49 protein-coding genes, 1 other RNA gene and 1 riboswitch are annotated in these 57671 nt (G+C 61.2%); of the genes, 23 read left to right on the top strand and 27 right to left on the bottom strand.

Annotation, left to right across the window (positions count from 1 at the left end; genetic code table 11):
* Positions 1-12: 12 nt before the first annotated feature.
* The 7 genes from L8U60_RS01795 to ctaC form a co-directional block, all read right to left on the bottom strand.
* Positions 13-753: a C40 family peptidase gene (locus L8U60_RS01795; RefSeq protein WP_269964685.1), complete on the bottom strand. Its 741-nt coding sequence runs from the start codon at positions 751-753 to the stop codon at positions 13-15.
* 8 nt (positions 754-761) lie between these two features.
* Positions 762-934: riboswitch (cyclic di-AMP (ydaO/yuaA leader) on the bottom strand.
* A 358-nt stretch (positions 935-1292) separates the two neighbouring features.
* Positions 1293-2912 (bottom strand): cytochrome bc1 complex cytochrome b subunit, encoded by a 1620-nt coding sequence (qcrB, locus tag L8U60_RS01790; RefSeq protein WP_269964684.1) that lies wholly within the window; start codon positions 2910-2912, stop codon positions 1293-1295.
* Entirely contained in the window at positions 2912-4135 is a 1224-nt protein-coding gene (gene qcrA, locus L8U60_RS01785; protein ID WP_269964683.1) for a cytochrome bc1 complex Rieske iron-sulfur subunit, read from the bottom strand. The genes qcrB and qcrA overlap by 1 nt, the downstream gene beginning before the upstream one ends.
* Positions 4132-4980, bottom strand: a complete 849-nt coding sequence (gene qcrC / locus L8U60_RS01780; RefSeq protein ID WP_269964682.1) for a cytochrome bc1 complex diheme cytochrome c subunit — start codon at positions 4978-4980, stop codon at positions 4132-4134. Before qcrC ends, qcrA begins: the two co-directional genes overlap by 4 nt.
* 52 nt (positions 4981-5032) lie before the next feature.
* Positions 5033-5653 (bottom strand): aa3-type cytochrome oxidase subunit III, encoded by a 621-nt coding sequence (ctaE, locus tag L8U60_RS01775; RefSeq protein WP_269964681.1) that lies wholly within the window; start codon positions 5651-5653, stop codon positions 5033-5035.
* Between the two features lie 425 nt (positions 5654-6078).
* Entirely contained in the window at positions 6079-6510 is a 432-nt protein-coding gene (gene ctaF / locus L8U60_RS01770; RefSeq protein WP_269964680.1) for an aa3-type cytochrome oxidase subunit IV, read from the bottom strand.
* 19 nt (positions 6511-6529) lie between these two features.
* Complete coding sequence (gene ctaC / locus L8U60_RS01765) at positions 6530-7615, bottom strand: aa3-type cytochrome oxidase subunit II (RefSeq protein ID WP_269964679.1); 1086 nt, start codon at positions 7613-7615, stop codon at positions 6530-6532.
* A 482-nt stretch (positions 7616-8097) separates the two neighbouring features.
* Here ctaC and asnB point away from each other — a divergent pair, with 482 nt between their 5' ends.
* A complete protein-coding gene (gene asnB / locus L8U60_RS01760) occupies positions 8098-10020 on the top strand; it encodes an asparagine synthase (glutamine-hydrolyzing) (protein ID WP_269964678.1) in 1923 nt (640 codons plus the stop codon).
* A gap of 78 nt (positions 10021-10098) precedes the next feature.
* Here the strand turns inward: asnB and L8U60_RS01755 are convergent, their stop codons facing one another.
* Complete coding sequence (locus L8U60_RS01755) at positions 10099-10443, bottom strand: HesB/IscA family protein (RefSeq protein WP_269964677.1); 345 nt, start codon at positions 10441-10443, stop codon at positions 10099-10101.
* 171 nt (positions 10444-10614) lie between these two features.
* Between L8U60_RS01755 and L8U60_RS01750 the strand changes: the two genes are divergently transcribed.
* Both L8U60_RS01750 and L8U60_RS01745 read left to right on the top strand, forming a co-directional pair.
* Positions 10615-11316: a DUF3043 domain-containing protein gene (locus tag L8U60_RS01750; RefSeq protein ID WP_269964676.1), complete on the top strand. Its 702-nt coding sequence runs from the start codon at positions 10615-10617 to the stop codon at positions 11314-11316.
* A gap of 8 nt (positions 11317-11324) precedes the next feature.
* Entirely contained in the window at positions 11325-12341 is a 1017-nt protein-coding gene (locus L8U60_RS01745) for a nicotinate-nucleotide--dimethylbenzimidazole phosphoribosyltransferase (protein ID WP_269964675.1), read from the top strand.
* A gap of 15 nt (positions 12342-12356) precedes the next feature.
* Here the strand turns inward: L8U60_RS01745 and L8U60_RS01740 are convergent, their stop codons facing one another.
* Positions 12357-13466, bottom strand: coding sequence for a branched-chain amino acid aminotransferase (locus L8U60_RS01740; RefSeq protein WP_269964674.1), 1110 nt, complete (start codon positions 13464-13466; stop codon positions 12357-12359).
* A gap of 95 nt (positions 13467-13561) precedes the next feature.
* Here L8U60_RS01740 and L8U60_RS01735 point away from each other — a divergent pair, with 95 nt between their 5' ends.
* A complete protein-coding gene (locus L8U60_RS01735; RefSeq protein ID WP_269964673.1) occupies positions 13562-15046 on the top strand; it encodes a leucyl aminopeptidase in 1485 nt (494 codons plus the stop codon).
* A 209-nt stretch (positions 15047-15255) separates the two neighbouring features.
* On the opposite strand, the gene L8U60_RS01730 is transcribed toward L8U60_RS01735, so the two are convergent.
* Entirely contained in the window at positions 15256-15651 is a 396-nt protein-coding gene (locus L8U60_RS01730) for an oxidoreductase (RefSeq protein WP_269964672.1), read from the bottom strand.
* 107 nt (positions 15652-15758) lie between these two features.
* Here L8U60_RS01730 and sucB point away from each other — a divergent pair, with 107 nt between their 5' ends.
* The 6 genes from sucB (at position 15759) to lipA (ending at position 24155) form a co-directional block, all read left to right on the top strand.
* Positions 15759-17786, top strand: coding sequence for a 2-oxoglutarate dehydrogenase, E2 component, dihydrolipoamide succinyltransferase (gene sucB / locus L8U60_RS01725; protein WP_269964671.1), 2028 nt, complete (start codon positions 15759-15761; stop codon positions 17784-17786).
* Between the two features lie 135 nt (positions 17787-17921).
* The gene (gene gcvP / locus L8U60_RS01720; RefSeq protein WP_269964670.1) at positions 17922-20777 is read left to right on the top strand and encodes an aminomethyl-transferring glycine dehydrogenase; all 2856 of its coding nucleotides are present in this window, start codon (positions 17922-17924) and stop codon (positions 20775-20777) included.
* 37 nt (positions 20778-20814) lie between these two features.
* Complete coding sequence (gene gcvT / locus L8U60_RS01715; RefSeq protein ID WP_269964669.1) at positions 20815-21903, top strand: glycine cleavage system aminomethyltransferase GcvT; 1089 nt, start codon at positions 20815-20817, stop codon at positions 21901-21903.
* A 2-nt stretch (positions 21904-21905) separates the two neighbouring features.
* Complete coding sequence (gene gcvH / locus L8U60_RS01710) at positions 21906-22295, top strand: glycine cleavage system protein GcvH (RefSeq protein ID WP_269964668.1); 390 nt, start codon at positions 21906-21908, stop codon at positions 22293-22295.
* Between the two features lie 26 nt (positions 22296-22321).
* Positions 22322-23056, top strand: coding sequence for a lipoyl(octanoyl) transferase LipB (gene lipB / locus L8U60_RS01705; protein ID WP_269964667.1), 735 nt, complete (start codon positions 22322-22324; stop codon positions 23054-23056).
* Positions 23057-23066: 10 nt separating this feature from the next.
* Positions 23067-24155, top strand: coding sequence for a lipoyl synthase (gene lipA, locus L8U60_RS01700; protein WP_269964666.1), 1089 nt, complete (start codon positions 23067-23069; stop codon positions 24153-24155).
* A gap of 89 nt (positions 24156-24244) precedes the next feature.
* Here the strand turns inward: lipA and L8U60_RS01695 are convergent, their stop codons facing one another.
* Together L8U60_RS01695 and L8U60_RS01690 are read right to left on the bottom strand one after the other, a co-directional pair.
* On the bottom strand, positions 24245-26335 hold the full coding sequence (locus tag L8U60_RS01695) for an acyl-CoA dehydrogenase family protein (RefSeq protein ID WP_269964665.1): 2091 nt from the start codon (positions 26333-26335) through the stop codon (positions 24245-24247).
* Positions 26336-26392: 57 nt separating this feature from the next.
* Complete coding sequence (locus L8U60_RS01690) at positions 26393-27688, bottom strand: acetyl-CoA C-acetyltransferase (RefSeq protein WP_269964664.1); 1296 nt, start codon at positions 27686-27688, stop codon at positions 26393-26395.
* Between the two features lie 209 nt (positions 27689-27897).
* Between L8U60_RS01690 and L8U60_RS01685 the strand changes: the two genes are divergently transcribed.
* From L8U60_RS01685 to L8U60_RS01675, 3 genes are all read left to right on the top strand, one after another.
* Entirely contained in the window at positions 27898-29232 is a 1335-nt protein-coding gene (locus L8U60_RS01685) for a 3-oxoacyl-ACP reductase (protein ID WP_269964663.1), read from the top strand.
* A gap of 5 nt (positions 29233-29237) precedes the next feature.
* Positions 29238-30338 (top strand): MaoC/PaaZ C-terminal domain-containing protein, encoded by a 1101-nt coding sequence (locus tag L8U60_RS01680; protein WP_269964662.1) that lies wholly within the window; start codon positions 29238-29240, stop codon positions 30336-30338.
* 103 nt (positions 30339-30441) lie between these two features.
* Complete coding sequence (locus tag L8U60_RS01675) at positions 30442-31230, top strand: DUF4191 domain-containing protein (RefSeq protein WP_269964661.1); 789 nt, start codon at positions 30442-30444, stop codon at positions 31228-31230.
* A gap of 57 nt (positions 31231-31287) precedes the next feature.
* Here L8U60_RS01675 and L8U60_RS01670 read toward each other — a convergent pair whose 3' ends face one another.
* The gene (locus tag L8U60_RS01670; protein WP_269964660.1) at positions 31288-31737 is read right to left on the bottom strand and encodes an RDD family protein; all 450 of its coding nucleotides are present in this window, start codon (positions 31735-31737) and stop codon (positions 31288-31290) included.
* A 139-nt stretch (positions 31738-31876) separates the two neighbouring features.
* On the opposite strand from L8U60_RS01670, the gene glnA reads away from it, so the two are divergent.
* Positions 31877-33286 carry a type I glutamate--ammonia ligase gene (gene glnA, locus L8U60_RS01665; protein WP_274708405.1) on the top strand — a complete coding sequence of 470 codons (1410 nt, stop codon included), beginning with the start codon at positions 31877-31879 and terminating at the stop codon, positions 33284-33286.
* A gap of 58 nt (positions 33287-33344) precedes the next feature.
* On the opposite strand, the gene L8U60_RS01660 is transcribed toward glnA, so the two are convergent.
* Entirely contained in the window at positions 33345-34583 is a 1239-nt protein-coding gene (locus L8U60_RS01660) for an MFS transporter (RefSeq protein ID WP_269964658.1), read from the bottom strand.
* A gap of 88 nt (positions 34584-34671) precedes the next feature.
* Between L8U60_RS01660 and L8U60_RS01655 the strand changes: the two genes are divergently transcribed.
* Both L8U60_RS01655 and L8U60_RS01650 read left to right on the top strand, forming a co-directional pair.
* A complete protein-coding gene (locus tag L8U60_RS01655) occupies positions 34672-35697 on the top strand; it encodes a DUF4272 domain-containing protein (RefSeq protein WP_269964657.1) in 1026 nt (341 codons plus the stop codon).
* Between the two features lie 95 nt (positions 35698-35792).
* The gene (locus tag L8U60_RS01650; protein WP_269964656.1) at positions 35793-36575 is read left to right on the top strand and encodes a hypothetical protein; all 783 of its coding nucleotides are present in this window, start codon (positions 35793-35795) and stop codon (positions 36573-36575) included.
* Here L8U60_RS01650 and L8U60_RS01645 read toward each other — a convergent pair.
* Positions 36562-37167 (bottom strand): glycoside hydrolase family 25 protein, encoded by a 606-nt coding sequence (locus tag L8U60_RS01645; RefSeq protein ID WP_269964655.1) that lies wholly within the window; start codon positions 37165-37167, stop codon positions 36562-36564. The genes L8U60_RS01650 and L8U60_RS01645 overlap by 14 nt on opposite strands.
* Positions 37164-37691, bottom strand: a complete 528-nt coding sequence (locus L8U60_RS01640) for an NUDIX hydrolase (RefSeq protein WP_269964654.1) — start codon at positions 37689-37691, stop codon at positions 37164-37166. The genes L8U60_RS01645 and L8U60_RS01640 overlap by 4 nt, the downstream gene beginning before the upstream one ends.
* A gap of 49 nt (positions 37692-37740) precedes the next feature.
* Between L8U60_RS01640 and L8U60_RS01635 the strand changes: the two genes are divergently transcribed.
* The 3 genes from L8U60_RS01635 (at position 37741) to L8U60_RS01625 (ending at position 40685) form a co-directional block, all read left to right on the top strand.
* Positions 37741-38469, top strand: coding sequence for a hypothetical protein (locus L8U60_RS01635; protein WP_269964653.1), 729 nt, complete (start codon positions 37741-37743; stop codon positions 38467-38469).
* Between the two features lie 64 nt (positions 38470-38533).
* On the top strand, positions 38534-39346 hold the full coding sequence (locus L8U60_RS01630; protein ID WP_269964652.1) for a hypothetical protein: 813 nt from the start codon (positions 38534-38536) through the stop codon (positions 39344-39346).
* Positions 39347-39593: 247 nt separating this feature from the next.
* Positions 39594-40685, top strand: coding sequence for an HNH endonuclease signature motif containing protein (locus L8U60_RS01625; RefSeq protein WP_269964651.1), 1092 nt, complete (start codon positions 39594-39596; stop codon positions 40683-40685).
* Positions 40686-40830: 145 nt separating this feature from the next.
* Here the strand turns inward: L8U60_RS01625 and L8U60_RS01620 are convergent, their stop codons facing one another.
* The 5 genes from L8U60_RS01620 to L8U60_RS01600 all read right to left on the bottom strand — a co-directional run bounded on the left by L8U60_RS01620 (position 40831) and on the right by L8U60_RS01600 (position 47910).
* Positions 40831-41799, bottom strand: a complete 969-nt coding sequence (locus tag L8U60_RS01620; protein ID WP_269964650.1) for a trypsin-like serine protease — start codon at positions 41797-41799, stop codon at positions 40831-40833.
* A gap of 18 nt (positions 41800-41817) precedes the next feature.
* Positions 41818-41952: a hypothetical protein gene (locus L8U60_RS01615; protein ID WP_269964649.1), complete on the bottom strand. Its 135-nt coding sequence runs from the start codon at positions 41950-41952 to the stop codon at positions 41818-41820.
* 26 nt (positions 41953-41978) lie between these two features.
* Entirely contained in the window at positions 41979-43439 is a 1461-nt protein-coding gene (gene thrC / locus L8U60_RS01610; RefSeq protein WP_269964648.1) for a threonine synthase, read from the bottom strand.
* A 74-nt stretch (positions 43440-43513) separates the two neighbouring features.
* Positions 43514-46573, bottom strand: a complete 3060-nt coding sequence (locus L8U60_RS01605) for a bifunctional [glutamine synthetase] adenylyltransferase/[glutamine synthetase]-adenylyl-L-tyrosine phosphorylase (protein WP_269964647.1) — start codon at positions 46571-46573, stop codon at positions 43514-43516.
* Positions 46574-46584: 11 nt separating this feature from the next.
* Positions 46585-47910 (bottom strand): glutamine synthetase family protein, encoded by a 1326-nt coding sequence (locus L8U60_RS01600; protein ID WP_269964646.1) that lies wholly within the window; start codon positions 47908-47910, stop codon positions 46585-46587.
* Positions 47911-48047: 137 nt separating this feature from the next.
* Between L8U60_RS01600 and L8U60_RS01595 the strand changes: the two genes are divergently transcribed.
* Complete coding sequence (locus tag L8U60_RS01595; protein WP_269964645.1) at positions 48048-49619, top strand: CYTH and CHAD domain-containing protein; 1572 nt, start codon at positions 48048-48050, stop codon at positions 49617-49619.
* 8 nt (positions 49620-49627) lie between these two features.
* On the opposite strand, the gene L8U60_RS01590 is transcribed toward L8U60_RS01595, so the two are convergent.
* A complete protein-coding gene (locus L8U60_RS01590) occupies positions 49628-49834 on the bottom strand; it encodes an SPOR domain-containing protein (RefSeq protein WP_269964644.1) in 207 nt (68 codons plus the stop codon).
* Between the two features lie 112 nt (positions 49835-49946).
* Here L8U60_RS01590 and L8U60_RS01585 point away from each other — a divergent pair, with 112 nt between their 5' ends.
* A complete protein-coding gene (locus L8U60_RS01585) occupies positions 49947-51203 on the top strand; it encodes a galactokinase family protein (RefSeq protein ID WP_269964643.1) in 1257 nt (418 codons plus the stop codon).
* Here L8U60_RS01585 and L8U60_RS01580 read toward each other — a convergent pair.
* The 5 genes from L8U60_RS01580 to L8U60_RS01560 form a co-directional block, all read right to left on the bottom strand.
* Entirely contained in the window at positions 51200-52597 is a 1398-nt protein-coding gene (locus tag L8U60_RS01580; RefSeq protein WP_269964642.1) for an RNB domain-containing ribonuclease, read from the bottom strand. The two genes, L8U60_RS01585 and L8U60_RS01580, sit on opposite strands and share 4 nt — an antisense overlap.
* Before the next feature lie 26 nt (positions 52598-52623).
* Positions 52624-53029: RNase P RNA component class A (rnpB, locus tag L8U60_RS01575), an RNA gene on the bottom strand.
* Positions 53030-53063: 34 nt separating this feature from the next.
* The gene (locus tag L8U60_RS01570) at positions 53064-54188 is read right to left on the bottom strand and encodes a bifunctional RNase H/acid phosphatase (protein WP_269964641.1); all 1125 of its coding nucleotides are present in this window, start codon (positions 54186-54188) and stop codon (positions 53064-53066) included.
* A gap of 3 nt (positions 54189-54191) precedes the next feature.
* Positions 54192-54869: a zinc ribbon domain-containing protein gene (locus L8U60_RS01565; RefSeq protein ID WP_269964640.1), complete on the bottom strand. Its 678-nt coding sequence runs from the start codon at positions 54867-54869 to the stop codon at positions 54192-54194.
* A gap of 14 nt (positions 54870-54883) precedes the next feature.
* Positions 54884-56026: a Nif3-like dinuclear metal center hexameric protein gene (locus L8U60_RS01560; RefSeq protein ID WP_269964639.1), complete on the bottom strand. Its 1143-nt coding sequence runs from the start codon at positions 56024-56026 to the stop codon at positions 54884-54886.
* A gap of 85 nt (positions 56027-56111) precedes the next feature.
* Between L8U60_RS01560 and L8U60_RS01555 the strand changes: the two genes are divergently transcribed.
* Together L8U60_RS01555 and L8U60_RS01550 are read left to right on the top strand one after the other, a co-directional pair.
* On the top strand, positions 56112-56579 hold the full coding sequence (locus L8U60_RS01555) for a low molecular weight protein-tyrosine-phosphatase (protein ID WP_269964638.1): 468 nt from the start codon (positions 56112-56114) through the stop codon (positions 56577-56579).
* Positions 56580-56584: 5 nt separating this feature from the next.
* A complete protein-coding gene (locus L8U60_RS01550) occupies positions 56585-57517 on the top strand; it encodes an SURF1 family cytochrome oxidase biogenesis protein (RefSeq protein ID WP_269964637.1) in 933 nt (310 codons plus the stop codon).
* Positions 57518-57671 lie beyond the last annotated feature (154 nt).

Genomic DNA, 57671 nt, shown 5'->3' with positions numbered 1-57671 from the left:
TTCCTCTACCGCTTAGAAACGAACAGCGGAGTGAATCGGCATCAGGTTCAGCGGACGGTAGCCCACCGGGGTGCCAGAGTTCAGAGCGTCAATGATCTGACCGTTGCCGGCGTAGATGCCGACATGGGAAGCGCCAGAGTAGTAGACAACGATGTCACCCGGCTGCAGGTCTGAAATAGCCACGCGCTGACCAGCAGCAGCCTGTGCGCCAGAGGTGCGCGGGATGGACTTACCAGCCTGAGCGTAAACCCAGGAGGTGAAGCCAGAGCAGTCAAACGCGTTCGGGCCGGCAGCGCCGTAGACGTACGGGGAACCAATCTTGGACTTAGCGATCTCGAGGATGCGCTGGCCCTGCGGCTGGACCGGTGCCGGTGCGGCAGCCTGTGCTGCGCCACGGTACTGGGCAGGCGCGCCAGCGTACTTAGCCTCAACGCCCGCGATCCACTGGTTGAAGCCCGGGATAGCGTTCAGGCCAGCATTTGCCTTAGCAGCCTGGATAGCAGCGTTCACGTTTGCGTTCGGCGTAGCCTTACCAGCGAGGGACGGAACCCAAGCCTCAATGCCCGGCACGTTCGCAAGACCCGGGATGTTCTCGACGCCCGGCACGTCAGCAGCAAAGGCAGAGTTAGGAACACGAACCTCTGCAGCGTTAGCAGCAGTCGGTGCAACGAGGGTTGCGCCGGCGATGACGGCGGATGCAGCGGTAAGACCACGCTTGGTAGCGGACGTGGTCTGGCGGCGATGCTTAGCCACTATGTAACTCCATATCTTCCAGTCGCCTACCGGGTTAGCTGTCGGGTTCGGTGCTAGAGATCACCTCGAGGAAGCTCCGGCACCTTGCGGCACCCCTTACTTCCCGTTCACCCCAGGAACATTTCGGTTCCCCGGCTTCCTTCTGCCTGACGGCAGTTCAGGAACTCGGCTGTATGTATTTACGATGTCTAGGTTTCGCTTGCCGCTCTGTGGCTGCAAGGTCTCGACTAGGTTACGAAACGGACACAACGATTGTCTAACGACGCGCCCGTTATTTAGTCGTTATTTAAAAATTCCAGGACTTTGCCAGATATCCCCAACCTCTGTCGCAACACCTTTGCTGTGAGTGACACCCTCAGAAATGACGCTCTACCTGCGGTTACATGAAGCCGAGACGCACAAGCCACAACGGAGGAAAACCTCAACTTCCACCTGAGAAATTCTTATTGTGATCTTAGTCACACATAAGAAGTTTATCGTTTTGTTACAAGTAAAAGGCCCCTCTCCCACTGTCGGGAAAGGGGCCTTAAGGGACCGGTTTACTTGCCGGCGTCGCGGTCAGTCGAGGACTTCTCCGCCTCGAGTGCGCGCAGGGTCTCCACCTCTTCGTGGTGGTTGTTGCGTGCGATCTCGTTGCGGCGAGCGACGAGAGCCGGGTCGTCCGACTTGAAGATGCCGGAGGTCTCGGAGTCAGCGTAGCCGAGCTCGTTCATCTGCTTCGGAACACGTGCGCCACCGTACTCCAGCGGGATCTGGTGACCGTGCTCGTCCACCGGGCCAATCGGCTGGTGGATCTCAACAAACGCACCGTTCGGCAGCTTCTGGATCACACCGGTTGCAACACCATGCTCCAGGACCTCGCGGTCGGAGCGCTGCAGGCCGATGCAGATGCGGTAGGTGATGAAGTAAGCCAGCGGCGGCAGAACCAGCAGACCGATACGACCGATCCAGGTCATAGCGTTCAGCGAGATCTGGAAGTGGTAAGCGAAGAGGTCGTTACCACCGGACAGCGTGAGCAGCAGGAAGAAGACCAGGCCCATAACGCCGATACCGGTACGAACCGGGACATCGCGCGGACGCTGCAGCAGGTTGTGGTGCTCGTCGTCGCCGGTGACCTTCTTCTCAATGAAGGGGTACGCCATCAGAGCGACAACCATAGCACCTGCAAGCAGAGCAACCCAGAACACACCCGGGATGGTGTAGTTGCCAAGGTAGAGCTCCCATGCCGGCATGACACGAGCAGCACCGTCAGTCCACAGCATGTAGATATCCGGCTGGGAACCTGCGGACACCTGCGACGGGTTGTACGGACCAATGTTCCAGATCGCATTAATGGTGGTCACACCAGCCATGAGCGCGAGGACACCGAAGACCACCATGCCGAAGCCAACTGCCTTGACGGCGAAGACCGGCATAATGCGGACGCCCACGACGTTGTTCTCGGAGCGACCCGGGCCCGGGAACTGGGTGTGCTTCTGGAACCAGACGAGCAGCAGGTGCGCAGCGATGAGCGCGAGGATGATGCCCGGCAGGATCAACACGTGCAGGATGTAGAAACGATCCAGCATGAGGTCGGACGGGAAGTCGCCACCGAACATTGCCCAGTGCATCCAGGTACCGATGATCGGCAGACCCACGATGATGGCGGACATAATGCGGAGACCAACACCGGAGAGCAGGTCATCCGGCAGGGAGTAACCCATGAAGCCTTCAGCCATGCCCAGGAGGATCAGGGTGGAACCGATGATCCAGTTAGCCTCACGCGGGCGACGGAAAGCACCAGTGAAGAAGACACGCATCATGTGGGCGAACATCGCCATCATGAACATGAGCGCTGCCCAGTGGTGCATCTGACGGATGAACAAGCCACCGCGAACCTCGAACGAGATGTCCAGAGCGGTTGCGTAGGCGCGAGACATCTCGACACCGTTCAGCGGCAGGTAGCCACCTTCATAGATGACCTTCGTAATGGAAGGGTCAAAGAAGAGTGCGAGGTAAACACCGGTCAGCAGCAGGATGATGAAGCTGTACAGCGCCATCTCACCAAGCATGAACGACCAGTGGGTCGGGAAGACCTTGTTCAGCTGCGGGCGAACAACGCCCGCGATAGTGAACCGCGAATCAGCGTTGTCCGCGGCTTTTGCGAGTTTCGTGCTCATTAGGACTTACGCTCCCAGAATGCCGGGCCAACGGGCTCAATGAAGTCCCCGCGGGCAATGAGGTAACCGTCTTCGTCGATGTCGATCGGCAGCTGCGGCAGAGCGCGTGCTGCCGGGCCGAACACCGGCTTGCCGTACTGCAACGCGTCGAACTGCGACTGGTGGCAGGGGCAAAGAATGCGGTTGGTTTGCGCCTCGTAGAGAGAGGTCGGGCAACCAATGTGGGTACAAATCTTCGAGTAGGCGTAGTAGTCGCCGTAGTGGAAGTCCTCCTGGCCTTCGCGCTCGATAGCCTTCTCGGCATCGGCGGAACGCAGGCGGATCAACATGACAGCGTTACGTGGGCCGTGCAGCGAGTGCATGTGCTGCTCGTAGACGTCACGCTCAGCGTCGTACTTGTCGCCATCGTTGACATCTTCTTCCAGAAGCGGGAAGACCGTCTCCATAGAAGCAGCGTCAAGATCCTCCGGGCGCATACGCACCAGGCGGGAGACACCCGCGGTGCTGTAGTGGTCACCCTTGCCGGTCTCATGCAGCTCTGCAATAGCACCGGTGTCACGGCCGAGGTACAGCTTCGTGCCGTTACGGGCCATGGACCAACCCTGGGTCCACAGGGTGCCGTCACCGAGGTAGTTCATGTCGTGACGCACACGCCATGGGTTCTTGATGAGGCCACCCATCGGGGCGATGATCGCCAGACCAGCCATGAGGCCGGCACCGCCGAGCAGGCCCTTCATCACCTTGCGGCGACCAAGGGTGGAGGTCTGCCATGCATCATTCAGCAGAGCCGTCGTCGTACGACGATCCAGCTCTGAGGAACGGCCGTCGTGGCGACGCTGGACAGCGACCTCTTCCGGCACGAACTTCTTCACGTACTGGATGATGGCGAAGCCAAGTGCTGCGAGTGCCAGACCAGAGGTCAAACCGAGCAGCGGGGTGTACAGCGAGTAGAGGAAGAGACCCTCATCGCCGTGGAACTTAGCCTCCCACGGCCAGAACAGGTAAACACCCAGGAAGGCGATACCCATCACGATAGAGATGATCAGCCAGGTGTTGACGCCTGCGGCGGCACGCTTCTCAGCCGGATCATTCTCAATCGGCCAGCGTTCCTTGCGGTACGCAATCGTCACGTCATCGAGCTCGGTACCCAGGGCAGCCAGCTCGGCATTGCTCATCTTCTCGAGCTCAGCGTCGGTGTAGTTCTTCTTCACTTCATTGCTCATGAGCGCGATCCAATCCACATAGCAGCGGCGCCAACCAGGGTGACACCGATAATCCACATTGCCAGGCCTTCAGCGACCGGGCCGATGCCACCAAGTGCCCAGCCGGACGGGCTCGGGGTTTCCTTGGCGGACTTGATGAAAGCGATGATGTCGCGCTTCTCATCAGCAGACAGCTGACGGTCGGAGAACTTAGGCATGTTCTGTGGGCCGGTCAGCATTGCCTGGTAGATCTCCTGCTCGTTAGCAGGGTCCAGGACCGGTGCGTACTTACCGGAAGACAGTGCGCCACCACGACCAGTGAAGTTGTGGCAGGAGGCACAGTTCAGGCGGAAGAGCTCAGAACCGCGTGCGACGTCGGCAGCCTGAATGTTGCCGTCGTAGTTCTTACCGCGGAGTTCTTCCATGGCGATGGAGCCGTCTTCGTTGTAGACGAGCTCCGGGCCGCCGCCGTTAGCTGCAACATAAGCGGCGATGGCGAGGGTCTGAGCCTCGGTGTAACGCGGCTTCTTACGCTCAGCCTGTGCGTCGTTGGACTTCATCGGCATACGGCCAGAGTTGACCTGGAAGTAGACGGCACCTTCACCGGTACCAATCAGCGACGGTCCGCGATCCTTGACGCCCTGCAGGTTTGCACCGTGGCAGGTGATGCAGGCGAAGTCGTAGAGATCCTTGCCCTCTTGGATCATCGCCTGGTCGTCGCGCTGGGCGGTGGCAACCTGAGCATCCGGAGTCAGAGCAGCGGCCAGAAGGCCGGCACCCGTGAGACCGAAGGTCAGCGCCATGGCGCCAGCTGCGGAACGACGCAACTTGCGGCGATTCCGCGCCTTCTTTGGGGTGTTATCCATGTTGATCCCTTAGCGAAAATCGGTGTTCAGTTTCATCTGCGCTAAGACGCAATTACTGAACGAGGTAGAGAGTTACGAACACGCCGATCCAAATGACATCGACGAAGTGCCAGTAGTAGGAGGTCACCATGGCAGCAGTTGCCTGCGCCGGGGTGAACTTCGACTTGGCCACACGAAGCAGCACAACGACGAAGGCGAGGATGCCCGCCGTCACGTGAGCCATGTGGAAGCCGGTGATGATGTAGAACACCGAGCCGTAGACGCTCGACTGGATCGTCACACCGTGGAGGACCATCTCGGTCCACTCGAAGGCGACGAGGCCCAGGAACACCACACCGAGAAGGATGGTCACGGTGAACCACTTGCGAAGTCCGAAGACATCGCCCTTCTCAGCGGCGAACACACCCAACTGAGAGGTCACGGACGAAGTCACCAGCACGATGGTGATGATGAGTCCGAAGACCACGTTCAGATGGGCGGTCTGGTTAGCCCAATCGCCAGCTTCCATGCCGTTTGCGCGCGAGGTGAAGTACATCGCGAACAGTCCGGCGAAGAACATCAATTCTTGGGCGAGGAACACGATCGTTCCCACGCTGACCATGTTCGGTCGGTTCAGCGCAGGGAGACGGTCGGGTGAAGTCGCCATACCTGGGTTAGTTGTTGCAGTCGTCACGCGTACTAGTATCGCCTTTCCGAAGCCTAAAGTCACCTTGTTTACCCCCGAGTTTTTCATGTGAACAAGGCGCATAACGTCGGCATTTTCTCTTCGAAATACGCGTGTCGGTGTCCAACTTTTGATCCTAAAGTGACTGGCCAAGGTTTTTTATCGCCATCCCCGCAGGTCATCGCGCGCCATTTATCGCCCGACAAATTTCAATTGCGCCAGAGTGTTGCGGCAATTCTCAGAATCGCGGTTCCCCAGAATCCGAACAAGTTCCCGAGTGTGATGGGATTCACAATTTCGCCCTGCATAAACCGTGCCTAGGACGAACTTTCGGTTGACCCCTTCCCCCACCATCTTTCGATGGTCCCCCGGGCTTAAAAACGAGAAAACCCCCACACCACAGGGGGTGTGGGGGCCAGCGTTCTAGTTAAGCGCTAGTGCTTTTCGCGGGGGATACCGTACTGAAGGTTCAGCATCGTGGTCGCCCAGACGAGGATGACTGCGCCGACCGCCAGCAGCCACAGCTGCCAGAATGCGATACCGAGAGCCATGAAGACGACACCGCCAGTCATAGCTGCCGGCCAGATGGAGTTCGGCGAGAAGAAACCAAGGACACCTGCGCCGTCCTCAATCTCTGCCTCTTCCCAGTCTTCCGGGAGGATATCGATGCGACGCTCGGTGAAGTGCAGGTAGCCGCCGAGCATAAAGGCCAGGGCCGTAGCCAGAATCAGAGCGACGCCACCTGCCCACTCGTAACCCGAGAGGTATGCGTCATCGCCAATGAAATTGGTTGCCAGCGCGTAGATGACAGCCATGATGGCGAAGAAGGTGCCAAGGCCGTAAAAGATCTTTGATCCAGTTCCCATTTCTTTTACCTAGCCTCTCTTAAACGTTCTGCACGGCATTGTTGCCGTCGCGGGTGCCGGTGCGGTCAGAGTTGAACGGACGAGTGGAGGTTGCAAACGGAGCCTCGCCGATTGCCTCAAGTGCGTCAGCATTGGACGCACCCGGGTTCTCGTTGCGGAAGCGCATGTACTCGCGGAACTGGTCCGGCGTGACCGCACGAATCTCGAAGTTCATCATCGCGTGGTAGGTACCGCACATCTCAGCACAGCGGCCGACGTATGCGCCCGGCTTCTCAATCTGCTCGATCTGGAAACGACGCTCCTGCTGGTTGATCTCCGGGTGCACGTAAGCATCGCGCTTAAACAGGAACTCCGGAACCCAGAATGCGTGGGACACGTCGCTGGATGCGAGACGGAACTCAACCGGAGTCTCGGTCGGCAGAACCAGAACCGGAACTTCCTCGGTGGTACCCAGGGTCTCGATCTTGTTGAAGTTCAAGAACGACTGGTCACCCATGGAGCGGCCGTGAATCGGGTTGGCGTTGTGCAGAGACTCGTCATCGTGCTTGGTTGCATCAGCAAGCTTCTGACGCTCATGGTCAGCACCGTCGTAGTCCGAGCCGGTCGGAGAGAGACTAGCGGCGACCTCTGCGTAACCGAACTTCCAGTTCCACTGGAACGCGGTGACATCCACAGTCACGTCAGGATCCTTGTCCAGTGCGACAACCTTGGTCTGCGCCTGGACGGTGTAGAAGAACAGGACCATGACGATGATGATCGGAACAATGGTGAGCCCCAGCTCGAGCGGCACGTTGTACTGCAGCTGCTTCGGGAACTCGCCGTAGCCCTTCTTCGCACGACGCTTGCCGTTCCAGGCAAAGATCGCGTAGATGAAGATTGCCCACATGATGATGCCAATGATCCAGGCCGCGAGCCAGACCCAGACCCAGAAGTTGTACATGCTGTGAGCTTCCGGGGTGACCGGATCCGGGAAGCCCATGTCGAGCAACTTCGACATGGAGCTCGGCGGTGCAACCTCACAGCCGGTAAGAGCAATGCCAGCCAGGGCCAGGAGACCGGCAACGCCGATCTTCTTACCTAGGCCGCGGTTTTTTACCGTTTCCACGTGTGTCTGCCTTCCTGTCCACACTGATGAACGCTGTTAAACGCTTTTGAACGCTGTATTGCAGCTAATTAAAGCTGTGAACATTCTCCATGCTGCATGCAGCCACCCGTAAGAGAAGCTGCGCGTAGCAAAACAGAATATTCCTACCCAGTCAGAATAGATGATCCTTCGCGCATGTTTAACCTGCACCGTGCCCGCGTTGCCCCCGATTCAACATGGGCGCGAATTATTCAGCACGTTTCCCAGCCCCGACATGGACAGATGACACACTTTCACGCCCATTTCGTAATCCCGATCACAAATACCCAAAACAAGATCAACCGGAAGTTGCACCCCTATCGGGGACGGGCTAAAGGTGGTGCGGTCTTACCCAGTGACGCGCCTCTCGCGCGGTGATTCCGCCACCCACGTTTTCGGCTTCTATTGTTGTGAGAGCTAATCACCTATCCCCCATCACTTCCGTGAGTTAAGGAGCTTCCCCCATGTGCGGTCTACTGGCCATGCTGACCAGCAATTCTGACGCGTCTCGCTTTGTCGACGCTGCACAGCGAGCTCTTCCCTGCTTCCGTCATCGTGGACCGGATGCGGCTGGTACATGGAATGACGACGATGCTGTGTTCGGATTCAACCGTTTGGCAATCATCGACCTTGAGCATTCCCACCAGCCCCTGCGCTGGGGCCCAGCCGAGAATCCGGAGCGTTATGCCCTGACGTTCAACGGCGAGATCTACAACTACGTCGAGCTGCGCGAGGAACTCGAAGGTTACGGCTACACCTTTAATACCGAAGGTGATTCCGAGACCATCGTGGTGGGCTACCACCACTGGGGAGCAGACGTGGTAAACCACCTGCGCGGCATGTTCGGCATTGTCATTTGGGACACCCAGGACAAGGTGATGTTCGCGGCGCGCGACCAGTTCGGCATCAAGCCTCTCTATTACGCGACGACGGAAGCCGGCACTGTCTTCTCCTCTGAGAAGAAGGCCATCTTGGAAATGGCGCCCGAGCTCGGCCTGGAGCTTGATCTGGACTACCGGGCAATCGAGCATTACGTCGACCTCCAGTACGTACCGGAACCAGAGAGCCTGCACGCTGCTATTCGACGAGTCGAGTCCGGCTGCACCGTCACCCTCACACCCGGCGGCGCTGTTGAAGCAAAGCGCTACTTCGCCCCGAAGTTCAACGTCATCCCAGTGAAGTCCGGTGAGGAACAAAAGCTGTTCGACAGGATTGCGGGAGTTCTGGAGGATTCCGTCGCAAAGCACATGCGTGCTGATGTGACTGTGGGCTCCTTCTTGTCTGGCGGCATCGATTCGACGGCGATTGCAACGCTGGCCAAGCGCCACAATCCGAATCTTCTGACGTTCACGACGGGCTTTGAGCGTGAGGGTTACTCCGAGGTCGATGTGGCGGCGGAGTCTGCAGAGGCAATCGGCGTGGAGCACATCGTGAAGATTGTGTCGCCCGAAGAGTATGCGGACGCGATCCCGAAAATCATGTGGTACCTCGATGATCCGGTGGCTGACCCTTCCTTGGTGCCGCTGTACTTCGTGGCCCAGGAAGCTCGCAAGCACGTCAAGGTGGTGCTATCCGGCGAAGGTGCGGATGAGCTCTTCGGTGGCTACACCATTTACAAGGAACCGCTCTCTCTTGCGCCGTTTGAGAAGCTCCCCTCCCCTCTTCTCACAGGCCTGAACAAACTCAGCCAGGTCCTGCCGGAGGGAATGAAGGGCAAGTCCCTCCTTGAGCGTGGCACCACGCCGATGGAAACCCGCTACTACGGCAACGCACGCTCCTTTAACTACCAGCAGCTAGAACGTGTTCTGCCGTGGGCGAAGCCTGAATGGGACCACCGTGAGGTGACCGCCCCGATTTACGCTGAGTCGACGGACATGGACCCGGTTGCGAGGATGCAGCACCTCGACCTGTTCACGTGGATGCGTGGCGACATTCTGGTCAAGGCTGACAAGATCAACATGGCGCACTCTCTTGAGCTGCGCGTGCCGTTCTTAGACAAGGAAGTCTTTGCTGTCGCTGAGACCATCCCGGCAGATCTCAAGATCGCCCACGGCACGACGAAGTACGCGCTGCGTAAGGCGATGGATCAGATCGTTCCCCCGCACGTTCTCCAGCGTAAGAAGCTTGGCTTCCCAGTTCCTATGCGCCACTGGCTCGCCGGCGATGAGCTGTACGGCTGGGCTCAGGACACCATCCGCGAGTCCCAGACCGAGGATATTTTTGCCAAGGACCAGGTTCTGGAAATGCTCAAGGAGCACCGCGACGGTGTCTCCGATCACTCCCGCCGTCTGTGGACCGTCCTGGCCTTCATGGTCTGGCACGGCATCTTCGTAGAAAACCGCATCGATCCGGGTATTGAGCACAAGGACTACCCAGTGGACCTGTAGTCCAAGTAGTCCTAGTACTCCTAGAATAGAAAAGCCGGAGCTGGCTCAACCACAAGACCAGCTCCGGCTTTTTGAAGTTTAGTTGAAGGAATCGCCGCAGGCGCAAGAACCACCGGCATTCGGGTTATCAATGGTGAAACCCTGCTGCTCAATCGTGTCTGCGAAGTCAATCTTGGCGCCGGACAGGTACGGCACACTCATCTTGTCCACAACCAAACGGACACCGCCGATGACATCGGACTTGTCCCCGTCCAGGTCACGGTCGTCGAAGTACAGCTGGTAACGCAGTCCTGCGCAACCACCCGGCTGAACGGCGATGCGCAAAGAAAGGTCATCACGGCCTTCCTGATCAAGCAGCGCCTTAGCCTTGGCTGCTGCAGCCTCAGTGAGCTCTACGCCAGTGGCGGAAGTCGGTGCAGTCATGGATCGTCTCTCCTTGCCTTTATCGTATCCGGGCCCCGAGCCTACGCTCGCTTCCCACAGGGATGCTAGTCCACCCTAACTTCTCCAGGTGAAACCCCTTTGTCCCCCTCAACGCACGCGCCCCCGGCCCGTATTCCCATCCGGGTGAATTCATTTTGTAGCCTAGAGAGCGTGAAACTCCCCTGGCAGAAATCTGATGCGCCCGAGGCGCCCGCAACCACTAGCTCTTCCACCTCTGAGCCCGCTGCACCTAGCGAGCCGGAAAAGAAGCTGCCGAAGGGCTACACCCCGCCGAAGGGCCGTCCGACCCCGAAGCGCCATGAGCAGGAGATTAAGCGCGGCGTTGTGCGCGATCCGAACGCGATGAGCCGGGCTCAAGCTTCTCAGAAGCGTAAGGAAATGAAGGCTTCCATGTCCAAGGAGGAATGGAAGGAGTACAAGAAGCAGGAACGTGCGGAGCGTCGTGCACAGAACAAGGACATCCAGGCGAAGATGGATGCCGGTGATGAGCGCTACTTGCTCGACCGCGATAAGGGCGAGGTCCGCCGCTACGTGCGTGACTGGGTGGATTCCCGTCGCTTCTTGTCCAACTACGTTATGCCGGGTGCGCTAATCCTCCTTGTGATCTTGCTGCTCGGCCAGTTCTTCCCAGAAGTTGCAGCGGCACTGTCGGTCGCAGCAATGTTCTTCATCCTGGCCACGTTCGTAGAAGGCATCTTCATTGGTCAGCGGGCAAACAAGGCCGTGCGCGCCAAGTTCCCGGATTCCACTGAGACCGGCTTCGGTTTGGGTATGTACGCCTTCTCCCGCGCATCGCAGCCGCGTAACTGGCGCACGCCGAAACCCCAGGTTGCTATTGGTAACAAGGTCTAAGATCCACCGTGCGATTCACTAACGGCTTCACGTTCCCTCCGGTCCCCTCGCCTGACCTGACTGCACAGGCCCAGGTGCAGGAAGCAATGACGGTCAATCCGCGGGGCGCGTCGTTTGGGCGCTTCGCCAGTATTGGCGCATGGATGGCTGGGTGTCAGGGTGAAGCTCCGCCACGCCCCATCAAGGCAGCACGCATCGTCGTTTTTGCCGGTGATCACGGGATCGCGGAGCGCGGTGTTTCCGCTTTTACTCCGGAGGCATCGATTGTCCAGGCGGAGGAAATCCTCTCCGGCGCAGCCCCAGTGAACACTTTGGCGCAGTATGCAAACGCATCTGTGAACCTCGTTGATGTGAGCCTGAACCATGAAGCAGCAGCCATTCGCGCAGGTTCCGGCCCCATTGATGTCGCCGATGCGATGACACAGGAGGAGTTCCTCGCCGCCGCGGAGCTTGGTGCTGCTACTGCGGATCGGGAGATTGATTCTGGCGTTGATGTGCTCGTCGCTGGTGATCTTGGTGTAGCCAACACGACGGTGGCTGCCGCGGTTTTAGGCACACTTACCTTCACGGAACCGGTTGTCGCGGTGGGGCGCGGTAGCGGAATCAATGATGAAGTGTGGAAGGTCAAGGTCTCCGCAGTACGCGATGCCATGTTCCGCGCGCGTGGATTGAGGAATGACATCGCACGCGTTCTTCAAACTATTTCAGCGCCAGACTTTGTCGCGCTCACCGCATTCATCGCGCAATGTGCGGTGCGGCGTACGCCAGTGCTTATCGACGGCGCGTACACCGCCCTCGCCGCCTACGTCGCTGAGCGCGTGGCCCCAGGCACGAAACAGTGGCTCATCGCGGGGCAGGTCAGCGCCGAACCGTGCACCACTATATGCCTGCAAGCACTCGACCTGACGCCGGTGGCCACACTCAACATGTCCACCGGTCAAGGCGCTGGTGCGGCGGCGGTTTTGCCGCTGATCATCTCTGCCGTGGACGTTGTCGGCGATGAGATGCGCAGCCAAACCGCCTAAGCGTTCTGCCTAGCTTTAGTGAGCAGGAACCAGGGTGTGCAGCCACCCGTGGGTGTCTTCGACCTGACCGCGCTGGATAGCCGTGAGGCGCTCACGCATCTTCATGGTGATCTCCCCTGCCTCGTTGCCGTTGATGGTGAAGTCCACGTCATTGCCCACCACGTGGCCAACCGGGGTAATAACCGCAGCGGTACCGCAGGCCATGGTCTCCGTCATCGCACCGGAAGCAACATCGTTCTTCCAATCCTCGACAGAAATACGGGCTTCCTCGGTGGCGTAGCCAAGATCCTCCGCAACCTGGAGCAAGGACTGGCGGGTGATGCCTGGAAGAAGGGAGCCGGACAGCGCCGGGGTGACCACCTTGACGTCATCACCGGAGCCATAGACGAACATGAGGTTCATGCCGCCCATCTCCTCGATGTACGTGCGCTCAATCGCATCGAGCCACACAACCTGGTCGCAGCCCTTTTCTTCTGCCTGTGCCTGAGCCAGCAGTGAGGCGGCGTAGTTACCAGCGAATTTCGCGGCACCAGTACCACCCGGCGCGGCACGGACGTAGTCCTCACTGATCCACACCTTGACGGGGCTCACTCCACCGGAGAAATAAGCACCAGCCGGTGAAGCGATGAGAACGTAGGTGTAGCTATCGGCCGGGTGAACGCCCAAGCCAACCTGCGTGGAGATCATGAAGGGTCGCAGGTACAGCGCCGCTTCCCCACCGGCTGCAGGAACCCAGTCCTGGTCGATGTCCACGAGCTGGCGCAGGGATTCCAGGAACACGTCTTCCGGCAGTTCCGGCATAGCCAGACGCTCAGCAGACTTCTGCATGCGTTGTGCGTTCTGCTCGGGACGGAAGGTAACGATGGAACCGTCGGCATGGCGGTATGCCTTCAAGCCTTCGAAGATGGCCTGGCCATAGTGGAACACCATGCTGGCTGGGTCGAAAGAAAGGTTTTCGTACGGGCGCACCTGCGCGTTGTGCCAGCCTTTGCCCTCTGCCCAGTCGATGGTGACCATGTGGTCGGTGAACTGCTTGCCAAACGCTGGGTTAGCCAGGATGGCAGCGCGGTCCTCCGCGGAGGTCGGGTTCTCATTTTTGGTCACGGTGAATTCCAGCTGTGTCATGCCTTTGAAGCATACTCCGCGGGTGAACACCGCCAGCGTCAGTAGTATCGGGGCGAAGAATAAAGACCTTTTATATAAGGAGGATCTAGCACCCCATGGCTGTTTTGCCGCATTTCAATAACGTTCTCCCCTCGCACGGACGTCTAGCCCAGGTTGAGTTCGCTACCGACGCACCAAAGGGCGCCGCACGCATCATCCCCGTGTCTTCCGGTGAGGGACTGGAGCTCCCGGTATCGCAGCTGACCAAGGAAGGCTTGCTTGAATCCCTGGAGGCTCTTGGCGCAAAGGGGTCCGCGGGTGAAGTAACCAAGGTTGTGGTGGACGGCACCCTGTTTATCGCCGTCGGCCTGGGTGACACCGAGGGCCCTCACTCCACTGAGACCGCCGTGCGCCGCGCGATGGGCGCTGCTGCACGTGCACTCAAGGGCACTGAGCGTGCCGTTGTCACTGCTGATTTCGGCGTGCGCCCGATCGTGGAAGGTCTTCTTCTCGGCGGCTACGCCTACGACGGGTTGAAGACAAACGACGACAAAGATGAACAGGAACACTCCACCACCATCACCGTGGTGGGCTCTGAGGATGACCTCGCGGAATTCGACGCTGCTGTGAGCATCTGCCACGCCGTGGCACTCGCCCGCGATCTGGTGAACACTCCGTCTAACCTGCTGTACCCCACTAACTACGCCGATCTTGCTCGCACGGTTGGCGAGGCATCGGGTCTGACGGTGGAGGTCCTCGACGAGAAGGAGCTGGACGCTCAGGGCTTCGGCGGCATCACGGCAGTTGGCCAGGGCTCGGACAACCCGCCACGTCTGGTGCACCTGACCTGGGCGCCGGAGAATGCCACGACCTCTGTCGCGCTCGTGGGTAAAGGCATCACCTTTGACACCGGCGGCATCTCTTTGAAGCCGGCATCGGGCATGGAACAGATGGTCATGGATATGGGTGGCTCCGCTGCTGTTCTTGCCGCAACGTGTGCTGCCGCTTCACTCAACCTCCCGGTTCGTATTGATGCATGGATGGCCATGGCGGAGAACATGCCGTCTGGTGCCGCCCAGCGCCCCGGCGATGTGATTACCCATTACGGGGGGATCACCAGCGAGGTGATCAATACCGACGCAGAAGGCCGCTTGGTTCTGGCCGATGCCATCGCGCGCGCCAGCGAAGACAACCCGGACTACCTCATTGAAACGTCCACGCTCACCGGCGCGCAGATGGTTGCGCTGGGCAAGCGCACCTTCGGTGTCATGGGCTCTGATGAACTGCGTGATGCAATTGCCGAAACCGCCCGTGAACTCGATGAACCGGGTTGGGCAATGCCGATGCTGGAGGAGCACGACGAGGAGATTAAGTCCGCTGTCGCTGACATCAAGAACACCAACGCGGATCGCTTCGGCGGGATGGAATTCGCCGCAACCTACCTGGCCAAGTTCGTGGGTGAAGGCATTCAGTGGGCGCATATCGACGTTGCCAGCCCCGCCTGGAACACCGGTTCCGCTTACGGCTTCACGCCGTCCCGTGCAACGGGTGTGCCGGTACGCACCATCGTGGATACGCTGACGCAGCTTGCTGCCAAGTAGCACAATGTGTCTACTCCCAGCACATCGTGGAGGATGACGGGGCCAGGGGCATCCTTGGCCCCTTTCCTTCGCCGAACGTGTGTAAAAATTTACATCGCGAAAAACCGGCCCGGATGAAACCCCTGGTAGAAAATTTCTAGTGTTTGGTAGTTACCGGTGCAATGTAAAATTTTACACCGGGAGTGGGCGCTCAGAGGCTAATACGAATTCTACGAATTAGGATCTTCGCCGCGCTCAAACTTAGCGCGGCGTTCCTTTTGTTCAGCCCGTTTGCGCAGGATGCGTTCCTGTTCAATGCGCTTGCGCATGCGGTCGGGGTAGCCGGTCTCCTCGACGTCGTAAAGCGAAATGCCCAACAGCTTGCTCACCGCATCAATCCCCTTCGGACCACCGATTCGGCGACGCGTGTACTCCCCATTCTCAGCGACGAGCACAACAGACATCTCGTTGACCATCGTCTCTGGTTCCACAAAGCCCTCAACGAAACCTTTATCCGCCACCCATTCCTTGAGGTACTGGGCATCTTCAGGGCGCACGGTGTCCCCGGGACCGCGCGGCGGCTTGAAAGCAGTGGGCTTCTTGCGGGAGCCAAAGAGATTAAACACGCACCACATCTTATGCCACCCCCTATCTAGTCGAACGCGATAACAGCGAAGCGGGTACGCTAGATGCGGATAAACGTCTGCAAAGTTGTAGAGGAGACTCAAACATAATGGCTCACTCAGTTGAGATGCCCGAGCTGGGCGAATCGGTCACCGAAGGCACTATCACCACGTGGCTGAAGTCCGTTGGTGATTCTGTCGAGGTCGACGAACCGTTGCTCGAGGTCTCCACAGACAAGGTCGACACGGAAATTCCTTCCCCCGTATCGGGTGTTCTGCTTGAAATTAAGGCAGAAGAGGACGACACGGTTGAGGTCGGTTCCGTGATCGCCATCGTTGGGGACGCGGATGAAAAGCCTTCTTCCGATGACTCCGGTGACGCGGCTAAGGCCGACAAGCCTGCCGAGGCGGAGTCGAAGGCAGAAGAGCCTGCCGAGGAAGCCCCGTCTGCTGGCTCTGGTGACGCTACCGATGTGGAAATGCCGGAACTCGGCGAATCCGTCACCGAAGGCACCATCACCACCTGGCTGAAGTCCGTCGGCGACACCGTCGACGTCGACGAACCACTGCTCGAGGTCTCCACAGACAAGGTCGACACCGAAATCCCATCCCCGGTCGCCGGCACCATCGTGGAAATCCTCGCCGAAGAAGACGACACCATCGAAGTCGGTGCTGTCATCGCCCGCATCGGCGACGCCAACGCAGCACCTGCCAAGAAGGACGATGCACCTGCCGAGACGAAGCCGAAGGCAGAAGAACCAAAGGCAGAAAAGCCTACCGAGGAAGCCCCGTCTGCTGGCTCTGGTGACGCTACCGATGTGGAAATGCCGGAACTCGGCGAATCCGTCACCGAAGGCACCATCACCACCTGGCTGAAGTCCGTCGGCGACACCGTCGACGTCGACGAACCACTGCTCGAGGTCTCCACAGACAAGGTCGACACCGAAATCCCATCCCCGGTCGCCGGCACCATCGTGGAAATCCTCGCCGAAGAAGACGACACCATCGAAGTCGGTGCTGTCATCGCCCGCATCGGCGACGCCAACGCAGCACCTGCCAAGAAGGACGAGCAACCTGCTGAGGAAACTCCGAAGCAGGCAGATAAGCCGAAGGAAGAAGCACCGAAGCAGGAAGACAAACCGAAGGCCGAGAAGCCGGCAGCTGCACCTGCTGGTTCCACCAAGGTGGATAACGGTGGCAAGGTGCCGTACGTCACTCCGCTGGTGCGCAAACTCGCTGACAAGCACGGCGTTGACCTGAACACCATTGAGGGCACCGGTGTTGGTGGTCGCATCCGTAAGCAGGACGTCATCGCCGCTGCTGAGGGTGGCGCTACTGCTACCGGCGCTGTTGAACAGAAGGACTCTGGCCCACGCGCACGCTGGTCCACCAAGTCCGTGGATGCTGCGAAGGCTGAGCTCATTGGCACCACGCAGAAGGTCAACCGCATCCGTGAGATCACGGCTTCCAAGATGGTGGAGTCCCTGCAGACCACTGCACAGCTCACCCACGTCCAGGAGGCAGACGTCACCCGCGTGGCAGAGCTGCGTAAGAGCGTGAAGCCGGCATTCGTCGACAAGCATGGCGTGAACATCACATACCTGCACTTCTTCGTGAAGGCCACGGCTGAGGCACTGGTACAGCACCCGAACGTCAACGCGTCCTACAACGCGGAGACCAAGGAGATCACCTACCACGACACGGTGAACATCGGCATCGCTGTGGATACCCCGCAGGGTCTGCTGGTTCCGGTGCTGAAGGGTGTTCAGGACATGTCCCTGGCTGACATCGCTAAGGGCATCGCGGATCTGGCGGAGCGCGCACGCAACAAGAAGCTACGCCCGTCTGACCTGTCCGGTGCAACCTTCACGGTGTCCAACATTGGTTCCGAGGGTGCACTGCTGGATACCCCGATCCTCACCCCACCGCAGGCTGGCATCCTGGGCACCGCTGCTATTCAGAAGCGCCCGGTGATTGTCACTGAGGAAGGCATTGACTCGATTGCTATCCGCCAGATGTGCTACCTGCCGTTCACGTACGACCACCAGCTGGTTGACGGTGCGGATGCAGGTCGCTTCGTGTCCACCATCGTGGACCGCATCGAGGTGGGCGACTTCGAGGACGACCTGGATCTCTAGAGACTCGCCTGCTGTTAAATAAGTGCCGGTTCCCCGCTCGGGGGCCGGCACTTTGCATTCTTCGCACGCGCACCGGGGAGAGTCTCTACACTTGTTCAGTGATCGCAACTAACTAAAGCAAGGAGTGCAGTCAGCGTGGATTACATCTCTCGCCATATCGGTCCGACTGATAGCGAACGCGCAAAGATGCTCGACACCGTGGGGTACGGCTCGATTCAGGAGCTTGTCGACGCAGCGATACCGGCAGGGATTCTTGCCAAACAGCCTTTGAACCTTCCGCCCGCGCTGACGGAGAAGGAAGCACAGGACCGCCTGCGTGAGTTGGCGGCGAAGAACACGGTGCTGCGTGCTTTCCATGGCCAGGGCTACTCCTCCACCGTCACTCCCCCGGTGATTCGCCGTGGCGTGGTGGAAGATGCCGGTTGGTACACGGCCTACACGCCATACCAGCCGGAGATTTCCCAGGGCCGCCTGGAAGCACTGCTGAATTTCCAGACGATGGTGCAGGACCTGACCGGCCTGCCAATGGCGAATGCGTCGCTGCTGGATGAGGCGTCTGCCGTCGCAGAAGCTATTGGACTCATGTCGCGCGCAGTGAAGAAGGGCCGCCGCGTGCTGCTGGATGCCCGCCTGCACCCGCAGGTGATCAACGTTGCTGCGGAGCGTGCTCGCGCACTCGACCTTGAGGTTGAGGTCACCGCACTGGATTCCAACCTCGTGGGCGAGGACTTCGTCGGTGTCGTGATTGCGTACCCGGGAACAGAAGGCGATATCTCTGACCCGCGCCCCGTGATCGAGGCGATTCACTCCCGCGGTGGTCTGGCCACCGTGGTGGCTGATCCGCTGGCGCTTCTGCTTCTGGAAGCACCGGGCACGATGGGCGCTGACATTGCTGTGGGCACCACGCAGCGTTTCGGTGTGCCGCTGTTCTACGGTGGCCCGCATGCCGCGTACATGGCTGTGTCGGAGAAGCTGAAGCGTCAGATGCCGGGCCGCCTGGTGGGTGTGTCCGTGGATGCGGAGGGCTACCCGGCTTACCGCCTGGCTCTGCAGACGCGTGAGCAGCATATTCGCCGTGAGAAGGCGACCTCCAACATTTGTACCGCACAGGCGCTGCTCGCAGTCACGGCCTCCATGTACGCCGTGTACCACGGCCCCGCTGGCCTCAAGGAGATCGCGGAGAAGGTGCATGAGTGGGCGGGACGCTTTGCGGCGTCGATAAGCACAGGCGGCCTTGACGTGACGCACGAGAAATTCTTCGACACGGTGGCTGTTTCTGTGCCTGGCCGTGCTCAGCAGATTGTGGACGAGCTGGCTGAAAACGGCTACCTGGTGCGCGCGATTGATGCAGATACTGTCGGTGTGAGCTTTGGCGAAGACACCGATGAGGCTGATCTGGTGGCGCTGCTCGCTGGCTTTGGAATTAAGGATGCGCCGGCGGCTGAGGCTGGCTCTCACTTGCCGAAGGAGCTGGAGCGCACCACGGATCTGCTCACGCACGAGGTGTTCAACACCCACCACTCCGAGACCATGATGATGCGCTACATCCGCATGCTCGGCGACAAGGATCTGGCGCTGGATCGCACGATGATTCCGCTGGGTTCGTGCACGATGAAGCTCAACCCGACGGCGGGCCTGGAGGCTATCACCTGGCCGGGCTTTGCCAATGTCCACCCGTTCACCCCGGACAAGTACACGGAGGGATGGCGCGAGCTCATCGACGAGCTGACGGGCTGGCTTGTGGAAATCACCGGCTACGACGCAGTGTCTGTCCAGCCGAACTCTGGTGCGACGGGCGAGCTCGCTGGCCTGCTGGCTATGCGCCGCTACCACGTGGCCAACGGCGACACGGAGCGCGATATCTGCCTCATCCCGGCATCCGCGCACGGCACGAACGCCGCGTCCGCAACGCTGGCAAACCTGCGCGTAGTCGTCGTGGCAACCGCTCCGGATGGCTCCATTGACATGGAGGACCTGGACAAGAAGCTGGAGCAGTACGGCGACCACGTTGCTGCCATCATGATCACCTACCCGTCCACACACGGCGTGTACGAGGACACGGTGAAGGAGGTGGCGGACAAGGTCCACGCCGTTGGCGGCCAGGTCTACATCGACGGCGCCAACATGAACGCGCTGACCGGCCTTGCCCGCCCGGGTGATTTCGGTGGTGACTGCAGCCACCTGAACCTGCACAAGACCTTCACCATCCCGCACGGCGGCGGTGGCCCGGGTGTTGGCCCGATCGGCGTGGGCGCTCACCTGGCACCGTTCCTGCCGTCTGACCCCCAGGCAGTGGATGGCAGCAACGCTGGCGAGGAAGCACCGCAGGGTGCTGGTGTGCCGATCGCGGCAACCACCTACGGTTCCGCTGGTGTTCTGCCAATTTCGTGGGCCTACATCGCTATGTCCGGCGCTGAGGGCTTGGCATCTGCTACCCGCAACGCCATCCTCAACGCCAACTATGTGGCGCATGAGCTCAATGATTCCTTCCCGGTCCTCTACACCGGTAACGCTGGCTTGGTGGGCCACGAGTGCATCATTGACCTGCGTGAGATCACCGATCAGTCCGGCGTGACCGCCGCCGATGTGGCCAAGCGTCTGGTGGACTACGGCTTCCACGCCCCCACCCTGGCATTCCCCGTCGCCGGCACCCTCATGATTGAGCCGACCGAGTCCGAGGACGTGGAAGAGCTGGACCGCTTCATCGCCGCGATGCGTTCCATCCGCGCAGAGATCCAGGAGATCATCGACGGCAAGGTGGCCTACGAGGATTCCGTGGTCCACCACGCACCGTTCACCGCCCGCAGCCTCATCGCCGGCGACTGGAACTACGAGTTCAGCCGCCAGAAGGCTGCCTACCCGGTGGATACCCTGCTGACCAACAAGTACTTCCCGCCGGTGCGCCGCATCGACGAAGCCTATGGCGACCGCAACCTCGTGTGCGCCTGCCCGCCACCAGAGGCCTTCGACATCGAGCAGCCTGAAGCCTAAACACCACTGACACGGATTAAGACAAGGAGTAACTGATATGCCGCAGACACCTTTGCATGCCACCCACGAGAAGCTGGGTGCGCACTTCACTGACTTCGGCGGTTGGACCATGCCGCTGAAGTACGGCAAGGAGCTCGAAGAACACCGCGCTGTGCGCGAAGGCGTGGGCATCTTCGACCTGTCTCACATGGGTGAGATTGACGTGAAGGGCCCGGAGGCCGGCGCCTTCCTGGACTACGTGCTGATTTCTTCCCTGTCTAACCTGCAGGTTGGCAAGGCGAAGTACTCCATGATCGTCAACGAGGATGGTGGCATCCTGGACGATCTGATCACCTACAAGTTCGCCGATGACCACTACATGGTCGTGCCCAACGCTGGTAATTCCGACGTGGTCTGGGCTGCGTTCCAGGATCGCGTGGGCAATTTCGACGTGGAGATCCGTAACGATTCGCAGGCCATCGCGCTCGTCGCAGTGCAAGGTCCGCGTTCGCTTGAAGTGCTCGAGCCGCTTGTCGACGGCACACCGGGCGACCTCGCCAACTACTCCGGCGCCTGGATGAACCTAAACGTCGCCGACGGTCAGACCATTGAGGTTTTTGTTGCACGCACCGGCTACACCGGTGAGGACGGCTTCGAGCTGTTCTGCCAGAACGAGGACGCACAGGCCGTCTGGGATTCCGTCATCGACCACGGCACCCCGTGTGGCCTGGCAGCGCGTGATTCCCTGCGCTTGGAGGCATCCATGCCGCTGTACGGTAATGAGCTGTCTTTGGACATCACTCCGGTGGAGGCCGGCATGGGCCGCGCCTTTGCCAAGAAAGAAGCTGACTTCGTAGGCAAGGCAGCACTGACTGGCCGTGAGCCGTCCGTGGTCATTGCTGGCCTGACCTCGGAGGAGCGCCGCGCTGCCCGTGGGGGTGCGGCCATCTTCCTGGCTGGTACGGACGAGCAGATTGGCACCGTCACCTCCGGTCAGCCCTCCCCCACTTTGGGCCACCCGGTAGCTTTGGCGCACGTTGCGCCCAACCACGCTGCTGTGGGAACTAAAGTGGATGTGGACATCCGCGGCAAGCGGTATGCATACACCATCAGCGAGCCCCCCTTCTACTCCCGAAAGGACAAGTAACCATGTCTGATCTGCCCCAGGAATTCTCCTACTCCGAGGACCACGAATGGATCAATGCTGCTGCTGATGCAGTGGTAGGCCAGACCGTGCGCATCGGCATCACCTCTGTTGCTACGGAGCGTCTCGGTGAAATCGTCTTCGCTGAGCTGCCGGCTGTCGGCGACACCGTGGAAGCTGGTGAGACGTGTGGTGAGGTGGAGTCCACCAAGTCCGTCTCCGACCTGTACTCCCCGGTTACCGGTACCGTCACCGCTGTCAACGAGGAGATCGAAGACAACTACGAGACGATCAACGACGATCCGTTCGGTGAAGGTTGGCTGTTCGAGGTTGAGGTCGAGTCCGTCGGCCCGCTGATGACTGCTGACGAGTACGCAGCCGCTAACGGCGTCTAAAACTCCGCGGGGCTACCATGTAGTGCATGACAGCTCCCCGCGAACCATTCTTCCCGGCCGATAGGTCGATCCGAGCCTCAGATTCCCCACTTGACGTGCGGGAACTGGGGCTTGTTGATTATGAGGAGACGTGGCACCTCCAAGCCGAACTCGCCGCGCAACGCGCCGAGGATGCCATCGGTGACACTCTGCTCGTCCTCCAGCACCCCAGCACCTATACCGCGGGCAAACGCACCCACCCAGAGGACATGCCGAACAACGGTCTCCCCGTGGTCCAGGTGGACCGTGGCGGCCGCATCACGTGGCACGGAGAAGGCCAGCTGGTGGTCTACCCCATCATCAAACTCGCCGACCCAGTAGACGTCGTGGACTTCGTCCGCCGCATTGAGGAAGCCATGATTGCCACCATCCGTGAGTTTGGTGTGGAAAAGGCCGGGCGTGTCGACGGCCGCTCGGGCGTCTGGGTCCCCGCCGATGAACTTCGCCGCGAGCGCAAGCTCGGCCAAATTGGCATCCGCATCACCCACGGTGTGACCATGCACGGCCTGTCTATCAACTGCAACAACACCCTGGACTACTTCGGCCACATCGTGGCGTGTGGCATTAACGACGCTGACGTGACCACCCTCAGCCTCGAAACCGGCCGAGAGGTGACGCCGGAGCAGGTGGCGCCGAATGTCGTCGATAAGCTGTCCAGCGCTTTTAGAGGCGAGCTTAAGGTAGCGGACCACCCTATCGCTTCTGCTAATCGAAATGGTTAAGGTGGACCACGTGACTGCAGCAAATGAAGGACGCAAGCTACGCCGAGTAGAAAAGCGTAACGCGCAAACCCCTATCGAATCCAAGCCGCGCTGGATCCGCAACGCGGTGAAAACTGGCCCTGAGTACGAGGACATGCGCCGCAAGGTCAAAGGCGCCTCGCTGCACACCGTGTGCCAGGAAGCTGGCTGCCCCAACATTCACGAGTGCTGGGAATCCCGCGAGGCAACCTTCCTCATCGGTGGCGCGAACTGCTCCCGCCGCTGTGACTTCTGCCAGATCAACACCGCCAAGCCGGAGCCACTCGATGTGGAAGAACCGCAGCGTGTTGCAGAATCCGTGCGCGAGATGCAGCTGAACTACTCCACCATCACCGGCGTGACCCGTGATGACCTGGAGGACGAAGGCGCATGGCTCTACGCCGAGGTTGTGCGCAAGATCCACGAGCTCAACCCGAACACCGGTGTTGAGAACCTCACCCCGGACTTCTCCGGCAAGCCGGATCTGCTGGCTCAGGTCTTCGAGGCTGAACCCGAGGTCTTCGCGCACAATTTGGAGACGGTCCCCCGCATCTTCAAGCGCATTCGCCCTGCCTTCCGCTACGACCGCTCGTTGGAGGTTATCCGCGCGGCGCGTGACTACGGGCTGATCACCAAGTCCAATCTCATCCTCGGCATGGGTGAGACGCGCGAGGAGGTCCTGCAGACTCTCCAGGACTTGCAGGACGCTGGCACCGACATCATCACGATCACCCAGTACCTGCGCCCCGGACCGCTGTTCCACCCGATCGAGCGTTGGGTGAAGCCGGAAGAGTTCATCGAGTACCGCGACGCCGCCTACGACATGGGCTTCGCCGCCGTCATGTCCGGCCCGCTGGTGCGCTCCTCCTACCGCGCCGGCAAGCTCTACGTGGAGGCCATGAAGTTCCACGGCCGTGAGCTGCCGGAAAACCTCAAGCACCTCGCTGAGACCTCCCAGGGCGCCACCGACCAGGAAGCAGAGACCCTGTTGAACAAGTACGGCCCGTCCCAGGACACCCCGGTTGTGTCGGCTGGCCGTCCATCGGTCGGGCTTGGCCTGCCGGGCATCGGCGCGAAGTAGGGGTCCAAAGACCATGCACGACTCAGCCCCCACCCAAGAACGAACTCTCGGGTGGGGGCTGTTGCCGTGCTACAGGCTAGCTGTGTCCTTTACTTCTTGGACACCGGGATGTTGGAGCCAACCTTCCATGCCTCCGGGTTGTCGCGGCTGTCATCCGTGCCGCCGTCCTTGAACAGCGGGCGGTCGAGGACGACCGACGGGATATCAAACGCGTCAACGAGGACCTCGGACCAGGGGCCGAGGGAGTCAACCAGGTCGTTGATAGCCGCACGAGCAGCCTTGACGCGGCCGGAGGAGAGAACGTTCTGCTCCTGGTACCAGCCAGCGTTGCGGATGATCGTGTCGAAGACGAACAGGTGACGCACCTGCTCGAACACTGCGCGCTCAGCGGAGCCCACCGGCAGAGTGCGCTCTGCCTCGATCATCGCCTGAACCATGAGGTTCTCGATGTAGGCCCATGCAGCGTTCAGCATGTGGTCCTGAGCCTTGTCAATGACCTTTGCGCCCTCTTCACGGGACAGCTTGCGTGCGCCCTGGATGCGGCGGATGAGGGAACGCATGACCAGCTGCTCGCGCAGCTGAACAACCTTGAGCTGGTAGTCAGCATCGAAGAGGGATGCTTCCTCACCGGAGAAGGTGTCCACCACGCTCTGGACGGTGGAGCCCAGGCCGGCGCGACTGCGGATGATGTCGCTGACGTTGGTGGCAGCGAACTTCACGATGTCCATCGCAGACGGGTTAGCCAGCTCGCTGGTGTACGCGGTGAGCAGGTTCTTACCAGCCAGCTGAAGCAGGACGGTGTTGTCACCCTCGAAGGTGTTGTACACATCCGTGTCAGCGCGGTAGGTGGTCAGGAGGTTCTCCGACATGAAGCCAGCACCACCACATGCCTCACGGCACTCCTGGATGGTGTCGGTTGCGTGCTCGGTTGCCACAGCCTTGAACGCAGCCGCCAGGGTCTCCATCTCGCGGGAAGCAAGCGCCTGCTGCTTCGTCGGGTTGGTCACGGACCATTCGCCGGTTGCCTGGCGGGAGGTCTGGTCAGCGTAGCGCTGGGTCAGCTGGTTCTGCAGGACCTGGATCGCGTAGGTGCGTGCCAGCGGAATGATCAGGCGGCGACGGTGCGCGCGGTAATCAATCAGCTTGTCCTCGGTGCCAGTGTCGCCGTAGTCGAACTGGCGGCGCTGGTGTGCGTACTTCATGGCGATAGCCAGGGAGGACTTGGTTGCACCTGCACCGGCAGCACCCACTGCGATACGGCCGCGGATCAGGGTACCCAGCATGGTGAAGAAGCGACGGTTCTTCGAGTCGATCGGGGAGGTGTAGTTGCCTTCCTCATCGACGTCGCCGAACTGGTTGAGCAGCGCCTCACGCGGAATGCGGACGTTATCGAAGGTCAGGGTGCCGTTATCGACACCGAGCAGGCCACCCTTGTGGCCGTGGTCGCCAATCGTGACGCCCTCGACCGGGGAGCCGTCTTCCTCACGGATACGCACCACGAAGCAGTGCACGCCGTGGGACTCCTCCACACCCGGGGTGTAGAGCTGAGCAAACACTGCGGACCAACGGCCGTCACGTGCGGTGTTACCGATGTAGACCTTGGTAGCCGACGGAGACGGAGTGTTGATGACAAACTCCTTGGTCTCCGGGTCGTAGGTCGCCGTGGTCTCCAGGTCCTGAACGTTGGAGCCGTGGCCACGCTCGGTCATGCCGTAGGAGCCGAGCTTGGACAGGTCCATTGCGCCCTGGGCGTACTCGCGGTGGCGCTCCGTACCGAGCACGTCCACAGCGCCGCCCCACAGGCCGAACTGAACACCAGACTTGATGGCCAGGGAGCCGTTGAACTGACCCAGAAGGTCAAGGCCGAGGATGCCCACGTGGGACTCACCGGAGCCACCGTTGGCCTTGGAGAAAGCGGTCTGCATCATGCCGGAGGTGGCCACCATCTTGACCTTCTCCAGCAGTGCTGCGCGGATCTCCTCGAGGGAACCCTCGATCATCGGCAGAGCCTCTTCACGGTTGAGCTGCTCGCGGATGTTGTCCTTCACCTCAGCCCACGGCCCGTCGAGAAGCGTCTTCAGCTTGCCAGCGACAGCAGTGTCCGGGGTCTCCGGAAGCGTCTGCGGGGAGCGGGATTCCGGCTTGGCCTTGCGGCTGCCCTTATCTTCAACAGAAGTCATAGTCGTTCTTCCTTTACGACGAAGGGGATAGATGGAGATGAAGTTATACCGAGGTGCTTAACGCTCGAGGATTGCAACAACGCCCTGGCCACCTGCAGCACAGATGGACACGAGGGTGCGGCCGCCACCGTTTTCCTCCAGCACCTTTGCCGCAGAGGCAAGGATGCGGGCACCGGTTGCTGCGAACGGGTGGCCAGCTGCCAGGGAGGAACCCTTGACGTTGAGCTTGGAGCGGTCGATGGAGCCCAGCGGCTTGTCCAGACCAAGGCGCTCGCGGCAGTAGGTCTCATCTTCCCATGCCTTCAGCGTTGCCAGAACCTGGGAAGCGAATGCCTCGTGGATCTCGTAATAGTCGAAGTCCTGCAGAGTCAGGCCATTGCGCTCCAGCAGGCGCGGGACAGCGTAGGTCGGCGCCATGAGCAGGCCATCCTTGCCGGACACGAAGTCAACGGCAGCGAGCTCAGAGTCAACGATGTACGCCTTGACCGGCAGGTTGTTCTCCTTTGCCCACTCCTCGGAGGCCAGCAGCACAGCAGCTGCGCCGTCCGTCAGCGGGGTGGAGTTACCAGCGGTCATGGTGGCGGTGCCACCGTGCTGCTCTGCGTCCTTCTTGCCGAAGACCGGCTTGAGGCCAGCAAGCTTCTCCACCGTGGAGTCCGGGCGGAGGTTGGTGTCACGGTTGACACCCAGGTACGGCGTCATCAGGTCGTTGAAGAAGCCCTCCTCGTATGCCTTAGCCAGGTTCTGGTGGGAGGTTGCCGCCAGCTCATCCTGAGCCTCGCGGGTGATCTCCATCTCGCGTGCGGTGATCGCAGCGTGCTCACCCATGGACAGGCCCGTGCGCGGCTCACCGTTCTGCGGCTGCTCCGGTGCGAGCTGGTTCGGGCGAATCGAACCAACGAGCTTGAGCTGGTCCTTGGTGGACTTTGCGTTGGACAGACGGATGAGGGTTTTGCGCAGACGGTCGTTGACTGCGAGCGGAGCATCCGAGGTGGTGTCCGTACCACAAGCGATACCGGACTCGATGCGGCCGAGGGCAATCGCGTCAGCCACCTGGATAGCGGAGGTCAGCGAGGTGCCACAGGCATGCTGCACATCAAATGCCGGGGTGGTGGAAGCGAGTTCCGAGCCAATCACGGACTCACGTACAAGGTTGAAATCGCGTGCGTGCTTCAGCACTGCACCGCCGACGACGAGCCCCAGCTCCTTATCCTGCAGCCCATAGCGTGCAACGAGGCCGTTGAGGGCAGACGTGAGCATGTCCTGGTTGGAAGCGTTTGCATATTCCTTGTTGGAACGTGCGAAGGGAATACGGTTACCACCGAGGATGGCTACTTTGCGGGGTTCATTCATTCTTGTTTTCCTGCTCTTCCGATGAATGGTTGAGATAATCTGATGTGTCACCAGGATTATCTGAGGACGTATGTACTGTACTTTACAAAGTTAATGCTTTGTAAGGTTCGTCACCTTAGTGATCTTATAATAGTATCCGACACAGAGCTACCGTTTTGAAAACGGTGCGCGCTGGAAACATGAATGCCTATCTATATAAGGAGAAAATAGTGGCATCGAAAGGCCTCCTCGAACAGTTCATCAACTCCCCCGCCGCTGCGAAGCTCGGCGTCCCGCAGGGGTACCCGCTGCGCCGCTACAAGCAGGGCGAGCCGCTCCTGCACGGCCCCGTCGTCGTTGGCGGTAACGGTCGCCTGATCGAGCAGCTGACCACTCTCCTCGAGGGTCCGTACAAGCTGCTGAAGGCAGAGGCAGACACGAAGCGCGCCGGCATTGTGTTTGATGCGACGTCCCTGTCCAAGCCGGAGGAGCTGGAGCAGCTGTACTCCTTCTTCCACCCGCAGCTCAAGAAGGTGCTGGACAACGCTCGCATCGTGGTCATCGGCACCACGCCGGAGCTTATCGACGATGCGGATGCACGCATCACCGCCCGCTCCCTCGAGGGCTTCACTCGTTCCCTGGCAAAGGAAATGCGTAAGTCCGCAACGGTCCAGCTGGTCTACGTTGACCCGTCCATCGACGGCTCCAACATTGACAAGGTGGAGTCCACCGTGCGCTTCCTCCTGTCCGGCAAGTCCGCATACGTTGACGCCCAGGTCATCCGCATCACCCCGGCTGACGTTGTGCTGCCGAAGGATTGGGACAAGCCGCTTGAGGGCCGTCTCGCTGTCGTGACCGGTGCTGCCCGCGGTATTGGTGCAACAATCGCTGAGACCCTGGCGCGTGATGGCGCAAAGGTCATCTGCGTGGACATTCCGCAGGCTGGTGAAGGTCTGGCTGAGACCGCCAACAAGGTGAAGGGCACTGCCCTGCCGCTGGACGTGACTGATCCGAAGGCTGCTGAAGAGATCATCAAGCACGCCCAGGACCGCTACGGCCGCAAGATCGACGTCATCGTCCACAACGCTGGCGTTACCCGCGACAAGCTGCTGGTCAACATGGATGAGGGCCGTTGGAACATGGTCCAGAACATCAACCTGGTTGCACCGGTCCGCATCACCGAGGCACTGCTTGAGGCAGACGCATTCGCTGAGAACCCGTCCATCATCGGTGTGTCCTCCATGGCTGGTATCGCTGGTAACCGTGGCCAGACCAACTACGCCACCACCAAGGCTGGTGTCGTTGGTTTCGTCGACGCACTGGCTGAGAAGATCGCTGCACTGGGCGGCTCCATCAACGCAGTTGCACCGGGCTTCATTGAGACCGACATGACCGCTGCTATGCCGTTCGGCCCGCGCGAGGTTGGACGTCGTCTGAACTCCCTCAACCAGGGTGGTCACCCGATCGACGTTGCTGAGGCAGTTGCATACTTCTCCGCACCGTCCTCCACCGCTGTGAACGGCAACACCGTTCGCGTCTGTGGCCAGAACCTCCTGGGAGCGTAAGCACGATGAGCGAGAAATCCCCTAAGGACGCAGCAAAAGATCTGAAGAAGAAGGCTGAAAAGATCGCTGACAAGGTAGAAGACAAACTCGAAGACGCGATCGATGACGCAAAGGACGCCATCGAAGAACTCGCCGAGAAGGTAGAGGACAAGGTCGAGGAGAAGGCTGAACCAGTGAAGGCCTCCGGTGAGCGTCAGTTTGAGAAGCTGAAGCAGATCCCGGACCTGTCGGCTATCACCCGCAAGGTTTTCTTCGGTGCTCTCCCAGGCATCGGTGGTGCCCGCGAGGCGACGCAGGATCCGACGTCGGCGATTCAGGTGGACGGGGTGACCGTCGATAAGCAAAATCTTGCTGATTACGCGCAAGCGACTGGCCTGCGTCTTGGCAATGAGCTGCCGCCGACCTACTTCTTCGTGCTCGGCTTCCCGCTGACCATGGAGCTGCTTTCCCGCCCGGACTTCCCGTACCCGGCGATGGGCGCGGTGCACATCTCCAACGTTATCGAGCAGACTCGCCCGCTGACTGTGGATGAGACGTTCAGCGTGCGCGCGTACGCCACGAATGTTCGTCCGCACCGTCGCGGCCTGCTTGTCGACGTCATCACGGAGGTCACGCCGGACGGTGAATCCGCACCGGTATGGAAGCAGACCTCGAGCTTCCTGGGCATGGGCGCGAAGTTTGCCAAGAACGCGGACATCTCCGTGACCACCCGTGCGGAAGATTCCGGCAAGGTTCTGCCGGCCGCAGAACTGCCGGAGTTCAAGCCGAACGCGCGCTTCCGCTGGACCCGCAGCGACGTCAACGCGTACGTCAAGGCGTCCAACGACCATAACCCGATTCACACCTCCAACATCGGTGCCAAGCTGTTCGGCTTCCCGGCAGTGATCGCACACGGCATGCTCTCCGCTGCCTCCGTGCTGGCACCGCTGGAAGGCAAGCTGCCGCAGGCACTGCGCTACTCGGTGGAGTTTGTGAAGCCGGTGGTTATCCCCGCTTCCGTGGCCCTGTGGACCACGCAGCAGGCTGATGGCTCCTACGACATCCAGCTGCGCGGCTCCTCCAAGCCGGAGAAGCTGCACCTCAACGGTGAGGTCGCTCCGCTCTAAGCCGAGCCACCTTCCCCTACCCCGCGCCCTCATCCGGCGCGGGTTTTTCTCTGCGCGAGAGCCAGTTCGATAAGCCCCCGCGCTGGTAGGTAGTGTTGTGGGCATGGCTAAGGACAAAGACGCACGCGCCCTCGAGGCAGCCGCAAAGAAGGAACAGCGCACCGCTAAGCGCGCACAGCGCAAGCAGACCCGTTCGCAGGTCTGGCAGGCCTTTAACATGCAGCGCAAGCGGGACAAGATGCTTATCCCGATCATGCTGCTGGCCATTGTTGGTGTGGCCCTCGCGTTCTTCCTCATTGGTCTGCTGTTCAACGGCCAGTGGTTCATGCTGGTTCCGGGCATCGGCTTCGGCTTCTTGCTGGCCATGTTCCTGTTCACGCGCCGTCTTGAGAACTCTATGTACTCGGAGATCGGTGACACCCCGGGTGCCGCTGGTTGGACGCTGGAGAACATGCGCAACTCCATGGGCATCGTGTGGCTGACCACCACCGCTGTGGCCGCTAATACGAACATGGACACAGTCCACCGCGTGGTGGGCAACCCCGGCGTGATCCTCGTGGGCGAAGGTGACCCGAAGCGTCTGAAGCCGCTCATGGACAAGGAGCGCAAGCGCGTTGACCGCCTGCTTGCCGGCGTTCCAATCCACGAGGTATACGTGGGCTCCGGTGAAGGCCAGGTGCCCCCGCAGAAGCTGCAGCGCCACTTGCTCAAGCTGCCGAAGAACTACCAGAAGAATGATGTGTACGCCTTCAATGCCAAGCTTGAAGCTATGGACAATGTCCGCGGTGGCCAGCGCGCAGGTTTGCCGAAGGGCCCGATGCCACACCAGGCGCAGAACATGGCGGGTATGAACCGCCGCATGCGCCGCATGCAGCAGCGTCAGGGTAAATAGCGCGCGGTCAAACGCTGCGCACGCTCCCTGGGGTTTTCTGACTCGCTGAACAGCTTATTATCGGCTCATGATCACGGTCGTGCCGGTGGCGCGGTCGTGCATGCCGCGGCCGTCCTCATCCACAATCGCTGCTGGGAACACGAAGCCAGTGAGGATGGTGCGCAGCGCGGCGCGCCAGAGGCCGACGGTGTGCCCGGGTTCGTCGATACGCGCGATGCCCATGCCGAGGATCGCCATGCCTGGCGTGCGCGCGAAAAGCCACCCGGTGATGATGCCCATGACCACCCACAACAGATACGTCAGCGTAGCGGTGCCGCCGAAAGCATCGGTGTACATGTAGATGAATGCGGCAAGCCCCCAGCAAATCAACCAATCGATAAGAACACCGATGGCGCGGCGCATCACGCTTGCCTGGGCACCAGGTCCTGACTCCGGAAGGCCCAGGTTTTGACCTGGCCAATCCTGTGGCGCGTAGGGGTCGACAGCATCGCGAGCATTATTGGGCATGAACTCACGATAGTGCACTTTTTGCCAAGCTCGAAAGCGATTCCACGGGAAGAGGAAAAAGCAATGTACGATTGATAGGAGCACACGATCTTTATCCAAGGAGTTTTAACCCGTGGCCTTCGACAACATCCAAGACACCATGAAGTACATCAAGGATGAGGGGGTCGAGTTTGTCGATGTACGCTTCACGGACGTTCCGGGAACCGAGCACCACTTCTCCATTCCTGCATCCATGTTTGATGAGGACGTCGTAGAAGAAGGTCTGGCGTTTGACGGCTCGTCGATTCGCGGCTTTACGACGATTGAGGAATCCGACATGATCCTCATGCCGGACCTGGCCACCGCCCAGATCGATCCGTTCCGTAAAGCGAAGACCCTGAACGTGAAGTTCTTCGTGAACGACCCGTTCACCCACGAAGCTTTCTCCCGCGACCCGCGCAACGTGGCACGCAAGGCGGAGGAATACCTGGAGTCCACCGGCATCGCTGACACCTGCTTCTTCGGCGCTGAAGCTGAGTTCTACCTCTTCGACTCGGTGCGTTACTCCTCCGAGCCGCACAAGGCTTTCTACGAGGTGGACTCCGCCGAGGGCTGGTGGAACCGCGGCCGTGAGACCGAGCTCGACGGCACCCCGAACTTGGGGTACAAGACCCGCATGAAGGGTGGCTACTTCCCTGTCCCGCCGTACGACAAGTCTCTGGACGTGCGCGATGATATGACGCTGAAGCTGGCTGAGGCTGGGTTTGAGATTGAGCGCTTCCACCACGAGGTTGGCTCCGGTGGCCAGCAGGAGATCAACTACAAGTTCAACACCCTCCTGCACGCGGCGGATGATCTGCAGACGTTCAAGTACATCGTCAAGAACACCGCCAAGCAGTGGGGCAAGACCGTGACCTTCATGCCGAAGCCGCTGGCCAATGAGGCTGGCTCCGGTATGCACGCCCACCAGTCCCTGTGGAAGGACGGCAAGCCGCTGTTCTACGACGAGTCTGGCTACGGCGGCCTGTCTGACATTGCCCGCTGGTACATCGGCGGCATCCTGAACCACGCTGGTGCTGTCCTGGCGTTTACCAACCCGACGCTGAACTCCTACCACCGCCTGGTTCCGGGCTTTGAGGCACCGATCAACCTGGTGTACTCCCAGCGCAACCGCTCCGCCGCGATCCGTATCCCGATCACTGGCTCCAACCCGAAGGCAAAGCGCATCGAGTTCCGTGCACCGGACCCGAGCGGTAACCCGTACTTCGGCTTCGCCGCCATGATGATGGCTGGCCTGGACGGTGTGAAAAACCGCATCGAGCCGCACGAGCCGGTGGACAAGGACCTCTACGAGCTCCCGCCGGAGGAGGCCAAGTCCATCCCGCAGGCACCGACCTCTCTCGAGGCATCGCTTGCCGCACTGGAAGAGGACTACGAGTTCCTCACCGAGGGCGACGTGTTCACCGAGGACCTCATCCAGACCTACATCAAGCTGAAGCACGACCGCGAGATCGCGCCGTCCCGCCTCGGCCCGACCCCGCTGGAGTACGAGCTCTACTTCGACGTCTAAAGCTCATGTAGTCGCAGCAGCCCACGGTTTCCTGTACGGATTCCGTGGGTTTTTGCTGTTAGGCGGAAGCAGCCAGTTCATCATCGATGGTCACGGGCGCCGCGGCACGCACCCCGATGACACCCATGAGCACCGCGCTGGCAACGAGCGCGATGAGGATCTCTCGCCACTGCCCAGTTACGCCGTAGGCCGCTCCGACAATCACTGGCCCCGTGCCTGCCAGGAGATACCCGTACGGCTGCACGAAGCCGGACAGCTTCGCCGTGACCACGTGCGACCGGCTGCGTGCCGGGATAAGGGCGATGGCCGTGGGGAAACAGAACCCACCGATACCCAGTAGGAAGGCCCAGAGCAGCGGAAGGTGCGTTCCAGCGAGCAGGAGCCCCAGGTACCCGGCCGCGGTGGCGGTGGCGAAGACGATCACGAACGGGGTTAGCGTGCGGGCGCGTGCGATGAGCATGGGCATGACCAGCCCGCCAATCACGTTAAGGCTGCCGACGAGGGCGAGCGCGAGGGTGCCCGTCGTCGCCGTTAAGCCATTGTCACGGTAGATCTGTGGCAACCAGCCCATTTGAATGTACGCGTTCATCGACTGCAGCCCGAAGAAGAACAGCAGGAACAACGCGGTCGGCGAACGCCACATGGGCACGTCAAGGGGCTCGGCGGTTGCTTCGTCGCGGCGTGGTGCGTCGTTGCCAAGCTTCACGACGACAACCAGCCACACCCCCACCTGCACCACCGCCGGCACGGCCCACACTCCCAGCGCCCACTTCCATGCGCCATCGCCGGTAAATGCCAACGCGCTTAAGGGGCCAACAGCGCCGGACAAGCCAAGCAGAGCACCGTAGACCGTCATCAACGCCACCATGTGGCGCCCACCGTGCTGCTTAATCCACGCTGGCAGCAGCACGTTAGCCACCGCAATACCCGCAACGACGAAGCCGGTGAGCACCATGAACACCGCCATCGTGCCCACCCAAGGGCGCAGAACCAACCCGGCGAAGGTGAACACAGCGCCGGCCGCGATGGTTCGTGTCAGCCCCAAGCGCATTGCCATGGGCACAGCACCTAAGCCCATGAGCGCGAACAAGAAACCGGGCATCGCCGTGATCAGTCCTGCTTGCGAGGCTCCCGCCCCAAACGCAGCGAGAGTTTCCTCCAGTACCGGCCCCACCGAGGAAATACCAGCACGCAGGTTGATCGCCACCGCAATGACGGCGATAAACAACAGCGGGGCCGACAGCAACGCTGCCGCGCCGGGACCTTTCTGGTTGGGGTGATCGGAGGTTTGTGCCATTCGACCATTAGGCACCCAGTGTCAGGGTTACGTCAATTCGTCACAGAAGGAGAGCAGGATTGCTTCACCTCGCTTAGGATCCCCGAGTATGAACATCAACGCGTATTCAACGGTTCGTGATGAAATCCCGGGGCCCTACTCCATCCAGCGTGGTGTGGACGATCCGGAATTGGCTGGGCACCTGGATGGCTTCACGGGGTACGTATGGGACCGCGGTGGCCAGGAGATGACCCCGAGTATGTTCGGGTTGATCCGCCACATCGGGGAAACACAACGGCAGTACGTCTTTGAGCGCGAGGATCTGCGCGGCCTCGAGGAATGGGCTGAGCAGACCAACTCGGTGTTCCTGCTTCCCGACGGCACCGTGGTCAACAGGCAGGGCGAGGACATCATCACTGGTGGCACCGTCCCATACCACCCGGCAGCACGGGAGCGAGCGTCTCGAGTGCGAGCAACAATCACGCAGGACACCGGCGTCTCACTGCCTGTCCACTATCCGCCGGTGCGCAGCGAGTTTGAAGCCGTAGTGCGTGAGCCCCGGGAAGTTGCGCAGCGGTTCATCTCCCTGGTGGCAGTCTCCGAAGTGGCCGGGTTTTTCTCCACCGGCTCGGAGCCACCACTGGAAGCGATTCGCGGGGTGCTGCCCGGTGCCTTTGCGACTCTGTCACCGATGGAACAGCGCTTCATCGAGCTCCTCGACTCCGGCGTGACGCCGCACGACACCTCCCCCGCTGGTGATGAAGCACGCTACTTGGCAGCTCAGCTGGGATGGAAAATCATAGCAGCACAGATGCTCGCGCACGCTCTGGGCATCGTGGAACTTCCTGATGGCGAAATCCGAGTTGATACGAGTTCACTGGTCCCGTGGGTCGCGGAAACGGGTGAGGCCGCCATCCTCGAGCAGGCAACGGCGCTCATCGGCTTGCCGGAGTTGTGCGACAAGTACGAATTTGTTCATTCGATGCGGTGGATCGCCGTCGACGAGCAGGTGAACCCCGAACGCCCAGCAACTATCGACGAACCAACCGCCAGCACACTACTGGAATGGCACCGCGCACTAGCGTGGCTGTTCCACCCGCACGCGGATTGGGACGACGTCGATCTGTCGACGTAAGGGGCTTTACGCCATCCGAGCCACACCTTCCGAGTGATCCGGTGCTACGGTATTCCCAGCTTTATACCCGTGGGAATACAGAGTGAAAGGCCAGCATGACCAATCCGAATTCACCTCAGCCGTCCTCCTATGACTGGGGTGCGCCGCAGCAGCAGCAACCCCAGCAGCAACAGCAGCAGTTCTACCCGCCCATGCGGCCACCACACATGGCCCCATTCCCCGTGGTGCCGACGGTGGTGTACTCGGTGCTGCTGCTGATGACGTTCATTTCGAGCTTCCTCTCCGTCATCACCCTGCGCATCACGGGTTCGACCGTTGCGAGTTTGTACACCAGCGGTTCTTCCTTCTGGGATGCGCTGTTGGGTGAGGCCTCGAGCTCCATCGACAGCCTTGGCTCCGTCAACGGCACGATTAACTGGTGGGGTGGTCTCGGAATTCATGGCAAGGGCCTTGGCTCCGTGGTTGGAAACTTCCGTGAGGAGATCTTCGACGAAATCGGTGGCGCTTTCACTGGTCTGAAGGTTCTGCTGGTCCTCATCACCCTGATTGTGCTGGCGCTTCTGATTACCACTGTTGTGATGTGTGCGCTTCGCCGTGTCAAGAACGCCGCGGTCTTTGGCATCGTCGTTGCCGTTGTCCAGTTCTTCGCGCTCCTGGGCGCACTGGTCACCGGTGTGTTCGGTGACGCCGGCATGATGGATTACGCCTCCGTGTCCATGGGCGCGGGCTTCTGGTTCTGGACTCTGCTGTTCATCGGTGGCCTGGGCTACAGCATTTACCTGCTGCGTTCCATCAAGGCGCCGGCCAACGTGTTCGTATCCCAGCCAGGTCAGCCGGGCCCCTACTTCCCGCCGCAGCCGAACCCTAACGTGCGTTAATATCCACGCGGTACCCCGCCACCGTGGCTTTCGACCCGAACTGCCACATGGCGGGTTTTTGTTTGCCCACATTGCCCGGCCACGCGTGGGTTCCGGGGAAGATGTCGGCGGGTACCCCTTCGGGGTCAGCGCCGTAGCTCGCCACCCAGAGAGCCCCAAATTCACGGGTGTCAGCGCCGAACATTCGCCAGCGCCAGTACCGGGGGTAGGTGTACACGCCTCGCACGTCGATCCCGGCCGCACGGAAACGGTCCCGTGCTTCGCGGATGTGGGACAGACTCAAGCCCGCCGGGGTTTCACAATCCAGCCAGATCGGACGCGCCCATGGACTGCCCGCGCCACCCATGACGTCCACGGCTGTTTCGACCTGTGCAGCGATCGTCGTGCCTTCATCTGGGTTGCGGAGGTAGTGGTAGGCCTCGGTGGGGATGGTGGCGGACAGGGCGTCGTCGACATGCGAACGATACGTGCGGTCACGATACGTGCCGTCCGTGGTGCGCACGACGGCGAACTCGATGCCCTCGGCGGCGGCGCGCACGAGACTGATCCCGTCTTGGTGCTCACTGACGTCGATGCCGAAGCGGACGGTCATGAGCGCTTGGCAAACCCCATGCGCGGTGTGAAATTGGCGGGGTGCTTGCGCTGCGCGATCGCATCGGCGATGACCAGACGCCACTTCGGGTCGGTGACAGGCATGTGGGCGATGGAAAACCAGCCGACATCAGTCGATTCATCATCGGCGACAAACGGCACCGCGGAAGGATCATTCGCTTCCAGCCGGATAGCCACGGACATGTAGGAGGCGTTATCACCATTCGCATGAACCACCGGCCCAATCGCACCGACACCCAGCAGCGCCGCCGGGGTCACGTCCAGGCCAGTTTCTTCCTTCACCTCGCGCGCGGCCGCGTGGTGGGGCTCCTCCCCCGGGTCACAGATACCCGTCACGGGTGTCCACGCGCCGTTGTCCGCGCGCTGCACCAGGAGCACTTCGGGCACCGCCCACGGGGAATCATCAGTTGAGTCCCGCAGGACAATGGCGGAGACAGCAGGGATCCACATCAAATCCGTACCAATCTTCTTACGGGTTTCCACGATGAACTCTGGGATAGGCATGCGCCGAGTCTACGTGGACAAGCGTGCGTGAACTAAAGTCATGGGCACAATGAGCACGCACCCCACTGAATCCGCACAGCCACGCAGGCTGCCTACCGCCGCGTTCATCGTGGGTTTTGGCGCCCTGTTCATCATCTGCGTGGTCTTGGCGGCCGGTTTGTTCAACTATGAGTCAGGCGCCACCACGACGAGCACAAGTCACAGTACCTCGCGTGCGCCGCGTCCGGCTCCTCCGTCGACAAGCTTGGAGCAGGTCAACTCTTCTGTGCGCACCCACTTGATTGCGAATGCCCAATCGACGCGCACGTACACGGGCATCGCGCTCACCGGCGAGCTCACCGAGGCTGCGGTGCTTGATACAACCGAGGTCAGCGGGCACATCAGCCGTCTGCTCGAGCAAAACTGCCTGGATTCCGTCGGGCTGCGCACGCCTGAGAACACGCGCGTCACGTTTACAGGCTTTTGCTTTTCGACGCTCCCCCCTTCCACCCTCCAACCCCTCCTCGACCTCGCCCTGGCGAACAACGCTGATGCCATCGATTTCTCCCAGCACCCCATGCTCGGCCAGCAAAACACTGTGGCGATGACGTGGTTTGTCACGCGCGGCTCCCAGGTCGCTGAACTGCAGAAAACCTGGGAGCAGCTCCGTCGACCGGATCCGATTGAGAAGATTGACCTGTACGCCTACACCTCCGATGAGGCCTTCCGCGTGACCAAGTCCCGCGGCCATGCTGATACCTCGCTGACCGAACCAGTAGTGGGAACCAACATCCCCTAACCCTGCACACACGCTGCTTTCCGTTACGCTGGTCACTGTTGTTTTCAACCGTGGAAAGGGCATCATGACTCAACCGAACAATCCCAATCCGTATGGCGGGCAGCAGCCACAACAGCCGCAGCCGAACCAGCAGTGGGCTGGTCAGCCGCAGTGGGGCGCACCGCAGCAGCCACGACAGCCCAAGTCGCACCCGGCATGGCCGACGTGGTTCATGCTTGGTTTCTTCCTGCTGAGCTTCCTCACCAGCTTCCTTGCTGTTGGCCGTATCAAGGCAGGCTTCGAAGGTTTCGCATCCATCAATGGTTCGTTGAACTGGTGGGGTGCAGTCAGCGCTAAGGGAACCGGTTTGGGAGCCCTCATCCAGGACGAGGTGAAGGACGCCGTTGGTGGCGGTAGTTTCCTGCTCGGCCTGAGCACCGTCGTGGTTCTCGGCTGCTACATCGCCGCTACCGTTCTGCTCTTCCTGAGCAAGGAGAAGCTCGGCGCCATCCTCGGTGTAGTCGCTTCCGGTTTCCAGGCCCTGGCCATTCTCATCTTCTTCATCCGCATCGTCGGCGAAGCCACTGCTTCCTTCGGTGCCGGCTGGTGGTTCTGGTTCCTCAACGTCCTCGTTGCCCTCCCCTTCTGCATCTTCCTACTGGTGAAGGGCCGCGGTGCCCTTGAACAGCAGTACTCCAAGGCCAAGCACTCCATGCAGGAAGCTCAGCAGCGCAAGGCTGCACAAAACTTCCAGCAGCAGCACCAGCAGCAGAATTTCCCGCAGCCGGGCCAGCCTGGTCAACCACAGCAGTTCCAGCAGCCCCAGCCGCCTCAGCAGCCTGGCCAGCCGGGCCAGTGGGGAGCTCCGAACCAGGACAAAGGCCCAGCACAGAACTAACACCGCATTCTCAGTGACAGCCCGCGAGCGACACACCGCTTGCGGGCTTTTTCAGACCGCCCGGTTTGGTTCCACGGAAAGTCCCTGAAACTTTTTTTGGATTTCGCGGGAACCGGCCTGTTCTTGCTGGTCATCCGCCTGAGTCTCTTGCTCCAGCGCGCGCCGCCTGTGGATAGATTTTTGGGTTATCCACAGGTTTTTGGGGCCCTTCTCGCGCGTTGTTGCGTTTCGGTTTAGCGTGCATGGCATGAACGCATTCGGATCACTGGTAGCGGGTTTAACAAACCCGATCGAGACCCTGGCAGACTTTGATGCCCAGGTACTCCTCGATGCTGGCTGCAGCCCTGCCCGTGTTCGCGAATTAGTAAAAGTCCACACGGCCTACTACGGCAAAACGAAGTTCACCCGTAAGCAAGCAAACGCGATCAAGGTGGCACGCTCGACGAAGAAGTCGATGGATCAACTTGCCTACATCGAAGGTCGCCTCGTTGGGGTCACCGACCCCGCCGAGAAGTGGGACTTACGGCTTGCCCTGTTGTCTGTTCCGGGCAATTACGACACGCTGAAGCACCGTGCCAAGGACATCGTGCCCGAAGTGGATAAGCCTGCTCCGGAACCAACAGTCCGGTATGGTCGCTCGAATAAGAAGAGGCGTCCTGTGACCATCATGGCGCTGGAAGAAGACGCTGCAGCTATTGAGTTCGCGACACGCCAAAACCTCACTGATGGTCCTGCCGGCCCGCAGATGTACGAAAAGCTCATGACCATCCTGGGCCTGCGCCCCGACGCTGAGGATGACGCACCTGCTGGTATTGCCCCGGCTGTGCCCCGCCCCTTGGTCCTTATCCCGTTGGAGGAGCACATCACAATCATGAAAGGTGACGGCGACGAAGTCATCCTGGGGCTCACCGATGGCACCACCATGACCGGTGCCGAGTTTTTGGCCCAGAACTTTGGGGACGTCCTCGAAGTAGCAATGTTCCACCCCCAAGAAGGCCCCGTCAACCTCTATGACACGCAACGTTTCGCGAATCAGAAGCAGCGCGACCTAGCCCGGGCCACAATGCCCACCTGTCCGGTACCAGACTGTAGGCACGCAGCGGATAACTGCGAAGTCCACCACATCACAGCATGGTCGAGGGGCGGACTGACCAACATGGACAACCTGGCGATGCTGTGCCGGTACCACAACAGAACCAATGATGATGACCCCACCAAACCCCACCACGGCCGAGTGGAGAACATCCGCGGCGCCCCGATGTGGAGATCACCCCGCGGATACCTCATCCCGAACACAGTCCACCCCTTCGGAGCAATGACACTCCTGTACGGGCGGTAAGCGACACCTCTTGCCGAAAGCCAGCGACAGCTGGTCTTTCGGTGTGCCCGTTTGACTATGGCGACCCGTTCGGAACAAAACCGCAGGTCGCGGATCGGTGGAAGGTGCGATAGTCAAACCGGATAGTCAACGCCGAAAACGGCAGCTACCAGTTCTGCTCTTCGAACTGAGCGTCGGGGACGACACGGTTGATCACGCCCATGACTTGCTCGTAGTTGGAGTAGGACATGAGCTTCGTGTGTGAATCGGGGAGATCGCAGGGCTCGTCGGCACGGCCGGCTTCAGTGCCGGAGACAACACCGATGACGGTGGCGCGGCCATTGATCTCATGGAACACAGGCCCGCCGGAATCACCGGGTGAGGCACACAGGTTGCCAATGTCGCCGTAGGTTTCACGCTCATTGTCCGTCTCTGTGCGGATGAGCTGAACACGGCCGCTGGCGTCAAAGACACCGCAGGTGTACCCGGTAGTGCCGCCTGTTTTGCAGATGGGATCGTTGGGGGCCAGGGTGCCGCCGAAGATGGCGGTGGGGATTGGGTCACCAACAAGATCCATGTAGCGGTTCGGATCGGTGATCTCGATGATGCCTACGTCTACCCCATCGTTGCCCTCGCTATACAGGCCCGAGTAGATGAAGCGGCCAGCCTCCACGGCGTAGTCTGCTGCGGTTTCGGCTGAAGGAGGCCACACAAGATCATCTTCTTTGCCACAGTGGCCGGCGGTGACAGCGTAATTGCGGCCATCGGCACCGCTGAAACTAAACGCCACGGTGCAGGACTGTGCGGTGAAGGATTCGCCGGGCTGCGGGTAGTGGTCAACAGTTTGTATCTTGGTGCCCGGTGCCCAGAGGGCAAAGGTGGGTACCTTCACCAGCGTGGCTGCGTTGGGGTCGTCAGGTGCCTCCCCCGGTGTCTGCACGCCCTCACGCTGTTGGCGTTCCTCCATGGTGAGGGTGGGCTGCTGGGATGTGGTCAATCCGAGATAGACGACCGACGCCACAACAAAGCTCACGATGACCACGAGGGCAGCCCACAGGCCCGCACCAGCCCCGTGGGACGGGCGCGGGTCATCGTGCGGAGCGTACGGCGCCGGCGGTAATTGCGGATACGTCACTGGAAGAGGAGCCTGAGCCTAGGACTCAGCGGTTTCGTCGCCGGAACCTTCGTCCTCTTTGTCCATCTCGCTCTGAATCTTCAGATCACGGATGAACTTCTCCGGGTCGAACTCGACGTAGTGCTCGGGGCCAGCGAATTGTTCCTGTGCCATGGGGGTGCTCCTTACTTGATCACTACTCAGTCAGTCGTGGTGGCATTGCCGGTCTTGCTGGCAATGTACTCTTTGACTACCTGCGCATCGTTGGGCATGTCCACCACGTGGCGGTCAGCGTCCATGATGCCAGCGAAACGTTCCGGAACGTCCGGTTCCTGGCCAGTTGCCTCAATGATCGTCTCCGAGAACTTCACCGGCAGCGCAGTCTCCAGAACCACAATCGGGGTATCCACCTGATCCTTCAGGCCGCGGGCAACAAAGACGCCGTCAGCTGTGTGCGGGTCGACGAGGGTGGACTGGTTAGCGTGGGTGTCTCGAATCGTCGAAATGCGATCAGCGTGCGTAGAACTCCCTGACAGGAAGCCGTAGTGGTCGCGGATGTGTGCCATGACATCGTCGTCAAGCTCAAAGCCCCCGGCTTTCACCTGCACGCCGAAGAGGTCCTTGGTCTGCGCGGCATCGCGCTCGAGCACATCGAAGATGAAACGCTCGAAGTTGGATGCGCGGGAGATGTCCATCGACGGAGAGGACGTCGCCTGCGTTTCCTCAGAGGAACGCGGGCGGTACTGGCCCGTGCTGAAGAACTCGTGGAGCACGTCATTCTCGTTCGTCGCCACAATAAGCTTATCGACGGGCAACCCCATCTGCTTCACAATATGCCCAGCGCAAATGTCTCCGAAATTGCCGGTGGGAACGCAGAAGGACACCTGCTGCGGCTGCTCCCCCGGAGCAGGAGGCGACGTGATCTTGAGGTAGGAGGAAATGTAGTAGATCGTCTGCGCGAGCAGGCGTGCCCAGTTAATGGAGTTCACAGCGCCGATGTGGTGCTTGGACTTGAACGCAGCGTCGGCGTTGACTTCTTTGACGACGTCCTGGCAGTCGTCGAAAACGCCATCGAGCGCGATGTTGAAGATGTTCGGCTCATTCAGACCAAACATCTGCGCCTGCTGGAACGGGGTCATGCGGCCAGCTGGGGTGAGCATGAACACGTTGATGTTGTCGCGGCCACGCATGGCGTACTCCGCGGACGAACCCGTATCGCCGGAGGTGGCGCCCAAAATGTTGAGGGTTTCCTCCCGGCGCGCGAGCTCAAACTCAAAGAGCTCGCCGAGCAGCTGCATGGCCATGTCCTTGAACGCAGCGGTCGGGCCTTCGGACAGGTGGGCGAGGTAAATGCCGTCCTCGAGCTCGCTGACGGGGACGATCTCCTCGGTGCTGAACACCGGGGTGCGGTAAGCGGCGGCGGTGAGCTGCTCAACCTTGGCCGGTGGGATGTCGTTGACAAAAAGCTTGACCACCTCGGCGGCCAGTGCCGGGTATCCACCTTCGGCGAGCACACCGCGCCACTCGGCGAGTTTCTCTTCCGTGATGCGCGGGTACGCAACCGGCACGTACAACCCTCCATCCGGTGCTAGGCCAGACAACAGGATGTCGGTGAATCGGTGCGGGGTCTTGGTCGTATCACGCGTTGAGATGTAATCCACCCCTAGGAGTCTAGCGTGCGTGGATCACACCTTCGGCCATACCGCCCCCCGGAGTAAGCCAGGGCTAGTCAGACTCAGTCATACTCAAAGGACGGCTCTTCACCCCAGAACACTTCCTCCACCACGCGGTGCGCCCGGCGCGTGACTTTCAGGTAGTGGTCGAGGAACGCTTGTGCATCATGCGGGTCATACCCCGCGGCACCGGCGACCTGGTTGAGCTGAGCACCAGGACCAGGTAGTTGATCAGTGCGTTTACCCGTGACCAGGACGAGCGCGTTGCGTGCTGCTGTGGCCAGCAACCAGGCATCCATGAGCGTGCGTGCCTGCGCGGGGTCGATGATGTCAGCGGCCGCGTCGGTGACCAGGAAGTCCAGGACCTCCAGCGTGGAGGTGTTGTGCAGTTCCGGGTAGGTATCCGCGTGCATCATGGTGAGCAACTGCACGGTCCACTCGATATCCGTCAAGGCACCACGACCGAGTTTGGTGTGGGTGGCGCGGTCCGCGTTGCGGGGCAGGCGCTCGTTGTCCACGCGGGCTTTGATGCGGCGGATCTCCCGGATCTCTGCCTCGGTGGCACCCCCAGCCGGGTAGCGGAACGGGTCAATGCTGTGGAGGAATTCCTCCCCCACCTCCGCATCACCGGCAATGTAGGTGGCGCGCAGTAGTGCCTGCTGCTCCCATACCTCGCCCCACTCTTGGTAGTAGCGCTTATACGAAGCAATGGTGCGTACAACGGGGCCGGACCGCCCCTCGGGCCGCAGACCCAGATCCACTTCCAGCGGTGGGTCATCCGAAGGCTTGGACAGGCGCTTGCGTAGTTGGTCAATGATCTTGGCGGCCCACGCCAGCGCTTCTACTTCATCTACGCCTTCGCTTGGCTCAGCCACGATCATCACGTCCGCGTCTGAGCCGTAGCCCAGTTCCGCCCCACCGAGGCGACCCATGCCAATGACGGCGATGCGGGCCAGTGGCTCTTCGACGCCGCGCTCAAGCAGATCAGCGCGCACCTCGGCCCGCAGGCCGGCTTCCAACACGGCATTCCACACCCACGACAGCTGGTCACAGACCTCGCGGACATTCATCATGCCCAGCAAATCAGCTGAAGCAATGCGGGCCAGCTCCGCCCGTCGCAGGGATCGAGCAACGCTCACCGCCTTATCGGGGTCCGCATGGCGTTTCGACGCCGCGATCAGCGCCTTGTACACCCGGTCCGGCTCGGGGTCGAGGAGTTTCGGCTGCGTTGCGCCATCGCCAAGCTGCTTCACCACATCGGGTGCGGAAATGATGAGGTTCGCCGCATACGGGGACGTGCCCAGGATGTGCATGAGGCGTTCGCCGACCACGCCTTCGTCGCGAAGCATGCGCAAGAACCACGAACGATCCTGCGCCGCATCCGACAGCTTGCGGTAGTTGAGCAGACCGGCATCCGGATCCGCGGTCTCCCCCAGCCACACCAGCAGCGTGGGCAAAAGAATCGCCTGCAGCTTCGCCTTGCGGGAAGTGCCTTTCACCAGCGCGGACAGGTGCTGGTATGCGCGCGCCGGGTGCGTGTAGCCCAGCGCCTTAAGCTGCGAGACTGCCGCATCCTTGCTGAGCGACGCCTCCCCCACACTCATCCCCGCAATCGAATTCAGCAGCGGGCGGTAGAACAACCGCGAGTGCAGGTCCGAGATCTTCTTGCGCTCCACCTTCAGGCGGGCATCCATCTCATCCACCGCAGACAACGTCGGCGAGGAAATGAAGCCGGAGGTCAGCGCCAGCCAACGGCGATTCGCAGCATCATCATCTTCCGGCAACGTGTGCGTGCGCCGGAAGCGATGAAGTTGGAGGCGGTGTTCCAGCAGCCGCAAGAACTCATATGCCTCGATGAGGTGCACGGCATCTTCGCGGCCGATGTAACCGCCATCGGAGAGGGCCTGGATGGACTCGATGGTGTTTTTGGTGCGCAGGGTGGCGTCGATACGCCCATGCACGAGCTGCAGGAGCTGCACCGCAAATTCCACATCGCGCAGGCCTCCCTGGCCGAGCTTGAGCTCACGCGCGCGCATGTCCTCCGGCACATTCGACAGCACGCGGCGACGCATTGCCTGCACGTCTTCGACGAAGGAATCGCGCTGGGAGGACTCCCACACCATCGGCTTCAGCTTCTCGCGGTACGCCTGCCCCAGCTCCATGTCACCCGTCATCGGGCGGGCCTTGAGCAGCGCCTGGAACTCCCAGGTTTCGGCCCAGCGCTTGTAGTACTTCTCATGGGATTCGAGAGTGCGCACCAGCGCGCCGGACTTGCCTTCCGGCCGCAGGTTCGGGTCCACGTCGAAGAAGGCAGCAGTGCCTATCGACGTAAACTCGCTAGCAATCTTCGTCGCCTGCGCATCCGCCGGCTCCGCGACAAAAATGACGTCGACGTCTGAGATGTAGTTCAGCTCCCGCGCACCACACTTGCCCATGGCGATGACAGCGAGCGTGCCATTCATCGGCTCATCCCCACACACCGAACGCACCGCGACGGACAGCGCGGCTGTCAGCGCGGCATCCGCGATGGTGGTGAGCAACTCCGTGACCTCGCTGTAGCCTAAGACCGGCTGATCAGCGCCGTATCCCTTGAACGCGGAATAGGTGCCAGCCAGATCCGCCGCGGCAACGCGCATGACCAAAGTGCGGTAGGTGCTCTTCAACGCCTTCTTCGCATCAAGGCCCGTGATGGCTGCGCGGTACGTACCCGGCCGATCCAAGTCTGTCGTTGCGGTGGGGTCCTCCGGCTCCGGCTGCGCATGAACCGCCCCCAGCATGATCTGGAAGATCTCGCTCGTGGTGGGCAGTGGCTCCGCCAGCAGCTTCCATTCCTCTGGGTGGGCCACCAAGTGGTCGCCCAGCGCAGTAGACCCGCCCAGCAGGGCGAAGAGGCGGACGCGTAAGACCTCATCGCTGATAAGCGCTTGGCGCAGCTCCTCGTACTGATCCCCCAGGGCCTCGGCCAGGCGGAACGCCGTGTTCAGCGTGTTATCCGGATTGCCCGAGCCGCCTAGGGTGTACAGCACATCATCATCGCTCCAGCCCAACCGCTCCAGATCCTCGGCGGCTGTCTTCCCGGTCAACGCCAACTGTGCCGGCGACGGAGACTTCTTACGCGCCATCTTTCCCCCCCTTAGAGGTTGAGGTTGTTAGCCAGTTCCCACGGGGTGATCTGATCCTCGTAGGCATGCCACTCATCCCACTTGGAGCGCAGGAAGAATTCAAAGACCTGCTCGCCCAAGACCTCCGCCATGAACTCGGATTTCTCCAGTGCACGCAGGGCCTCATCGAGGGAGCCCGGCAGATCCTTGTACCCCATCGCGCGTCGCTCGCGCCGGGTGAGTGCAAACACGTCGTCCACCGCGGGCTCACCAAGCTCGAGGCCCTTGTCAATGCCATCCAGCCCGGCCGCGAAGATCGCCGCGAAAGCCAGGTACGGGTTGGCGGCGGAGTCGATGGTGCGGACCTCGATGCGTCGAGAAGCACTCTTGTGCAGGCGATACGTGGGCACCCGCACCATCGCGGAACGGTTAGACACGCCCCACGTTGCCGCGGTCGGCGCTTCCGACCCGAACTGCAGGCGCTTGTACGAGTTCACCCACTGGTTGGTCACCGCGGAGATCTCATTCGCGTGCTCGATCACTCCCGCGATGAACTGGCGGGCGGTGGTGGACAGCGAGTACTCATCATCCGGATCGTGGAACGCATTCTCCTCACCTTCAAAGAGGGAGAAGTGCGTGTGCATCGCCGAACCGTTGTGCTCGCGGAAAGGCTTGGGCATAAACGTTGCCAGAATGCCGTTGGCCTCCGCCACTGTCTTCACCACGTAGCGGAACGCGATGATGTTATCCGCCATTGTCAGCGCATCCGTATGCCGCAGATCAATCTCCTGCTGCCCCGGCGAGCCCTCATGGTGGGAGAACTCTGTAGCAATGCCCATGTATTCAAGCGCTGAAATTGCTTGTCTGCGGAACCGCGGCGCCGCATTCTGCTTCGCCTGATCGAAATAGCCGCCATCGTCTACCGGCCGGGGATCCTCCCCACCGGTCAGGGCATAGAACTCAATCTCCGGGCTGGCCACGCACTCAAAGCCGGCCTCCGCCGCCTTGTTCAGCTGACGGCGCAGCACCTGGCGCGGGTCCGCGTACAGCGGCTTGCCGTCCGGCATGGAGATGTCACAGAACATGCGCGCCGTTTGCAGCCCATCGTCTGCGTCGAAAGGCAACGGCTGGAACGTGGAGGGGTCCGGCAGCAGCAGCGTGTCCGACTCGGAGACACGGGAGAACCCTTCGATGGACGAGCCATCGAAGCCAACACCTTCATCAAACGCTGTTTCCAATTCGGCCGGCGACATCATCACTGTCTTCAGCGCCCCGAACAAGTCGGTGAACCACAGACGGATGAAGCGGATATCCCGCTCTTCGACCTCGCGCAGGACGTTTTCTTGTTGGCTGTTCATGCCTTCCCAATGTAGTTCCGGCGTGGGAGGAAGTGTGGATGTGCCACCGCTTTTGCCCCCGCTGATGCGCCTCGTGTGCGGAGTAAACTGTGTGGTGAGCCCCCACACCCCGCAAGAACAGAAGGACGCACATTCCCATGAGCTCCGAAAGCTACCTTGAGGCCCTTGAGGTTGAGGCCAAGTTTGCCGTCGATGAAGCAACTGCTGTTCCGGACCTCACCCAGCTCACTGCTGCTGAATCTCTCAGCGAGCCAGCCCACCACAGCCTGTCAGCCATCTACCACGACACAGCCGATCTGCGCCTGACCCGGGCGAAGATCACTCTGCGACGCCGCACCGGCGGTAAGGATGACGGGTGGCACATCAAACTGCCCGCCGATATTGGGCGGACGGAGCTCCACGCACCGTTGGGTGATGCTGATACCCCGCCGGAGCAGCTACTCAGCGCGGTGCGCGCAATCGTGCGCGATGAGCCGCTTATCCCCATCGCGCAGGTGGATAACAAGCGCATGGAGGTCAATATCCTCAACGCCGATGGCGTGGCTATCGCCGAGTTTTGCGACGATCACGTTACCGCCGAGTCCTTCCTGCCCGGTGGCCAGCAGACCACCTGGCGCGAGTGGGAGGTGGAACTCACCTCCGCTGTGAATGAGACCCTAGGCGGCGCTGCACTCTTGCACGAGGCCACCTCTTTGTTGTTGAACGAGGGCGCACGCGAAGCAGAGTTCCCCTCCAAGCTCGCAACAGCCTTGGGCGATTCAGTGAATGACGCCCCAGCCCCACCCCACATGGACACGTCGGTGTTTGAGCAGCTCGCGCCCGATTCCCCGGTCCGCGTCGTCGTTGAGGCGCTGCGCGCTCAGCGCAACAAGCTCGTAGACCACGATCCGAAGGTGCGCTTGGATGAGCCGGATTCGGTCCACCAGATGCGCGTGGCCACCCGTGAGATGCGCAGCCTCCTGTCTACCTTCGAGGGGATCCTCGATCAATCACAGGTGCGGCCCCTCGAAGCCGAGCTGAAGCAGCTCGCTGATTTGCTGGGGGCTGCCCGCGATGCGGAGGTCATCGAGGAACGCCTGCTGACGCAGCTCGACGCCGACGATTCCGGCATGGTCGACCCCATCGCCGCCGAGCACATCCGCAGCACCATGCGCCGCAAGTACGAGCGCGCCCACAAGCGCATCGTGAAGGCCCTCGATTCGCCGCGCTATGTGCAGCTTCTCGACGATGTCGATGCCCTCCTCGCCACCCCTCCCCTCTCTGGCACCGAGGATGGCAGCCCGGCCGACATCCTCTTTGAGCACCTGTCCGCGGCGTATGCGAAGGTGCTCACCCGGCTTGAGCGGGCTACCGATGCAGCTCCCACCTGGCAGGACCGAGCGGAGTCTCTCCACGACGTGCGCAAGGCCGTGAAGAAACTGCGCTACTGCGCCGTGGCCGCCCAGGCTTCTGACCTGGACACAAAGAAGTTGACCAAGGCCTGCGCCAAGGCCCAAGACATCCTCGGCGAGTACCAAGATTCCGTGGCGACCCGCCAGCGCTTAGACAAGCTCACCGCGCGTGCACGCCGCCACGGTGAGGACACATTCACCTACGGCATGCTCTACCAGCACGAAATCGAGCGCGGTGACAAGGCGTTGAAGAAGTACCCGAAGGCGCTCGCGAAGGTGCAGAAGGCCTTCAAGAAGCTAGGCCCGAAAAAGGACTAGTCGCGGGGTTACTTGTCCCACGAGGCGGGTTCGCCCCAGTCATCATCCGCCTCGTCTTGGGCTTCGGCCTGCTTGTTGCGCTCGGCGACCTTTTCCAGGGCGCGCTCGGCTTCTTCGCGGGTGTCGTAGGGGCCCATGCGGTTATCCCAGGAGGTTTCTTTCCCTTGGGTGACCTCGTGGGTGGTGGGGTCAAAATAGAATTTCTCGTCTGCCATTGTCCGCTCCTTACTTGTCGCGGGCATCCCCCGCGTACTTCACCCCAAAGGCTACATGGGGCGTTGGTACTGTTGTGGCTGTAATTTGAAGCCGAGCAGAAGGACGTCATCCATGCCTGTGTGGACCGCACCGCAGACCCCCGCCGCCACCCGCGTGGAGGAGCTGCACCGGAGTGTCACGGGAAATGCTCCACACCATGTCGCCAGTGCGCCGGGCACGTTCATGGTGATCGGTGAGAATGCGGACCACTTTGGTGGTGTCACCGTCGTGGGGTTGGCGGGTGTGCGCGCCGCTGTGGCGGTGAGCCCGCGGACTGACAAGACGATCGCGGTGCACGCGGATTTTGCTGGCCAGGACATCACTGGTGAGGTGGAAACAGCCCAGTTGGCGCAGCTAAGTGATTCCGCCTTTAGTTCTTTTGCCGCTGAGGAAGAACCGGCACCGCAGGCCGAACCGCCTCATGGTGTGGCTGTCCGCCTCGGCGGTGTGGTGCACACCTTGATCGGGCGCCAGATGCTCTCCCGCGACACGGCGGGGCTAGACATCACGGTGGTTTCGGACATCCCGTTGGGTTCGGGGCTAGGCGCGCTGCACGCAACGGACGCGGCGCTGTGCTTGGCACTGCTCGCCGAGGATGCGGATATTGATACCGCTCCCCTGCGCACCCGCCTGGCAGAAATCTCGTCCCAGTCCGCGAAGACATTCTCTGATGTGCCGGTGCTGCGTGCCCGTCACTCGGCTGCGCTGCGCGGGTCGAGTGAGAAGGTATCCGTTATCGATTATGCCGATGGTTCCTTGACCCAGGCACCGCACCCGGCGCGTGAAGGGGTGCGGATCGTTGCGGTGGGGGCAGGGTTTGGGGAGGCATTCGTCGATAAGGCTGAATCCGTATCAAAGGGCCGCGAGTTCATCGATGAGGCCTGCGCGAATTTCGGGGTGTCCTCCCTGCGTCAGCTGCCGGATGCGGCTGAGCGCGTGGTGGAGTGGGTTGATGCCCGCCACCAGGTGCACGGCATGGATTCCGCACCGTCGTTGGATGCGGCGCGCGCGTGGGTGGCGTTCAGTGAGACGGAGACGAACCAGTCCGCACTCGCCGCGAAGGCGCTGCGTTCTATGCATGGGGATGATTTCTTTGCCATCATCGGCACCCCCGCCCAGACCCCTGGTCTTCCTGTGCCGGACCAGCTGGTGGAATTGCTCACGCTACGCGGTGTGCGCGCAGCCCGTCCGGCAGCAGCCGGAATGTCACAGGCGGTCATCGCGTATGTGCCGGAGAAGTCCGCGGACAATCTGATCGCGGATCTGGCTGCAGATGGCCTCGCCGTCCTGGAGATCACCCAGGGAACGCCAGCACAGGTGGAGAGCTAGTCCGCCGGCCAGGCAAACAGCACCTCACGCTCCTGCGGGTTGGCGTGGATGAGGGAGAGCATCGTCTCCGTTGCTTCCGCCGGCTGGCCTGAGCATTCAGCCAGCACCGGCGGGTCCAGGATGAACACGCGGGCGGTATCTGCCTTTTCATTCGTCTGCATGATTACGGCCTGGAAGTTGTGCCCCACCCACGGCTGCAGCACGGTGGCCTCCGTGAGGTTGAGGCAGGCCCGATCCACGGTGCTTGCCAGCTGATTCGTGCGCATCATGGTTTTCAGCACCGTCGGCGCATCATCGCTCACCCACTGCGGGATCTCAGATCCAGTGCTCAGCGCGAGACACACTTCCGTGGCATAGCGGTCCACCAGGCGGCGCAACGGCGCGGTCACGTGCGAGTAGTAGCCGCCAATACCAGCGTGGACCTCGGGGTCCTTCTTGGACAGATCCACGTAGCCTGCACCGCGCAGAAGCTTCTGGGCTTCGCGCATGATGGCCATGCCGCGCGGGGTATCCGCGTCGACGGTGTGCAAGAAGGAGCCAATGTCGCTGTCGTGGTCCAGCGCGTAGCCCAGCGCCCACGCTTCCGAGCGGAAGACGCGTTCAGCGCTTTCTTCCGCCGGTCGCAGGGTGCGCAGAAAGCCCGTGCCTGCCGCCTGCATCATCTGCCCCGCCGCCATACCGGTGAGCAGGGAGATCTCCGAGTTGTAGTCCATCACTTTGTGGCGCGGCTCGATGATGAGCTCGTACTCATCGCCCTCGCCTTCCCGCACACGCACGGATGGCACGCGCAGGTTGATTGCTTTTCTGCGCAACGAAGACGCCGCCCGCAACTCCCCCACTTCCGGCAACAGCTCAATCGAGGAATGCAGCTGCCCCGCCTCAAGGTCCGCCTGCACACCGTCATAATCCAAGCGCGCCACCGAATGCACCATCGCGCGGACAAGGTCCACGGACTCAATCTCACCATCCGAGTCCAGGTCGAAGGTCCACAGCACAGCTGGCCTATCGACGTCCGCCAGCAGCGATGCCGCCCCCTCACTCAACTCCTCCGGATGCAACCGCGCGGGTTCATCCGGCAGGTACATCGTCTGCCCACGCATGAGCGATTCCCGGTGAATCACGTCCCCCGGCTCAATGAACGCGGCTACATCCGCGATGGCGTAGTGGACGCGGAAACCGTCACTCCGACGTTCGATGGCCACTGCCTGGTCAAGGTCCTTCGAGCCTGCGGGGTCGATGGTGACGAGGGGGATGGAGCGGGCGTCGATACGCACATCGGCGTACCTGTCCGTGGCACTCGCAGCTGCCTCGTGCAACTCAGGCGCGAAATCCGTGGGCACCTTGAACTCTTCGGCGATCGGGCGGAAATCAAGCGGCGCTGCGTAAAGCTTCATGTCGGCCAATTCTGGCAGAAACTGGGCGAGTGAGTCGGCCTATGAGCCGGATTCTGTCTCTCCACGTGAACCACGTGGAGGTGGTGATCATCCATCTAGGGCGACCATTACTGGGCACCTCAAGCAGCTACCTTCGGACTTAGCGGGCCGCCTTAACATCCGACAACCGCTGCCATAAAGGCAGCGGCTCTTGCCTTGCTCCCGGTGGGGTTTACCTGGCCGGCTGTGTCACCACCGCCGCCGGTGCGCTCTTACCGCACCCTTTCACCCTTACCCGGTTGCCCGGGCGGTCTACTCTCTGTTGCACTTTCCCGCGGGTTGCCCCGGGTTGCCGTTAACAACCACCGTGCCCTGTGGAGTCCGGACTTTCCTCGACCCCTGCCTGCCCACATACGTGGCGGTACAGGACGCCGCGATCACCCGGCCGACTCACTCGCAGCCAGTAACTGTACTCCGCGCGGGCCGGTTAGCGGAAGTGAGCGACGTCATTGACGCAGCGCACCACGCCCATCTCCCCATAAAACTCAATGATGGAGATGGAGGCGAGGTCTAAGAACACGTGGCTAAACGTATTCGGGCCGGATTCCAGCGCCTGCCGGATGACGGACTTGATAGGGCTCATGTGGGTGACCACCAGGACCGTTTCGCCCTGGTACTCCTCCTGGAGCTTCAGCCGGGCGCGGGTGATGCGGCGGTGCAGGGTGCTCAGAGATTCCCCGTTCGGCGGTGCCTGCATAGGGCTGGACTGCCACTCAGCGAATTCCTCCGGGTACTTCTCCTGCGCTTCATCCTTGGTGAGGCCCTCGAAGTCGCCGAAGTCCACTTCCCGGAAGCCGTCCACGGTGACAATGTCCTCAGGCGCAACGCCGAGAGCCTCCGCACACGCGCTCGCCGTCTCCTGGGTGCGCTTGGCGGGGGACGTAATGATGCGATCGATCTGCCCCAGCTTGGCCACGGCCTCTGCTGCCCGGCGCGCCTGCTTCCAGCCCAGCTCAGTCAGTTGTGGGTCGGAGGAGCCGCTGTAGCACTTCTCCGCGGAATGCTCCGTCTGGCCATGACGCAGCAGCACAAAGCGTGTGCGCGGTGCATCCGTGCCGTGCCAGTGGGCGGGGCTGGCAACCTCGTGGCTCTTTTTCTCCAGTTTCTCAGGCTTCTGGCCAGTATCGATGATCCCCGGCTTCGCACCCTTCGCGGCGGCATCCATGGCCACGTTGGACAGCTCATCGGCCTTCTTGTTCTTCTCCCGCGGCACCCAGTTGTAGGACACACTCTGGAAACCCTTCGCCAGGTCGCGGGCCTCCAGCGCCAACTTCTTCATGTCTGGGTGCTTGATCTTCCACCGGCCGGACATCTGCTCCACGACGAGTTTGGAGTCCATGAAGACCTCCACGTCCGTCGCCCCCAGATCCCGCGCTGCTTCAAGGCCACGGAGCAGGCCGTGGTACTCAGCCACGTTGTTGGAGGCATCCTGGCCAACGACGTAGGCGATTTCGGCGAGGGTGGTGCCGGAGGCGTCGAAAAGCACACTACCTGAACCCGCAACCCCCGGATTCCCGCGGGAACCACCGTCGGTGTAGATCGTGATTTTCATGCGCTACTCGCTGTCGCGCACGAGCAACGTGCCACAATTCGGGCACGTGGGCAGCTCATCAGCCGGGGTGGCCAGCACCTCATTGCGCTCAGCCGGCGGCAGCTGAATGAAGCAAGAACCGCACGTGCGGCCGTTGAAGTGCGCAGCACCCACCGTGGCGTACACACCCAGAATGGAGGCTGGCAGCTGCGCGCGCAGCTCGTCGGTGTCCACCGGCTCCTTCTCCGGCAGCGCATCCACCGCGCGCTGTGCGGCCTCGATCTTGCGGTCCAGCTCATCCAGCTTCGCGCCATGCACGTCACGGTTGTTGCGCAGGGCCTTGACTTCACCGTGCGCCTCCTTAAGTTCGTAGAGGAGGTCAGCGATGCGGGACTTCGCCGCATAACGGTCATGCTCCAAATCCTTACGACGCTCCGGATCCGTCTCTGCCATCAACTGCCGCTTGTCATCCAGCTCGCGCTTCTTCAGCTTGCGCTCATCCTCCTGGATACGCAGGATCTCTGCCTCCAGATCATCCACAGCAAGCTGCGCGGCCGCAGACGCATTCACCAGGCCGGGGCGCTTCTTCAACAGCTCCGCCAGCTCCTGCTCCTCCGGGGAGGTCGGAGCCGGGTTCGCCGCGCTACGCTCCGCCACAGCGAGAGCGAGCAGGGTGCGCTGCTTATCAATGTCCAACTGCATGGGGGTCAAACTCCTTACTTATCGGCGTGCGCAGAGATCGTCCACGGATCCGTGCGCAGGGAGATGATCTCTGTTTGTACATCCGGGTAGGCCGCGGCCACAACTTCGCTGGCCTGCGTGGTCCACGGGAACTCGCTGGCCCAGTGCGCGGTGTCAATGACGGCCGGGCCGCCGGCGCGCAGGTGCTCATCCACCGGATGGTGGCGCAGATCTGACGTGACGTACACATCCACCCCCAGGCGAGCCACATCCGCCAGGAAACTATCACCGGACCCCGACGACACAGCGACCTTCTTCACCATCTGATCCGGGTCACCCGCGGCGCGCACGCCCCACTCTGTGACCGGCAAGGCGTTGGCCACCTGCTGGGTGAACTCACGCAAAGTCATCGCCTCCGGCAGCTCACCCACGCGGCCCAAACCGGTGGCGGTGTTGATGTCCCCGGTGTACTCCATCGTGACCACATCAAACGCCGGCTCCTCATACGGGTGTACCTCACGCAGCACGCTGACCAGCTGCGTACGCAGCCTTGTCGGCGCGACGAACTGCACGCGCGTTTCCTTCGCCGTGTAGTACTCCCCCACCGAACCGTCCGTGGGATCCGCCCCGTCCTCCGGGGTGAAGCCGCCGGAACCATCCCACGCGAAGCTGCAGTTGGAGTAGTTGCCGATGGAGCCTGCGCCAGCGTCGAAAAGCGCCTCCATCACGCGACGCGAATACGCGGCGGGCACGTGCACGCCCCACAGATCCGTCGTGTTGGGATCCACCACCTTGATCGGGCGACCCGCCGTGATGCCCACCAGCTCAGCAAGCTTGTCAGACACACCCGGCCGTGCCGAATCCGCATTCGTGTGCGCCGCAAACAGCGCGCATCCACCGCGCACCAGCGTGTGGATGACCTTGCCCTTCGGCGTGTTCGCCGCCACCGAGGTCACCCCGCGCATCAACAGCGGGTGGTGCACAACCAGCAGGTCCGCACCCAATTCCACCGCACGATCCGCCACCGCCTGCGTGCAATCAAGCGCGAAGGCCACCTTAGATACCTTCTCCGCAGGGTCACCGCAGATCAGCCCCACCGCATCCCAGGATTCCGCGAGGTTCGACGGGTACGCCTCCTCCAACGCGGCAACAATATCGCCGACAGTCCGTTCAGTCATGCACCCAAGTCTAAGGGACGCGTTGCCCGCGCCCGGCCCCGCTGTCATGCTGGGTGTCACCTACACGTCCTTTAAAGGAGGCCCCATGATCCACATCGATTTCGTGTGCACAGGCAACATTTGCCGCTCCCCCATGGCGGAAGTGATCATTCGCCAGAAGCTTATCGACGCCTCCCTTGACCACGCCGTCCACGTCACCTCCTCCGGTATCGGTGGCTGGCACGTGGGCAACCCCGCTGATAGCCGGGCTGTGGCCGAACTTGCCGCGGCGGGTTATGACGGCTCCACTCACCGCGCCGCGCAGTTTGGCGGCTCGCGCATGGATGCCGATCTGATCGTGGCACTAGATACCCGCCATGTCTCCGAACTCGTGGCCCGGGGTGTGCCCGAAGATCGGATCCGCCTGCTGCGGTCCTTTGATCCTGCTTCCCCGTCAGGTGCTGGTGTGGAGGACCCGTATTACGGCGGCCCCGAAGGATTCACTGTTACCCGCCAGCAGATCGAAGCGGCTGCCGACGGCATTCTGGACTGGGTCCGCGAGCGGGTAGAGTAAGCGCCGTGACCACCTCGAACAGCCAGACCTCGCAACCACTGTGGAAGTCCTTTCTGAACCCCGGCTGGGCCATCGCTGCCATTCTGGCCATCGCTTTCTCCTGGTTTGCCATCACCTGGTTGTCCCCGTGGCAGCTGAACAAAGACCACGACATCAAAGAGCGGAACCAGCGGATTGAGGCGGCGTTCGAGGCGGACCCCGTTGATGTGAGCACCATTCTTGCCTCGGGATACACCCCGTCAAAGGAATGGACACGCGTGACCATGACCGGGCACTACAACCCAGACAGTGAAATCCTTCTGCGCCTGCGCCCGGTGGACGGCACGCCAGCTTTCCAATCACTCGTGGCCTTCACCTTGGACTCCGGCGATACGATCCTGGTCAACCGCGGCTGGGTCCCCGCCGCTGAGGGTGGCACCCGCGTCCCTCCTTTGGACCCAGTGCCCACCGGCAACACCACCCTGTCAGCGATGCTGCGCACCTCCGACCCCGCCACGGGGACTGCACCGCTTGAGGACCAAGGCTTCACGATGGTCCAAGCCATCGACACCGCCCACATCGCCGAGCTCACCTCCCAAGACCTGGTCAGCCCCTACGCGCAGCTGCTTTCGGACCAACCCGGTGTGCTCAACCCCATCCCGCTGCCCATGCTCGACCGCGGAAACCACCTCTCCTACGGGCTGCAGTGGATCGCCTTCGGCATCATGGCCCCCGCCGGACTGGCCTACTTCATCTACTCCGAGATTCGGGAACGCCGCCGCTACCGCGACGAGCAGCGTGAGATGGAGTCCCTGACCAGCACCTCGGGTGACTCCGCTGCTGGCCCACCCGATGAGTCCGCGCCGTCTACTACCCCCGCTCCGGCTGCCCCTGCTCGAGCACGCTACGGCCAGTCCCGCAAGAACCCGTGGGCGGAAAAGGGCCCCAAGGGGTTCTAGCCTCTAAGATCCTCTGAGATCGCGCCTCCCCTGTGTAAAATTTTACCTTGCAGCGGTAACTACTCCCTGACAGAAATCCACTACCAGGGGTTTTGTTGGGGCCGATTTTCGGCGATGTAATTTTTTACACAGCCGACCGGGGCTAAGCGACAAA

Origin of the sequence: Corynebacterium meitnerae (genome assembly GCF_027570075.1) — a bacterium.
In the GTDB taxonomy this organism is placed as follows: domain Bacteria; phylum Actinomycetota; class Actinomycetes; order Mycobacteriales; family Mycobacteriaceae; genus Corynebacterium; species Corynebacterium meitnerae.
The sequence above is the reverse complement of the archived record's forward strand: the minus strand, read 5'-3'. Positions and strand labels throughout refer to the sequence as shown.

Excerpts from the sequence above, each read along its gene's own strand:
- qcrB (WP_269964684.1), bottom strand. The coding sequence starts at position 2,912 with ATGAGCACGAAACTCGCAAAAGCCGCGGACAACGCTGATTCGCGGTTC.
- qcrA (WP_269964683.1), bottom strand. The coding sequence starts at position 4,135 with ATGAGCAATGAAGTGAAGAAGAACTACACCGACGCTGAGCTCGAGAAG.
- qcrC (WP_269964682.1), bottom strand. The coding sequence starts at position 4,980 with ATGGATAACACCCCAAAGAAGGCGCGGAATCGCCGCAAGTTGCGTCGT.
- ctaF (WP_269964680.1), bottom strand. The coding sequence starts at position 6,510 with ATGGGAACTGGATCAAAGATCTTTTACGGCCTTGGCACCTTCTTCGCC.
- asnB (WP_269964678.1), top strand. The coding sequence starts at position 8,098 with ATGTGCGGTCTACTGGCCATGCTGACCAGCAATTCTGACGCGTCTCGC.
- L8U60_RS01755 (WP_269964677.1), bottom strand. The coding sequence starts at position 10,443 with ATGACTGCACCGACTTCCGCCACTGGCGTAGAGCTCACTGAGGCTGCA.
- L8U60_RS01740 (WP_269964674.1), bottom strand. The coding sequence starts at position 13,466 with ATGACACAGCTGGAATTCACCGTGACCAAAAATGAGAACCCGACCTCC.
- L8U60_RS01735 (WP_269964673.1), top strand. The coding sequence starts at position 13,562 with ATGGCTGTTTTGCCGCATTTCAATAACGTTCTCCCCTCGCACGGACGT.
- sucB (WP_269964671.1), top strand. The coding sequence starts at position 15,759 with ATGGCTCACTCAGTTGAGATGCCCGAGCTGGGCGAATCGGTCACCGAA.
- gcvT (WP_269964669.1), top strand. The coding sequence starts at position 20,815 with ATGCCGCAGACACCTTTGCATGCCACCCACGAGAAGCTGGGTGCGCAC.
- gcvH (WP_269964668.1), top strand. The coding sequence starts at position 21,906 with ATGTCTGATCTGCCCCAGGAATTCTCCTACTCCGAGGACCACGAATGG.
- lipB (WP_269964667.1), top strand. The coding sequence starts at position 22,322 with ATGACAGCTCCCCGCGAACCATTCTTCCCGGCCGATAGGTCGATCCGA.
- L8U60_RS01695 (WP_269964665.1), bottom strand. The coding sequence starts at position 26,335 with ATGACTTCTGTTGAAGATAAGGGCAGCCGCAAGGCCAAGCCGGAATCC.
- L8U60_RS01690 (WP_269964664.1), bottom strand. The coding sequence starts at position 27,688 with ATGAATGAACCCCGCAAAGTAGCCATCCTCGGTGGTAACCGTATTCCC.
- L8U60_RS01680 (WP_269964662.1), top strand. The coding sequence starts at position 29,238 with ATGAGCGAGAAATCCCCTAAGGACGCAGCAAAAGATCTGAAGAAGAAG.
- L8U60_RS01675 (WP_269964661.1), top strand. The coding sequence starts at position 30,442 with ATGGCTAAGGACAAAGACGCACGCGCCCTCGAGGCAGCCGCAAAGAAG.
- L8U60_RS01670 (WP_269964660.1), bottom strand. The coding sequence starts at position 31,737 with ATGCCCAATAATGCTCGCGATGCTGTCGACCCCTACGCGCCACAGGAT.
- glnA (WP_274708405.1), top strand. The coding sequence starts at position 31,877 with ATGAAGTACATCAAGGATGAGGGGGTCGAGTTTGTCGATGTACGCTTC.
- L8U60_RS01660 (WP_269964658.1), bottom strand. The coding sequence starts at position 34,583 with ATGGCACAAACCTCCGATCACCCCAACCAGAAAGGTCCCGGCGCGGCA.
- L8U60_RS01655 (WP_269964657.1), top strand. The coding sequence starts at position 34,672 with ATGAACATCAACGCGTATTCAACGGTTCGTGATGAAATCCCGGGGCCC.
- L8U60_RS01650 (WP_269964656.1), top strand. The coding sequence starts at position 35,793 with ATGACCAATCCGAATTCACCTCAGCCGTCCTCCTATGACTGGGGTGCG.
- L8U60_RS01645 (WP_269964655.1), bottom strand. The coding sequence starts at position 37,167 with ATGACCGTCCGCTTCGGCATCGACGTCAGTGAGCACCAAGACGGGATC.
- L8U60_RS01640 (WP_269964654.1), bottom strand. The coding sequence starts at position 37,691 with ATGCCTATCCCAGAGTTCATCGTGGAAACCCGTAAGAAGATTGGTACG.
- L8U60_RS01635 (WP_269964653.1), top strand. The coding sequence starts at position 37,741 with ATGAGCACGCACCCCACTGAATCCGCACAGCCACGCAGGCTGCCTACC.
- L8U60_RS01630 (WP_269964652.1), top strand. The coding sequence starts at position 38,534 with ATGACTCAACCGAACAATCCCAATCCGTATGGCGGGCAGCAGCCACAA.
- L8U60_RS01625 (WP_269964651.1), top strand. The coding sequence starts at position 39,594 with ATGAACGCATTCGGATCACTGGTAGCGGGTTTAACAAACCCGATCGAG.
- L8U60_RS01615 (WP_269964649.1), bottom strand. The coding sequence starts at position 41,952 with ATGGCACAGGAACAATTCGCTGGCCCCGAGCACTACGTCGAGTTCGAC.
- L8U60_RS01605 (WP_269964647.1), bottom strand. The coding sequence starts at position 46,573 with ATGGCGCGTAAGAAGTCTCCGTCGCCGGCACAGTTGGCGTTGACCGGG.
- L8U60_RS01600 (WP_269964646.1), bottom strand. The coding sequence starts at position 47,910 with ATGAACAGCCAACAAGAAAACGTCCTGCGCGAGGTCGAAGAGCGGGAT.
- L8U60_RS01595 (WP_269964645.1), top strand. The coding sequence starts at position 48,048 with ATGAGCTCCGAAAGCTACCTTGAGGCCCTTGAGGTTGAGGCCAAGTTT.
- L8U60_RS01590 (WP_269964644.1), bottom strand. The coding sequence starts at position 49,834 with ATGGCAGACGAGAAATTCTATTTTGACCCCACCACCCACGAGGTCACC.
- L8U60_RS01585 (WP_269964643.1), top strand. The coding sequence starts at position 49,947 with ATGCCTGTGTGGACCGCACCGCAGACCCCCGCCGCCACCCGCGTGGAG.
- L8U60_RS01580 (WP_269964642.1), bottom strand. The coding sequence starts at position 52,597 with ATGAAGCTTTACGCAGCGCCGCTTGATTTCCGCCCGATCGCCGAAGAG.
- L8U60_RS01570 (WP_269964641.1), bottom strand. The coding sequence starts at position 54,188 with ATGAAAATCACGATCTACACCGACGGTGGTTCCCGCGGGAATCCGGGG.
- L8U60_RS01565 (WP_269964640.1), bottom strand. The coding sequence starts at position 54,869 with ATGCAGTTGGACATTGATAAGCAGCGCACCCTGCTCGCTCTCGCTGTG.
- L8U60_RS01560 (WP_269964639.1), bottom strand. The coding sequence starts at position 56,026 with ATGACTGAACGGACTGTCGGCGATATTGTTGCCGCGTTGGAGGAGGCG.
- L8U60_RS01555 (WP_269964638.1), top strand. The coding sequence starts at position 56,112 with ATGATCCACATCGATTTCGTGTGCACAGGCAACATTTGCCGCTCCCCC.